Source organism: Pseudomonas sp. S12(2018) (genome assembly GCF_024355235.1).
In the GTDB taxonomy this organism is placed as follows: domain Bacteria; phylum Pseudomonadota; class Gammaproteobacteria; order Pseudomonadales; family Pseudomonadaceae; genus Aquipseudomonas; species Aquipseudomonas palmensis.
This window is the reverse complement of sequence record NZ_QLAD01000003.1, coordinates 543,855-601,525: the sequence shown is the minus strand read 5'-3', so window position 1 is coordinate 601,525 and position 57,671 is coordinate 543,855. Positions and strand designations below refer to the sequence as shown.

General features: G+C 67.8%; 42 protein-coding genes and 1 pseudogene (2 of these 43 cut by a window edge). 11 read left to right on the top strand and 32 right to left on the bottom strand.

Annotated elements, in window-relative coordinates; translation table 11 throughout:
- The 4 genes and pseudogenes from DN388_RS09880 to gnd form a co-directional block, all read right to left on the bottom strand.
- Positions 1-110, bottom strand: partial view of a crotonase/enoyl-CoA hydratase family protein gene (locus DN388_RS09880; protein WP_054915453.1) — the 5' portion only. Its footprint begins 703 nt before the window's first position; only the first 110 of its 813 coding nucleotides appear in the window; the start codon lies at positions 108-110; the stop codon falls past the left edge of the window.
- 134 nt (positions 111-244) lie between these two features.
- Positions 245-2,044, bottom strand: a complete 1,800-nt coding sequence (locus DN388_RS09875; RefSeq protein WP_054915454.1) for a glycoside hydrolase family 15 protein — start codon at positions 2,042-2,044, stop codon at positions 245-247.
- A 10-nt stretch (positions 2,045-2,054) separates the two neighbouring features.
- The gene (zwf, locus tag DN388_RS09870) at positions 2,055-3,554 is read right to left on the bottom strand and encodes a glucose-6-phosphate dehydrogenase (RefSeq protein WP_054915455.1); all 1,500 of its coding nucleotides are present in this window, start codon (positions 3,552-3,554) and stop codon (positions 2,055-2,057) included.
- Positions 3,551-4,537: pseudogene (gene gnd, locus DN388_RS09865) on the bottom strand (phosphogluconate dehydrogenase (NAD(+)-dependent, decarboxylating)); the annotation flags it as partial. The gene zwf and the pseudogene gnd, both read right to left, overlap by 4 nt.
- Before the next feature lie 191 nt (positions 4,538-4,728).
- Between gnd and DN388_RS09860 the strand changes: the two are divergent.
- Entirely contained in the window at positions 4,729-4,899 is a 171-nt protein-coding gene (locus DN388_RS09860; protein ID WP_221181553.1) for a DUF6026 family protein, read from the top strand.
- Here DN388_RS09860 and DN388_RS09855 read toward each other — a convergent pair.
- Positions 4,896-5,504 carry a LysE family translocator gene (locus tag DN388_RS09855; RefSeq protein ID WP_254999295.1) on the bottom strand — a complete coding sequence of 203 codons (609 nt, stop codon included), beginning with the start codon at positions 5,502-5,504 and terminating at the stop codon, positions 4,896-4,898. The two genes, DN388_RS09860 and DN388_RS09855, sit on opposite strands and share 4 nt — an antisense overlap.
- A 120-nt stretch (positions 5,505-5,624) precedes the next feature.
- Here DN388_RS09855 and DN388_RS09850 point away from each other — a divergent pair, with 120 nt between their 5' ends.
- Complete coding sequence (locus DN388_RS09850) at positions 5,625-6,506, top strand: LysR family transcriptional regulator (RefSeq protein ID WP_254999293.1); 882 nt, start codon at positions 5,625-5,627, stop codon at positions 6,504-6,506.
- A gap of 108 nt (positions 6,507-6,614) precedes the next feature.
- On the opposite strand, the gene DN388_RS09845 is transcribed toward DN388_RS09850, so the two are convergent.
- The 4 genes from DN388_RS09845 to DN388_RS09830 all read right to left on the bottom strand — a co-directional run bounded on the left by DN388_RS09845 (position 6,615) and on the right by DN388_RS09830 (position 13,076).
- Positions 6,615-8,837: a TonB-dependent receptor gene (locus DN388_RS09845; RefSeq protein ID WP_254999291.1), complete on the bottom strand. Its 2,223-nt coding sequence runs from the start codon at positions 8,835-8,837 to the stop codon at positions 6,615-6,617.
- A gap of 241 nt (positions 8,838-9,078) precedes the next feature.
- Complete coding sequence (locus DN388_RS09840) at positions 9,079-11,517, bottom strand: TonB-dependent siderophore receptor (RefSeq protein WP_254999282.1); 2,439 nt, start codon at positions 11,515-11,517, stop codon at positions 9,079-9,081.
- An 84-nt stretch (positions 11,518-11,601) separates the two neighbouring features.
- A complete protein-coding gene (locus tag DN388_RS09835) occupies positions 11,602-12,573 on the bottom strand; it encodes a FecR family protein (protein WP_254999281.1) in 972 nt (323 codons plus the stop codon).
- Positions 12,570-13,076: a sigma-70 family RNA polymerase sigma factor gene (locus DN388_RS09830; RefSeq protein ID WP_043860201.1), complete on the bottom strand. Its 507-nt coding sequence runs from the start codon at positions 13,074-13,076 to the stop codon at positions 12,570-12,572. Before DN388_RS09830 ends, DN388_RS09835 begins: the two co-directional genes overlap by 4 nt.
- A gap of 132 nt (positions 13,077-13,208) precedes the next feature.
- Here DN388_RS09830 and DN388_RS09825 point away from each other — a divergent pair, with 132 nt between their 5' ends.
- Positions 13,209-13,655: a GNAT family N-acetyltransferase gene (locus tag DN388_RS09825; RefSeq protein ID WP_043860196.1), complete on the top strand. Its 447-nt coding sequence runs from the start codon at positions 13,209-13,211 to the stop codon at positions 13,653-13,655.
- A 79-nt stretch (positions 13,656-13,734) separates the two neighbouring features.
- Here the strand turns inward: DN388_RS09825 and DN388_RS09820 are convergent, their stop codons facing one another.
- The 3 genes from DN388_RS09820 to DN388_RS09810 form a co-directional block, all read right to left on the bottom strand.
- The gene (locus tag DN388_RS09820) at positions 13,735-14,286 is read right to left on the bottom strand and encodes a DUF4174 domain-containing protein (RefSeq protein ID WP_100633825.1); all 552 of its coding nucleotides are present in this window, start codon (positions 14,284-14,286) and stop codon (positions 13,735-13,737) included.
- Between the two features lie 243 nt (positions 14,287-14,529).
- Entirely contained in the window at positions 14,530-16,890 is a 2,361-nt protein-coding gene (locus DN388_RS09815) for a DNA polymerase II (RefSeq protein WP_254999276.1), read from the bottom strand.
- Between the two features lie 54 nt (positions 16,891-16,944).
- Positions 16,945-18,159 (bottom strand): MFS transporter, encoded by a 1,215-nt coding sequence (locus tag DN388_RS09810; protein WP_116054556.1) that lies wholly within the window; start codon positions 18,157-18,159, stop codon positions 16,945-16,947.
- A 117-nt stretch (positions 18,160-18,276) separates the two neighbouring features.
- Here DN388_RS09810 and DN388_RS09805 point away from each other — a divergent pair, with 117 nt between their 5' ends.
- The 5 genes from DN388_RS09805 (at position 18,277) to DN388_RS09785 (ending at position 21,882) form a co-directional block, all read left to right on the top strand.
- On the top strand, positions 18,277-19,230 hold the full coding sequence (locus DN388_RS09805; protein ID WP_078480214.1) for a LysR family transcriptional regulator: 954 nt from the start codon (positions 18,277-18,279) through the stop codon (positions 19,228-19,230).
- A 36-nt stretch (positions 19,231-19,266) separates the two neighbouring features.
- Entirely contained in the window at positions 19,267-19,953 is a 687-nt protein-coding gene (locus tag DN388_RS09800; protein ID WP_043860192.1) for a hypothetical protein, read from the top strand.
- 83 nt (positions 19,954-20,036) lie between these two features.
- Positions 20,037-20,735: an AzlC family ABC transporter permease gene (locus DN388_RS09795; RefSeq protein ID WP_043860191.1), complete on the top strand. Its 699-nt coding sequence runs from the start codon at positions 20,037-20,039 to the stop codon at positions 20,733-20,735.
- Positions 20,732-21,055, top strand: a complete 324-nt coding sequence (locus DN388_RS09790; protein WP_043860190.1) for an AzlD domain-containing protein — start codon at positions 20,732-20,734, stop codon at positions 21,053-21,055. Before DN388_RS09795 ends, DN388_RS09790 begins: the two co-directional genes overlap by 4 nt.
- Positions 21,052-21,882 (top strand): AraC family transcriptional regulator, encoded by an 831-nt coding sequence (locus tag DN388_RS09785; protein WP_054916071.1) that lies wholly within the window; start codon positions 21,052-21,054, stop codon positions 21,880-21,882. Before DN388_RS09790 ends, DN388_RS09785 begins: the two co-directional genes overlap by 4 nt.
- A gap of 69 nt (positions 21,883-21,951) precedes the next feature.
- On the opposite strand, the gene DN388_RS09780 is transcribed toward DN388_RS09785, so the two are convergent.
- The 5 genes from DN388_RS09780 to DN388_RS09760 are packed head-to-tail and all read right to left on the bottom strand — an operon-like array spanning position 21,952 to position 26,393.
- The gene (locus DN388_RS09780) at positions 21,952-22,704 is read right to left on the bottom strand and encodes an ABC transporter permease (protein ID WP_058541148.1); all 753 of its coding nucleotides are present in this window, start codon (positions 22,702-22,704) and stop codon (positions 21,952-21,954) included.
- The gene (locus tag DN388_RS09775) at positions 22,704-23,903 is read right to left on the bottom strand and encodes an ABC transporter substrate-binding protein (RefSeq protein ID WP_254999267.1); all 1,200 of its coding nucleotides are present in this window, start codon (positions 23,901-23,903) and stop codon (positions 22,704-22,706) included. The genes DN388_RS09780 and DN388_RS09775 overlap by 1 nt, the downstream gene beginning before the upstream one ends.
- Entirely contained in the window at positions 23,869-24,717 is an 849-nt protein-coding gene (locus DN388_RS09770) for an ABC transporter ATP-binding protein (protein ID WP_254999264.1), read from the bottom strand. Before DN388_RS09770 ends, DN388_RS09775 begins: the two co-directional genes overlap by 35 nt.
- Positions 24,714-25,781: an acyl-CoA dehydrogenase family protein gene (locus DN388_RS09765; RefSeq protein WP_058541149.1), complete on the bottom strand. Its 1,068-nt coding sequence runs from the start codon at positions 25,779-25,781 to the stop codon at positions 24,714-24,716. The genes DN388_RS09770 and DN388_RS09765 overlap by 4 nt, the downstream gene beginning before the upstream one ends.
- 51 nt (positions 25,782-25,832) lie before the next feature.
- Complete coding sequence (locus DN388_RS09760) at positions 25,833-26,393, bottom strand: carboxymuconolactone decarboxylase family protein (protein ID WP_254999254.1); 561 nt, start codon at positions 26,391-26,393, stop codon at positions 25,833-25,835.
- A 106-nt stretch (positions 26,394-26,499) separates the two neighbouring features.
- Between DN388_RS09760 and DN388_RS09755 the strand changes: the two genes are divergently transcribed.
- Together DN388_RS09755 and DN388_RS09750 are read left to right on the top strand one after the other, a co-directional pair.
- Complete coding sequence (locus tag DN388_RS09755) at positions 26,500-27,411, top strand: AraC family transcriptional regulator (protein ID WP_254999252.1); 912 nt, start codon at positions 26,500-26,502, stop codon at positions 27,409-27,411.
- 127 nt (positions 27,412-27,538) lie between these two features.
- Entirely contained in the window at positions 27,539-29,164 is a 1,626-nt protein-coding gene (locus DN388_RS09750) for a methyl-accepting chemotaxis protein (RefSeq protein ID WP_254999249.1), read from the top strand.
- Positions 29,165-29,217: 53 nt separating this feature from the next.
- Here DN388_RS09750 and DN388_RS09745 read toward each other — a convergent pair whose 3' ends face one another.
- The 11 genes from DN388_RS09745 to DN388_RS09695 form a co-directional block, all read right to left on the bottom strand.
- On the bottom strand, positions 29,218-30,186 hold the full coding sequence (locus tag DN388_RS09745; RefSeq protein ID WP_078480219.1) for a LysR family transcriptional regulator: 969 nt from the start codon (positions 30,184-30,186) through the stop codon (positions 29,218-29,220).
- Between the two features lie 54 nt (positions 30,187-30,240).
- A complete protein-coding gene (locus DN388_RS09740) occupies positions 30,241-31,197 on the bottom strand; it encodes a peptidylprolyl isomerase (protein WP_254999245.1) in 957 nt (318 codons plus the stop codon).
- The gene (locus DN388_RS09735; protein ID WP_043860180.1) at positions 31,194-31,670 is read right to left on the bottom strand and encodes a YbjN domain-containing protein; all 477 of its coding nucleotides are present in this window, start codon (positions 31,668-31,670) and stop codon (positions 31,194-31,196) included. Before DN388_RS09735 ends, DN388_RS09740 begins: the two co-directional genes overlap by 4 nt.
- Before the next feature lie 17 nt (positions 31,671-31,687).
- On the bottom strand, positions 31,688-32,347 hold the full coding sequence (locus DN388_RS09730) for a DNA repair protein (protein WP_254999231.1): 660 nt from the start codon (positions 32,345-32,347) through the stop codon (positions 31,688-31,690).
- A gap of 24 nt (positions 32,348-32,371) precedes the next feature.
- Entirely contained in the window at positions 32,372-34,054 is a 1,683-nt protein-coding gene (locus tag DN388_RS09725; protein WP_254999230.1) for a putative porin, read from the bottom strand.
- A 53-nt stretch (positions 34,055-34,107) separates the two neighbouring features.
- Positions 34,108-34,788, bottom strand: a complete 681-nt coding sequence (locus DN388_RS09720; protein ID WP_104573032.1) for an energy transducer TonB — start codon at positions 34,786-34,788, stop codon at positions 34,108-34,110.
- Positions 34,789-34,790: 2 nt separating this feature from the next.
- The gene (locus DN388_RS09715) at positions 34,791-35,216 is read right to left on the bottom strand and encodes a biopolymer transporter ExbD (protein WP_043860333.1); all 426 of its coding nucleotides are present in this window, start codon (positions 35,214-35,216) and stop codon (positions 34,791-34,793) included.
- Positions 35,217-35,226: 10 nt separating this feature from the next.
- A complete protein-coding gene (locus DN388_RS09710) occupies positions 35,227-37,032 on the bottom strand; it encodes a DUF2341 domain-containing protein (RefSeq protein WP_054916079.1) in 1,806 nt (601 codons plus the stop codon).
- Positions 37,033-37,062: 30 nt separating this feature from the next.
- Complete coding sequence (locus DN388_RS09705) at positions 37,063-38,601, bottom strand: ShlB/FhaC/HecB family hemolysin secretion/activation protein (protein ID WP_088515468.1); 1,539 nt, start codon at positions 38,599-38,601, stop codon at positions 37,063-37,065.
- A gap of 87 nt (positions 38,602-38,688) precedes the next feature.
- Complete coding sequence (locus DN388_RS09700; RefSeq protein ID WP_173925066.1) at positions 38,689-39,306, bottom strand: transposase; 618 nt, start codon at positions 39,304-39,306, stop codon at positions 38,689-38,691.
- 228 nt (positions 39,307-39,534) lie between these two features.
- A complete protein-coding gene (locus DN388_RS09695; protein WP_254999227.1) occupies positions 39,535-40,161 on the bottom strand; it encodes a LysE family translocator in 627 nt (208 codons plus the stop codon).
- A 135-nt stretch (positions 40,162-40,296) separates the two neighbouring features.
- On the opposite strand from DN388_RS09695, the gene DN388_RS09690 reads away from it, so the two are divergent.
- Complete coding sequence (locus tag DN388_RS09690) at positions 40,297-40,794, top strand: Lrp/AsnC family transcriptional regulator (RefSeq protein ID WP_058541157.1); 498 nt, start codon at positions 40,297-40,299, stop codon at positions 40,792-40,794.
- 48 nt (positions 40,795-40,842) lie between these two features.
- Here the strand turns inward: DN388_RS09690 and DN388_RS09685 are convergent, their stop codons facing one another.
- The 4 genes from DN388_RS09685 to gspE form a co-directional block, all read right to left on the bottom strand.
- Positions 40,843-53,475: a filamentous hemagglutinin family protein gene (locus tag DN388_RS09685; protein WP_254999217.1), complete on the bottom strand. Its 12,633-nt coding sequence runs from the start codon at positions 53,473-53,475 to the stop codon at positions 40,843-40,845.
- A gap of 205 nt (positions 53,476-53,680) precedes the next feature.
- Positions 53,681-54,823: a substrate-binding domain-containing protein gene (locus DN388_RS09680; RefSeq protein ID WP_043860338.1), complete on the bottom strand. Its 1,143-nt coding sequence runs from the start codon at positions 54,821-54,823 to the stop codon at positions 53,681-53,683.
- Positions 54,824-55,172: 349 nt separating this feature from the next.
- On the bottom strand, positions 55,173-56,378 hold the full coding sequence (gene gspF, locus DN388_RS09675) for a type II secretion system inner membrane protein GspF (RefSeq protein ID WP_123752458.1): 1,206 nt from the start codon (positions 56,376-56,378) through the stop codon (positions 55,173-55,175).
- Positions 56,378-57,671: the 3' portion of a type II secretion system ATPase GspE gene (gene gspE / locus DN388_RS09670; protein WP_058541159.1), read on the bottom strand. Its footprint extends 125 nt past the window's final position; the window shows 1,294 of its 1,419 coding nt (coding positions 126-1,419); its start codon lies off the right edge, out of view; its stop codon occupies positions 56,378-56,380. Before gspE ends, gspF begins: the two co-directional genes overlap by 1 nt.

The window sequence follows — 57,671 nt, the reverse complement described above, 5'->3', positions numbered from 1 at the left end:
ATCTCGCTCCAGAACGCGGCATTCATGGCGTTGATCTTTTCCGGGCGGTTGATCTGGACGTGGGCGATGCTGTTCGACAGTTCGACCTTGAACGCGGTGTAGTCGGTCACGTGGCACTCCTTGGGCTGACGCGGGATGGGGTGGCTGGACTATATCGCAGACCGTAGGCGGCGCTTGTGCCAAAGGCTGGGCTGTTGCTCCTGCACTGCAGGAGCCGGCCTTGCCGGCGAAGCGGCCGCCGCAGTCACCCGCAGCGGGCCCTGTCGCGCACCGGACACTGCGCCCGGTGCAGGTTCAGCGCCGTGTTGATGATGCCGATATGGCTGAAGGCCTGCGGGAAATTGCCCAGCATGCGGCCACCTTGCGGGTCGTACTGCTCGGCCAGCAGCCCCACATCGTTGCACAGCCCGCACAGGCGCTCGAACAACGCCTGGGCCTCTTGCTGGCGCCCCAGCAGCACGTACACGTCCGCCAGCCAGAACGAGCACACCAGAAACGTACCCTCCCCCGGCGCCAGCCCATCGCAGCCGCTGTCGCTGTCGTAGCGGCGCACCAGCCCGTCATGCAGCAGGCGCTTCTCGATCTGCGCCAGGGTTGCCAGAAACCTCGGGTCGTCGGCTGGCAGAAAACCGGTCAGGGCAATCTGCAGCAGGCTCGCGTCCATCTCCTGCGAGCCATAGGCCTGCACAAAACAGCCCAGCTGCGCATCGACGCCCTGCTCGCACACCTGGCGATGGATCTGCGCGGCCACCTCGCGGTAGTGCGCAGCCTGGGCCTTGCCCTCCTCGGTCGGCTCGCTCAGGCTGGCCGCCCGATCGAACGCCACCCAGGCCATCACCTTGGAGTGGGTGAAATGCTGCTGCGGCCCGCGCACCTCCCAGATGCCCTCGTCGGGCTGGCGCCAGATGGTCTCCAGGTACGGCATGATCACCCGCCCGATCGCCGCACTGCGCGGCAAGCGCGGCAGGCCGCCACGCATCGCCTGACACAGCGCATCGGCCACCTCGCCATAGATGTCCAGCTGGTGCTGCACCGCCGCGGCATTGCCCACCCGCACCGGCTGCGAACCGGCATAGCCGGCCAGCCAGGGCAGCTCGTACTCCGGCAGCCGGCGCTCGCCGGCCAGGCCGTACATGATCTGCATCTGCTCGGGGTTGCCCGCCACCGAGCGCAGCAGCCATTCGCGCCAGGCCTGGGCCTCCTCGAAGTAGCCCAGGTTCATGAACGCCAGCAAGGTCATGGTGGCATCGCGCAGCCAGCAGTAGCGGTAATCCCAATTGCGCTCGCCACCCAGGTGCTCCGGCAGCGAGGTGGTGGCCGCGGCCACGATGCCGCCGGTGGGTGCATAGGTCAGCGCCTTGAGGGTGATCAGCGAGCGCTTGACCCGCGCCGTGTGCTCGCCCACCTGCGGGCAGCGCGCAGCAAACTCGCGCCACTTGTGCGCGGTGTCCAGCAGCGCCTGCTCCGGCTCGAAGGCCGGCTGCAACGGCAGGTGCGATGGCTGGTGGCTCAGGCTGAAGGTGTGGCGCTGCCCGGCCTTCACGCTGAAGCGGCTGCCGGTATGGTGATCGCGCGCGTGGGTGCTCACCGTGCTGCGCAGGGTCAGGCGGTCCGGCCCGGCCACGGCGGTCAGGGTCAGCGGGTCGAGCTTCTCGACCCAGGGCACGCTGCTGCCATAGTCGAAGCGCATCACCAGGTCCATGTCGAAGGCCACCTCGCCCTCCAGCCCCTCGACGATGCGCAGCACGCTGTGGTGCGCGTCGTCCAGCGGCATGCAGTCGATCAGGCGCGCACGGCCGCTGGCAGTCACGAAGGTGGTGTGCAGGATCAGGGTGTCCTGCTGGTACTCGCGGGTTACCTCCAGCGGCGCTTCACGCGGCGCGATCTGCCAGCGCCCGTTTTCTTCGTCGCCCAGCAGCGCGGCAAAGCAGGCCGGCGAGTCGAAGCGTGGAAAGCACAGCCAGTCCAGCGAGCCGTCCCGGCCCACCAGTGCTGCGCTGCGGCAATTGCCCAGTAGTGCGTAGTCTTCGATGGCGCCCGTCATGAACCTCCCGTCAACCAATGCTGTGCCAGACCCGCCGATCGCGGGCCAGCAGTTCGTCGGCCGCCTGCGGCCCGTCTTCCCCGGCCGCATACGGCTGCACCTCGCCGCCCTGCGCCCAGGCGTCCAGGAACGGCTGCACCGCACGCCAGCCGTTCTCGATGTTGTCGGCACGCTGGAACAGCGTCTGGTCGCCCGTCAGGCAGTCGTAGATCAGGGTCTCGTAGCCCGTGGAGGGCTGCATCTTGAAGAAGTCCTTGTAGGCAAAACCCAGCTCGACGTTCTCCATGGCCAGGGTCGGCCCCGGGCGCTTGGCCTGCAGGTCGAACCACATGCCTTCGTTGGGCTGGATCTGGATCTTCAGGTAGTTGGGCTTGGGCCGCTCGGCGTCGCTGTCGCGAAACTGCGCATAGGGCGCCGGCTTGAAGCAGATGGCGATCTCGGTGTCACGCACGCTCATGCGCTTGCCGGTGCGCAGGTAGAACGGCACGCCCACCCAGCGCCAGTTGTCGATCATCACCTTGAGCGCCACGTAGGTTTCGGTCTGGCTGTCGGGATCGACCCGTGGCTCTTCGCGGTAACCGGCCAGCTTCTTGCGCCCCTGCTTGCCGGCGGTGTACTGCCCGCGCACCGAGTTCTTCAGGGCCATGGCCTTGGACCACGGGCGAATCGCACCGATCACCTTGGCCTTTTCACTGCGCACCGCGTCCGCGCCAAAGGCGGCGGGCGGCTCCATCGCCACCATCGCCAGCAGCTGGAACAGGTGGTTGGGCACCATGTCGCGCAGTGCCCCGGTGGTGTCGTAGAAGGCGCCACGGGTTTCCACGCCCACCGTTTCGGCAGCGGTGATCTGCACGTGATCGATGTAGTGGTTGTTCCAGAACGCCTCGAACAGGCCGTTGGAAAAACGGCTGACCAGGATGTTCTGTACCGTCTCCTTGCCCAGGTAGTGGTCGATGCGGTAGATCTGCTTTTCGCTCATCACCTTGAGCAGGCAGGCGTTCAGCGCCTCGGCGCTGGCCAGGTCCGAACCGAAGGGCTTCTCCACCACCACCCGACGAAAGCCGTTGGCCTCGTCCAGCAGCCCGGCCGCCCCCAGTTGCTGCACCACGCCGCTGAAAAAACGCGGCGAGGTGGCCAGGTAGAAGATCGCGTTGCCGGTGCGCCCCTTGTCGATGCGCTCGGCGATGGCCTGGTAGGTGGAGGGCTCCATGAAGTCGCCGGTGAGGTAGCCGATGCCCTTGGCCAGGCGCTTCCACAGCTTGTCGTCCAGGCACCGGGTGGCGCCCTCGCCCTGGTCGCGTTCACGCATGAAGGTTTCCAGGCGCTCGGCGAATTCGCCGTCGGTGGCCGGGTTGTGGTCGACCCCGACGATGCGCATGCCTTTGTCCAGCAGGCCGTCGCGGTGCAGGTTGTACAGCGCCGGCATCAGCAGGCGTTTGACCAGGTCGCCATTGGCGCCAAACAGGAACAGGGTACAGGCTGGTGCCGCTTCGACGTCATGTTCACTCATTCGGGCTTCTCGACATGGCCACCAAAACCGAAGCGCATCGCCGACAGCAGCTTGTCACCGTAGGTGCCCTGCTGCTGGCGTGAACGAAAGCGCGCGAACAGTGCGCTGGACAACACCGGTACCGGCACCGCCTGCTCCACCGCCGCATCGATGGTCCAGCGCCCTTCGCCGCTGTCGGACACCGAGCCGCTGTAGCTGCCCAGCTGCGGGTCGGCCACCAGTGCATCGGCGGTCAGGTCCAGCAGCCACGAGGTGACCACGCTGCCGCGGCGCCACACCTCGGCGATTTCGGGCAGGTTGAGGTCGAAGCGCTGGTCGGCCGGCAGGCTCTCGCTGGCCTTGGTCTTGAGAATGTCGAAGCCCTCGGCATAGGCCTGCATCAGGCCGTACTCGATGCCGTTGTGGATCATCTTGACGAAATGCCCGGCGCCGGGTGGCCCGGCATGGATATAGCCCTTTTCGGCGCGCTCGCTGGGGCCGGTTCGACCACGGGTACGTGGAATGTCGCCCTCACCCGGTGCCAGGGTGGCGAACAGCGGCTCGAGGCGTTCGAAAATCGCCTGCTCGCCGCCGATCATCATGCAGTAGCCGCGCTCAAGGCCCCACACGCCACCGGAGGTGCCGACGTCCACGTAGTGCAACTGGCGCTCGGCCAGGTGCTGGGCGCGGCGGATGTCGTCCTTGTAGAAGGTATTGCCGCCGTCGATGATCACATCGTCCGCTTCCAGCAGGTCGGCCAGTTGCGCGATGGTCTGCTCGGTGGCCTCGCCCGCCGGCAGCATCACCCAGACCGCGCGCGGCGCGTCCAGTTGCTGCACCAGTGCGGCCAGGTCGGCGGCGCCTGTGGCGCCCTCGGCCACCAGCGTATCGATGGCGGGCGCGTTGCGGTCATGCACCACGGTGTGGTGCCCCTCGCGCATCAGGCGCCTTGCAATATTGCCGCCCATGCGGCCCAGCCCCACGATTCCCAGTTGCATGTGCCGATGCTCCGTAAAGTGTAGAAAGCCTGCTCAGGCCTTCAAGGTTAGTCCAGGCAGGCCCGGGTTGGTTTCATCGACCAACGGCACGACAGCGATAAACAAAAAAGTTCCCATGACAGGAAAAAGAATTCAGAATCGCGGCCGATCGAGCGTCTACGCTCAAACCATGTACCAAACCAATTGCGAGGTGTGCAATGGGAACCTTGATGTCAGCGAGCCCACCCCAGACCCTTTACGTGAGCGTGCGCCGCGACGAACTGCGCCGCCTCAAGGAAGAACGCGACCAGTTGCAGCGTCAGGTGGCGCAGCTGAGCCTGCTGTTGCAACAGGCCCAGGGCAGCGACAAGGCCGTGGTCACTCTCTAGGCGGCCAGCAGCGCCCGCGCCGAATACACAGCGCCGGCCACCGCCACCAGCAACAGCACCAGCCCCGACAGCCGGGCCACCAGCGCCCGGTGCCGCTGCGCCAGGGCGCCGCGCATCAGCGCGATGTACAGCGCCAGCACCCCCAGGTCGACCACCAGCCACAACGCCGCCAGCACCCCGATGCTGGTGCCGAACGAGGCCGTGACGTGGATGAACTGCGGGAAGAACGCCACGAAGAACAGAATGTCCTTGGGGTTGGCGATACCCACCGCAAAGCCGTGCCACCAGCCACTTGCCCTGGGCGGCGGCGCATCCTCCACGGCTGGCGCACGCAGCGCCCCCAGCCCCAGCCAGGCCATGAACACGCACCCCACCAGCGCCACCGCATTGAGAACCACCGGGCTGAGTGCCAGGCTGCCGGCCAGGATCAGCGCAGCGGCGGCCACCAGCACCAGGGAGGCGGCATTGGCCCCCAGCGCCGTGCGTATGGCCGCCCCGGTGCCCGAACGCCCGCTGGTGCCGACCACCAGCGCCACTACCGGCCCAGGGGTGACGATCAGAATGAGTACAGTGCCCAAGTAGGCCAACAGCAGCGTGGTGTTCAAAAGAGGCTCCTTTGTCGTCAATACAGGTCAGGTGCAGAGTGTGCGCAGCTGCATGGCCCTTGAAAAACGCAAAATGCTCTGCCCTACTACGACAAATACTCATCATGGACTGCCCCTGGCATGGTTGAACGTCTGCCCCCGTTGTATGCACTGCGCGCCTTTGAAGTGGCGGCGCGCACCTGTTCGTTCACCCGCGCCGGGGAAGAGCTGGCGCTGACCCAGAGCGCCATCAGCCGCCATATCCGCACCCTGGAGGCCCAGTTCGGTTGCCGCCTGTTCGAGCGCCACGGCCCGCGCCTGCGCCTCACCGATGCCGGGCGGCGTCTGGCCGAGCAACTGGGGGCGGGCTTTGCCCTGATCGAACAGGCCTGCCAGCCGTTTCGCAGCGCTTCGCGCCACCTGCGCCTGAAGGCGCCCTCCACCCTGACCATGCGCTGGCTGCTGGGCTGCATCCAGCGTTACGCCCAGGCCGACACCGTGCAGCTGGCAAGCGTGTGGATGGACGTCGACAGCGTGGATTTTGCCAGCGAGCCCTACGACTGCGCGGTGCTGCTGGGCAATGGGCAGTTCGGTGGGCAGGTCGAGGTGTGCAGGCTGTTCGATGAGCGATTGATCCCGATCTGTGCGCCGGGGTTGCTGGGGGATGGCGTGTGGGATGCGCAGCGGCTGGCCGGGGTGGCGTTGCTGCACCCGTCCAATGACCGGCGGGACTGGCAGCGCTGGCTGCGCGGGGCGGGCCTGCTCGAGCAGGTCGACCTGCAGCGCGGCACGCTGTTCGATACGCTGGAGCAAGGGATTGCGGCGGCCATGGCCGGGCATGGCGTGTCGATCGGCGACCTGGCGCTGGTGAGCGACGATGTACGCGCCGGGCGGCTGGCGTTGCCGTTCGAACAGGCGGTGGCAACGGGAGATGCCTACTACCTGGTGTGGCCGGTGGGCAGTGCGTGGCGCGAGAGCATCGAGGGGCTACGGGTGTACCTGCTGGGGCAGTTGCCGGCCTGAAAAACTTCGCGGGTCAAGCCCGCTCCCACAGGTACGGCGCTGGTTTCGAGAACGGCGCTGTACCTGTGGGAGCGGGCTTGACCCGCGATAAGGCCCGCAAGAGCGACCTCAGAACCGCGTCGTGGCACTCACCCCGAACGTCCTGCGATCCCCCCGCGCATCCCACGCCACATCGAACGGCAGCGGCACGCTGTCGGTCTTGTACTGCTTGTCGGTGAGGTTGTTCACGTAGGCGGTGAAGTCCAGGTCATATTGCCCGCCCACATGGTACGTGGCGCTGGCATTGCCCAGTGTGTAGCCACCCTGCGACACGCTGTGGTCGGCCTGCGCGGTGGGCAGAAAGAAGATCCGGCTCTGGTAGCGCCAGTCGGTGCCCAGGGTGATGTCGTCGCCGTTCTCCAGCGCAATGCGATAACTGCCCCCCACCGCCAGCGTGCGCGACGGCGAACGTGCAATGCGGTTGCCCGAGTAGTCCACACCCCCCGATTCGAAGTCCTGCAACTCGGTATGCAGCAGCCCCAGCGAGCCATGCAGTTCCAGGTTGGCCAAGGGCAGCGCCTGCAACTCGAACTCGGCACCGCGTATCACGCCCTGGCCGCTGTTGGTCAGCAACGACACCACCTGCCCGTTGCGCACCGACACCGCGTTCACCTGGATGTCCGAATAGTCGTAGTAGAACACGTTGGCATTGGCGATCAGGCGCTCGTCGAACCACTCGCTCTTGACCCCCAGTTCGTAGGCGTCGACGTTCTCCGGCGCCACCACCGAGGCTTCGGCCTGCACCTGCGCCCCGCCGCTGAAGCCGCCGGAACGAAAGCCCTTGGCATAACGAAAGTACACCCGCGCGTTGTCGTTGAGCTGGTATTCGGAGGTGAAGTCGTAGGTCAGCTTGTTCCAGGTGCGTTTCTCGTCCTGCACCACCGTGGTCGCCAGCGGCCCGCTGTAATGCTTCCACCAGTCGTTGCGGTTGCTGAAGTCGACACTGGCAGCATCCGGCGCGGCCACCCGGCGCAGGTCGATGTCCTTTGTTTCGCGGGTCCAGCGCAGGCCGGCGGTGAAGCTCAGGTCGTCGGTGGCCTGCCAGGTGCTGCTGCCGAACAGCGCGAAGCTGTCGGTCTTCTGGCCGATGTCGGTACGCCCGAAGTCGGCCACGCCGAAGGCCTGGTTGTAGGCTTCGGGGAACAGCGCGTTGCTGTTGAGGCTGTCGAGCTGTTCGTGGAACAGGTGGGTGCCGACGATCCAGCTCACCGGCTGGTTCTTCGCCGACGACAGGCGCAGCTCCTGCGACACCTGCTTCCAGCGGTCGTCGTTATAGCCACGGCCGAACTCGTAGATGCTCATGTTCGGGCTCTGGGCCTTTTCGTGCACGTCGTCGAAGGCGGTGATCGAGTCCAGCTGCAGCTCGCCCAGGTCCCACTTGAGCGCCAGTTGCAGGCCGTTGTGCTCGATGCGGTCATCGGCCTTGCCGGTGAAGGCGACCTTGTCGGAGGCAGGCTTGGGCGCAGGCCCGAACAGCGTGCTGCCGCCCGGCCCGGCACCCCAGGCGCGGGCCACGATACCTTGCCCCTTGTAGTCACGGGCGTGCAGCTGCAGGGTGGCCTGCAGGTCGTCGTTGACCTGGGCCAGCAGTTGCAGGCGCAGGGCCTGGTCGTGGATGTCGCCGGCGGTATGGCCATCGACCTCGTTCTTGAGCTGGCCGTCGCTGCTCTGGTCGATGAACGCCACCCGCGCGGCCAGGCGGTCCTTGACCAGGGTATCGCCGTAGGCACCTTCGTACAGGCGCGAATTGTAGTTGCCCAGGTCGAGCTTGAAGTAGCCGTTGGCGCCGTCTTCGAAGCTTGGCTTGCGCGACACGAAGTTGATCGCGCCACCGGTGGTGTTCTTGCCCCACAGCGTGCCTTGCGGGCCGCGCAGCACCTCGACGCGCTCCATGTCGTAGAGCGGGAAGCCGGTGGCCACGTGCGGGTCGATGTACACGTCATCGGTATAGATGCCCACCGGGTACACGGTGGTCGAGGCCATGTCGCCCGAGCCCATGCCGCGGATGTACCAGCGCGGGCGCTGGTGCCCGGCGAACTCGGGGGCGATGGCGTTGGGCACGTTCTGCAGGGCCTTGCCGGCACTGAAGCCGCCGCCGCTGCGGTCGATCTGGCGGTCACTGACCACCGAGATCGCCGAGGGTACGTCCTGTACCGATTCTTCGCGCTTCTGCGCGGTCACGGTGACGGTGGGCAAGGCGTCGGCGGGCGGTGCGGCGGCCAGGGCGGCGGTGCCGTGCAACGTGGCGGCAATGGCCAGCGCAAGGGGTAGATAGGCGGTAGGGGCAGGCATGGCGGGGGTTCCGATGAGTCAGGGTAAGCGGACTATCGCAAGCAGCGTGCCAATGCTTTATGTAGTTGAATTCTATGAATTTTATGGATTATTCGAACAGCGACTGCTGACCAGGCAACAGTGTGGCAGCAGCGGGTTGTGTGCTGGGCATCAGGGCTGCTTGCGCAGCCCATCGAGGGCCAAGCCCGCTCCCAAAGTGATCACCGCCACCCTGCAAGAGCGGGCTTGACCCGCGAAGCTTTTACCAGTCGTAGGTCAACTCAAGCGCCGCCGTACGCTCCTGACCGTAATAGCAGCCAAACGCATACACGCACGTCGACACATACTCCCGGTCGAACAGATTCTGCACGTTCAGGCTCGCCTGCAGGCCCTTCAACCCCAGCTGCGCCAGGTCGTAGTTGATCGTTGCGTCATACACCACGAACGACGGTGTCTTGAAGGTGTTCGCCGAGTCCCCGTAGTTCTTGCCGGTGTACCTGGCCCCTGCCCCTACTGTCAGCCCGGCCAGGCTGTCGTCGAAATGCCAGGCCACCCAGCTGCTGGCCGACCACGGTGCCTGCGCCGCGTTGCGGTTGCCCTCGTCGCCGTCGGCGCTCTTGGTGCGGAACGAATCCAGGTACGACAGCGCCAGCAGCAGGTCCACCTGCCCCATGCTGCTCTTGGCCTCCAGTTCGATACCGCGCGAGCGGATCTCGCCATCCTGGGTCTGGTACATCGGGTCGTCGCGGTCGGTGGTCAGCACGTTCTTCTGCTTGATCTGGTACACCGACGCCGTGATCAGGGTGTTGTCCTGCGGCTGGTACTTGACCCCCACTTCATACTGCTCGCCCTCGATCGGCTTGAACGAACTGGCACCACGCGCCGGTGAGCTCTTGCCCACCGACGGCATGAACGATTCGGCATAGCTCACATAGGGCGCCAGGCCGAACTCGGTGACGTAGGTCAGGCCCACTCGCTTGGTGAACTTCTTGTCCTTCTGCGGCACCTTGCGCTGTGCCGGGCTTTGCGCCAGCAGGTCGCGGTTCTCGACCTCGGCCCAGTCCTGGCGCCCGCCCAGGGTCAGGATGAAGCGGTCGAAGCGGATCTGGTCCTGCACGTACAGGCCGGTCTGCTTCACCGTGTTGTCCCACTTGGTGGTCAGGGTCGGCACGCCGTCGGTGTGGTAGTTGGTGGGGTTGTACAGGTCGATGATCTCGGCGTTGTAGAGGTTGTAGCCCTGGTAGCGACGGGTGAACTTGCGGTAGTCCACGCCGCCCAGCAGGGTGTGCTCCAGCGCCCCGGTGCTGAACGTGCCCTCCAGGTTGTTATCGATGCTGTAGGTGGTGTTGTGCTGGCGCCAGTCCAGCTTGGTGCGGGTGGCGCGGGTATCGTCGACCACGCCGTTGGCATCGGTGACGAAGCGGTTCAGGTAGAAGCCGCGGTAGCGATCGTTGACGTCGATGTAGCGTGCACTCTGACGAAACTTCAGGTTGTCGTTGAACACGTGCGACAGGTCGTAGCCGAACACCTGCTGGTCGCGGGTGTAGGCGTTCCAGTCGCTGTCGCCCAGGAACACGTCGCGGTCGATATGCTGGCCGCGGCTGTTGCGATACAGCGTGCCGATGACCGGCAGCGCCTGATAGTCCGCCGCGCCCTTGTCGCGCTGGATCTGCGCGTAGGCGGTGAACTCGGTCTGCTCGTTTGGCGCCCAGGTCAGGCTCGGCGCGATCAGCGTGCGCGACTCGTCGGCATGCTCGACCTGCTCGTTGCCGCTCTTGGCCAGGCCCACCAGGCGATAGCTCAGGGTCTTGTCGGCGTCCAGCGCACCGCCCACGTCGAAGGCACCCTTGACCCGGTCATAGCTGCCATAGCTGAGCTTGACCTGATGATGGTCCTCGTTGCCCGGGCGCTTGGACACCAGGTTGATCATGCCGCCCGGCTGGTTCTGGCCGTACAGCACCGAAGCCGGGCCCTTGAGCACTTCGATGCGTTCAAGCAGGTAGGGGTCGATCTGCGGCGCGCCGCCCAGGCTGCCGGCATACGGCAGGTAGGCGCCATCCAGGTACAGCAGGGTCGGCGCAAAGCCGCGGCTGCCGATCTCGTCGGCGATGGTGTTGCGGTCGGTGTAGCCGTTGGTACTCAGCCCCGGCGTATAGCGCAACGCCTGGGTCAGGTTGCGAGCGCCCTGGGTCTGCACTTGGGCGGCGGTGACCACGTTGACTGCCTGGGGGATTTCGAGGATCGGCGTGTCGGTCTTGGTGGCCGTGGCGCTGCGGGTGGCCACGTAACCTTCCACCGGGCCGCGCGCGTCTTCCAGGCTGCGGCCATCGATGGCGGTGGGCGCCAGGTTGAGCGCGGCGCCATCGCTCAACGGGTACAGGCTCCAGGTGCCGCCGCGGGTGCTGCCCAGCCCCAGGCCAGTGCCGGTCAGCGCCTGGCGCGCGGCCTGTTCGGCAGTGAAATTACCGCGTACCGCAGCGGCACGCTTGCCCTCCAGCAGCGCCGGGCTTACCGACAGGGTGTGCCCGCCTTCGCGAGAGATACGGCTGAGCGTCTCGCCCAGCGGCCCGGCCGGCAGGTCGAAACGGTGCACGACACTGCTGGCCGCGATGGCGTTGTCGGCCTGCGCAGGCATCGTCGACAGCGGGCCAAGGGCGATGGCCAGGGCCAGCAGCCCTGGGCGGAAAGTCATGTGTGACATGGTGGCAAGGTGCTCGTTGTAGGTTGGCATTCAACGAGCAAGACCGACGAAAACGCCAACCCCCTCACACCGGGTGCAAAAAAATCAGCGCGCCTCTATTCGGGTCAGCCAGCCGCCGTACTGCTCCAGGCGAATCGGCAAGGTCTCGGCCAATGCGTGCAGGGTGGCATCGCTGTCATCCAGGCTGAACACCCCGAACACCCGCACCTGCGCCGCCTGCGGGCTTGTGCGCAGCAGCCCCGGACGATAGCGGCGCAGCACTTCGACCACCTCGCCCAAGGGCTCGTCGTGTACCACCAGTTGCCCGCTCTGCCAGTCGGCGCGGCTGCGCAGCGACACTGCTTCGGGGTGGATACCCTGCGCATCGAAACGCGCCGCCTGGCCCTGTTCGACAACGCTGCTGGCGCCCCCACGGGTGGTCAGTCGCACGCTGTGCTGCTGCACTGCCACCAGGCTGTGGTCACGGCTCTGGCGCACCAGGAACTGCGTACCCAAGGCACGCGCCTCGCCGTGCGCCGTGGCAATCACGAAGGGCCTCGCGGCATCGGCCGCCACCCTTACCAGCACCTCACCTTCACGTATCAGCACACGGCGCTGCGCAGCGTCGAAGCGAATGTCCACGGCGCTACGCGCGTTGAGCAACAGTTCGCTGCCATCGGCCAGGGTCACGCGCTTGCGCTCACCCGTGGCACTGTGCAGATCGGCAAACAGGCCTTCGAGCGGTGTCAGACGGTTGGCGATGCCGCCTGCACCCAGCCCCAGCAGCATCGCCAGGCCGCCACCCAGCACCTTGCGCCGGCCGTGCACGGGCGCCGCCAGCAAGCTGCGACTGGCGGCCTGGAGCTGGCCGGGGCTGCGCGCCTCGGCTTCTTCGAGGCTGGCCAGCGGCTGGCTGAGCAGTGCATTGACCCGCTGCCAGGCGTGGCGGTTGGCCGGGCTGGCCGACAGCCAGGCTTCGAAGGCCTGATGCCGCGCATCGCCAGGCGGTACCGACTCCAGCCGCAGCAACCAGTCGACCGCCGCCTGGGTGGCCGAATCCACCTTGGGCACGCTCATGGGCCCACCACGCTCAGGCAATGCACAAAGGCGCGGCGCAGGTCGCGCTCCACCGTCGCCAGCGACACGCCCAGTTGCTCGGCTATTGCCGGCTGCGACAGGCCTTCCAGACGATGCAGCACGAACGCCTGGCGCACCCGCAGCGGCAGGCCCGCCAGCAGACGGTCGATGCTCTCGATGGCCTCGCGCACCAGGGCCAGGTCTTCTTCAGAGGGGCTGAAGCTGTCGGGCAGCAAAGCCAGCTGCTCCAGGTAAGCGCGCTCCAGGCTGCGGCGGCGCCACAGGTTACGCAGCAGATGGCGCGCCACGGTGGCCAGGAAGGCCCGGGGCTGCTCCAGCTGTGGCAATTGCTGCGAGCCCAGAGCGCGCACGAACGTGTCCTGGGTCAGGTCGGCGGCATCCTGCGGGCAGTGCAACTGGCGATACAGCCAGCCGCGCAGCCAGCGGTAGTTGTCGCTGTAGAGCGCGGTGAACAGGGCGTTGGGGTCTGAAGGCGTGGGCACGCTGGGCAAATCCGACACGAATGGTAATTTGTCTCATTATCATGTTGATGTTTTGCCGTGAAAGCAATGCTGCCCTGCGACAACGCCTTGATTTAAGGTAGGCGCTTGCTGCCACCCACCAGGAGCCTGCCGATGATCCGCCCCGCCACCGCCCACGACGTTGCACCTGTACAGGCACTGATCGAGGCTGCCTATGCGCTGTACATTCCACGCATCGGTGCCAGGCCGGGGCCGATGCTTGAGGATTACGCCGCGCTGATCGCCCAGGGTCGGGTCGAGGTGTTCGAAGAGCAGGGTCAGGTGCTCGGTGTGCTGGTACTGATCGCCCAGGCCGATGGCCTGTTGCTCGACAATGTCGCGGTAAGCCCGGCCGCTCAGGGCCGCGGGCTGGGGCGACAACTGATGGCGCATGCCGAAGCGCGGGCCCGGCAGTTGGGGCTGGAGGTGGTGCGGCTGTACACCAATGAAGCGATGAGCGAAAACCTGGGGCTGTATGAGCGGCTGGGTTATCGCGAAACCCACAGGGCCGAGCAGGCGGGGTTTCGGCGGGTGTTCATGGAGAAGCGGCTGGGCGACTGAAGTGCCTGGCCGGCAAGGCCGACGTCTACAGGCGTAGCGCTGAACCTGTAGGCGCCGGCCTTGCCGGCGAAGGGGTGTCTCAGTCTTCCAGCGGCTTGGGCGGCGCAGCCGGCTTGGCGGGCTTGGCCGGTTTGGCAGGCTTGCCCGGCTTGCCCTCTGGCGCAGGCTCGGCGGCGGGCGCTGCGACCGTCGGCGCCACAATGGCCTTTTCGCTGGCCGGCAACTGGTCGACCGCGGCGAAGATCTGCTCCGGCTCCACCGTGCCGTCATGCTCGATGATGTGCTTCTCGCCGTCCTTGCCCACCAGCACCACCTGGGTGCCCTTGCGCGCGCCCAGGCTGAGTTCGCGAATCAGCGCCATGGTGGTCTGCTGCTCGAGGTTCTTGTCGTCACGCTTGCCGACCATGCCCGCCACGCTGTAGAGCACCAGGTTGCGCTCCTCGAACTTGCTCTTGGTCGCCGGGTCCTTGAGGGCCTCGTTCAGGGTGCGCAAGGTCGGGTCGGCGGTGCTGGGGGCAATCACGATCAGGGGTCTGGACTTGCCCAGGTCAACGGCCAGGGGCGCGTCGTCGGCGAGCAGCGGGCTGGCGACTGCCAGCAGGGTGGCGAAGGTCAGTGACCGAACAAGCATGTGCATCTCCTTCTTGTTTCCATGCACCAAAGACTACAGATCAAAGCGAAAGATCCGAGCGAGCCTAAACGACTGCCCGCGTGTGTGGACGTTTACAAAAGTAACTTTCGGTTTCAAGGGTAGCTGTGCATGTGCAGAGGATAGCTGAAGGTCAGGGATGTGTCGGGCTACTGGCCCCTTCGCCGGCCAGGCCGGCTCCTGCAGGTTCGCTCAATGGTGGTGTGCAGGGGCGCAACAGCCCCATCAGAACAACCCCATCTGCCGATCGATCAGGGTGCTGAAGTCATCCCCCACAAACGGCAGTATCGCATCGGCCACCGGCTGCAGTTGCCGGGTCAGGTAATGCTCGTAGTCGATGCCGTTGCGCCGGTTTTCCAAAGGCTCGGGCCCGGCCAGGGTCATCACGTAGCTGATCCACCCGCCATTCTGGTACTGGCGTGGCCGCCCCTGGCTGTCGTTGAACTCGTCGGCCATGCGCGCCGCCCGCACATGCGGCGGCACGTTGCGCTGGTAGTCGTCCAGGGGCCGGCGCAGGCGCTTGCGGTAGACCAGCTGATCGTCCAGCTCCCCGGCCAGGGTGCGCTGCACGTAGTCCTTCACATAGGCCTGGTGCGGCCTGCGCTCGAAAATGCGCTGGTACAGCTCCTGCTGAAAGTGCTGGGCCAGCGGCGACCAGTCGGTACGCACGGCCTCCAGGCCCTTGTAGACCATCTCGTCGGGCCCGCCCTCGCGGTGCACCAGGCCCGCATAGCGCTTCTTGCTGCCCTCCTCGGCACCGCGGATGGTGGGCATCAGAAAGCGCTTGTAGTGGGTTTCGTACTGCAGCTCCAGCGCATTGTCCAGGCCGTACTCATCGCGCAGGTGCTCGCGCCACCACTGGTTGACCTGCTGCACCAGGGCACGCCCGATCTCCCCGGCCTGCGCCTCGTCATGGGCCCGCTTGAGCCACACGAAGGTCGAGTCGGTATCGCCGTAGATCACCGTGTAGCCCTGGGCCTCGATCAGCTCGCGGGTACGGCGCATGATCGCGTGCCCGCGCATTGTGATCGACGACGCCAGGCGCGGGTCGAAAAAGCGGCAGCCACTGGAACCAAGCACCCCGTAGAAGGCGTTCATGATGATCTTCAGCGCCTGCGACAGCGGCGCATTGTGTTCGCGCTTGGCCTGCTCGCGGCCCTGCCACACGCGCTCGACGATGGCCGGCAGGCAATGCCGGGTGCGCGAGAAGCGTGCGCCGCGAAAACCCGGCACCGAGTGTTCGTCATCCGGCTCGCGCAGGCCCTCGACCAGGCCGATGGGGTCGATCAGGAAGGTGCGGATGATCGACGGGTACAGGCTCTTGTAGTCCAGCACCAGCACCGACTCGTACAGGCCGGGGCGCGAATCCATCACGAAGCCGCCGGGGCTGGCCTCGTCCGGGCGCCCGCCCAGGCTTGGGGCGACGAAGCCCTGGCGGTGCATCAGCGGTATGTACAGGTGACAGAACGCCGCCACCGAACCGCCGCTGCGGTCGGCCGGCAGGCCGGTGACCGTGGCGCGTTCGAGCAGAAAGGTCAGCAGCTCGGTCCTGGCGAAGATGCGCGTGACCAGCTCGCAGTCCTTGAGGTTGTAGCGCGCCAGGGCCGGCTTGTCCTCGGCGAACATGCGGTTGATTTCGTCCATGCGCTGGTACGGCGTATCGATGGCCTTGCCTTCGCCGAGCAGGGTCTGGGCGACGTTCTCCAGGCTGAACGAGGGGAAGCTCCAGGTCGCCGACCGCAGCGCCTCGATGCCGTCGATGATCAGGCGCCCTGCAGCGGCGGCAAAAAAGTGCGTGCGGCTGCCGTGCTCGCGCCATTCCATCACCTCGCCGCCGCGCCCCAGGAGCAGCGGCACCTGCAACTGCTGGGCATGGGCGTGCAGCACGCGCAGGTCGAACTGCACCAGGTTCCAGCCGATGATCGCGTCGGGGTCGTGCCGGGCCATCCAGTCGTTCAGGCGCTCCAGCAGCTGGGCACGGCTGGCGCAGTACTCCAGGTCGAAGTCCACGCCACTGGCGTCGCCGTTGGCCGGGCCGAGCATGTACACCTGGCGCTGGCCACAACCTTCCAGGGCAATCGAATACAGCTCGCCGCGCTCGGTGGTCTCGATGTCCAGCGACACCAGGCGCAGGTTCGGCCGGTAGTCCGGGGCCGGCTTGAGCTGGGCGTCGAGCAGCAGGCCGTCGGCATCGGGGCGGCCGCTGAACGTCACCGGGGCAGTGATGAAGCGCTCCATCAGGTAGCGCTCGGGCGGGCGGATGTCGGCTTCCAGCAGGTCGACGCCCGCGGCGCGCAGGCGTTTTTCCAGCTGCATCAGCTGGCGATGCTGGCGGCAGTACAGGCCCAGCACCGGTCGGTGGCGGAAGTCGCACAGCGCCAGCTCGCGCAGCTCGACGTCGCGTTCGGTGCGCAGCACCGCCTCGACATGGGCACGCTGGGTGGCGGCGACGAACGCCACCGACGTCTGCACGGGCAGGCGCAACTGGCGCGGGCCCTGGTCGGTCGCCAGCCAGAACTCCACGCATGTGCCCTCTGGCGTATCCCGCCAGTGCCGGGTCAGGACAAAGCCCTGTTGAACCTCCACCGCTGCAACCTCGTACCCCTGTCAATGCGCCGATTCTACCTGATAGTGCCGGGCTTACCCGGCATTGCGCCGCCCCAGCGGAAAACCGTGCCGGTGCGAACGCAGGGTCAGGGTCAACGCCAGCCCCACCAGCGCCAGCAGCAGCCACGGGAAACTCTGCACGCCCCAGTGGCTCAGCAGCACGCCGCCCACCAGCCCGGCCACGGCGATGGCCAGGTTCCACACGGTGACGATCATCGACTGCGCCACGTCCGCGCCCTCGCCCGCCGCATCGGCACTGGCGGTCTGCAGCAGGGTGCCGGCGCCGCCGAAGCTCAGGCCCCACAGCGCCACACTGAAGTACACCAGCAGCGGCGCACCGGTAGCCAGGCCCAGCAGCACCGACGCCACGCCGAAACCGACCAGGCTGCCCAGCACCAGCCGGCGAAGGTGGCGGTCGATCAGCACGCCCACCACGCCAATCCCCACCAGCGCGGCGCAGCCGAACAGCAGCAGTACCGGGCCGGTGCTGCCGGCCATGCCGCCGGCCTGCAGAAACGGCACGATGTAGGTGTACAGCACGTTGTGCGCCAGCACCCAGGTGAAGATCACCGCCAGCACCGCGCTCACCCCGGGGGTGGCCAGCACCTGACCGATGGCGGCACGCCTGCCGGCCGGCAGGCCGTCGAAGTCCGGCACGCTGAGCAGCACCCAGCCCATCAGCACCAGGGTCGCCAGCGACACCAGCACGAAGGTGCTGCGCCAGCCCAGCAGGTCGCCCAGCCAGGTGCCCGCCGGCACCCCCAGCGACAGCGCCAGGGGCGCGCCGATCATGGCCACCGCCATCGCCCGGCCCTGCTGGCTCACGCTGACCATGCGCCGTGCGTACCCGGCGATCACGCCCCACGCCAGGCCGGCCGCCACCCCGCACATGAAGCGCGCCGCCAGGGTCAGGCTGTAGTGCTCGGACACCGCCGTCACCGTGTTGAACACGCCGAAGCCGAGCACCGCCAGCATAAGCACCCTGCGTCGGCGCCAGCCCTGGGTCAGGGTCACCAGCGGGATCGCCGCCAGCAGCGAGCCCAGCGCATAGGCCGTGACCAGTTGCCCGGCCATCGCCTCGCTGACCTGCAGGCCGCTGGCGATGTGCCCCAGCAGGCCGGCCGGCAGGGTCTCGGTGAGAATCGCGATGAAGCCGGCCATCGACAACGCCAGCAGGCCGGACAACGGGAACGCCGGTTCGGCCTCCACCCCTGCTGCGGCCTGGGCCGGACAACTGCTCTGGGACATGGTGCAAACTCCTGAAATAAAAAAGTGACTGCACGGTAATCCTTCCCGCCACTGCGGAAAAAGACGGGTAGAATTCCGCACAATCCGGACACACCTGTCCGCAATCGGAGAACGACCATGGACAGCCTCAGCGGCTTCGTGGTGTTTGTGAAAGTGGCCGAAACCCGCAGTTTCGTGGCCGCCGGCAAGGCCCTGGGGGTCAGCGCCTCGGCGGTGGGCAAGCGCGTGGCGCGGCTGGAGAGCCGGCTGGCGGTACGCCTGTTCCACCGCAGCACCCGCAGCATCACCCTCACTGCCGAGGGCGCGCTGTTTCTGGAGCGCAGCCGGCGCATCCTGGCCGAAATCGAAGCCACCGAAGCCGAGCTGTCCCAGGCCAGCCAGGCCCCGCGCGGCAAGCTGCGGGTGAGCCTGCCCCAGGTCAGCAGCATGATCGTGCCGCTGCTCAGCGACTTCATCGGGCAGTACCCGCAGATCGAACTGGACCTGGACTTCAGCGACCGCATGGTGGATATCGTCGGCGAAGGTTTCGACGTGGTACTGCGGGCCGGCGAACCCTCCGATTCGCGTCTCAATGCCCGCCGCCTGGGCGACTTCCGGCATGTGCTGGTGGGCTCGCCGGCCTACTTCGCCGAGCACGGCACACCGCGCCATCCCCGCGAGCTGGCCCGTCACGCCGGGCTGCACTACCGCTTCCTGACCACCGGCAAACTCCAGCGCTGGCCACTGCGCCGCGCCGACAACGGCGCCGACCACGAGGTGCCGGTGTCGATGGTGTGCAACCACCTGGAAACACGCATCTGCTTTGCCATGCGCGGCCACGGTATCGCCTGCCTGCCGGACTTCACCATCACCCAGCAACTGGAACGCGGCGAATTGGTGACGGTACTGGATGAACACCTGGACCACGGCGGTTGTCTGTACCTGTTGTGGCCATCGGGGCGACAGATGTCGCCCAAGCTGCGGGTATTCATCGACTTCATGGAGCAACGGCTGTTTGCCCCGGTGCCGCCAACCGCTAGAATGCCGACCCAGGAGCCCCACCCAACCATGGATAGCCGGATACCGACATGAACAGCGCTGCCCTTTTTTCGCGGATGGAACGTTAACGTGTTTTCTGCCTGTCGCTACATCAGCCTGCTCTGTCTGCTGCCCGCCCTGGCCCTGGCCGATGAGGTGCGCATCGACCCCCACGCCGACCTGCTGTACCGCCAGGCCCTGCCGTTTCTGGAGCAGGCCGATGCACGCAGCCGTGCCCTGCCACTGACCCCCGAGCCCGGCGACCAGGAGCTGATCGGCGAGGTCGAGGCGCTGGGGCGCATCCTGGAACCGGCGGTGGCGCTGCTGCGCAAGGCGGCCGAACTCGACCACCCGGTGGCGCAGTACCGCCTGGCGCTGTTCTACATCACCTACCTGCCGCAGAACGACATCGCCAGGTCCGCCTGCCCGCTGCTCGAAGCCAGCATTCGCCAGGGCTTCGCCCCGGCCGCCCTGGGCATCACCACCTGGTGCCCGGCCTTCAGCGACAGCGCCGACTACCGCCAGGCGCTGGAACGCATACCGCTGAACAACACCCTGTACGCCCCCTATTACCCGCAGCCGGCGGTGCGCCTGGAATGCAATCGCCAGCAGCCCCAGGGGCTGAACATGCAGTGGGGGCGCCAGCGTGACTTCCAGGCCGAGGTCTACCGCCTGCTGGGCACCATCGACCCGGGCCAGCGCCTGACCTACTACCAGAAGGCCGTCGACATCAACGGCTGCCTGCCGGCGCAGCGACGCCTCACCAGCCAGCGCTGAAGTACGCGGGCACCGCAAGATCGTACAAGGCAAGCGCCCACGGCTCTGGCATCCTGTGCAACCGACCCCAAGCGTGTGTTGTCATGTCCCGTTCTGCCGTTGCCCGCACTGCCTACATCCAAGGCTCGATCGCCTGCCTGCCGCTGTCGCTGGCGGTGGCCCCCTGGGGGCTGCTGGCCGGTTCCATGGCCATCGAGGCCAACCTCACCCCGCTCGAAGGCCAGGGCCTGTCGGCCATCGTGTTCGCCGGCGCCGCGCAACTGGTGGCCATCGGCATGCTCAAGGGCGGCGCCAACCTGTTCTCGATCCTGCTCACCACCCTGCTGCTGACCTCCCAGCACCTGCTGTACGGCCTGTCGATGCGCCCGGTGATCGCCGACCTGCCGCTGCGCTGGCGGCTGGGCCTGGGCTTTCTGCTGACCGACGAATTCTTCGCCCTCACCAGCCAGTACGACCGCCAGCAGTTCAACCGCTGGTACGCGCTGGGCGTGGGCCTGACCTTCTACATTGCCTGGAACCTGTTCACCCTGGCCGGCATCGTGCTGGGGCGCAACATCCCGCACCTGGACCAGCTGGGCCTGGACTTCTCTATCGTCGCCACCTTCGTGGCGCTGATCGCGCCGCTGGTACGCAACCTGGCCACGGTGGTGTGCGTGGCCGTGGCCCTGTTCAGCTCGGTGCTGTTCAGCTACTGGCACTGGGAAACCGCGCTGGTGCTGGCCGGGCTGCTGGGCATGAGCGCAGGCTTCATCTGCCAGAAACTGACCGGAGCACGCACATGATCATGCTGCTGATCGTTGCCATGGGCCTGCTGGTGTTTCTCAACCGCTACGCCTTTCTCGAACCCCGCCTGCCGTTGCGCCTGAGTTCCAATGCGCGGCAGTTCCTGGGGTTTGCCGTGCCGGGCATGCTCACCGCCATCTGCGGGCCGATCGTGTTCATGCCTGACCACCAGCTCGACCTGAGCCTGGCCAACCCCTACCTGCTAGGGGCGATCGTGGCCGTCGTGCTGGTGCTGTGGACCCGCAGCGTGCTGCTGAGCATGTTGCTGAGCATGGGGTTGTTCTTCGTGCTGCGCTGGTGGTTGAACGGCGCCCCATGAAAACCGTGCTGCGTGAACAGACCCGCCTGTGGCAGGCCCAGGCGCTGGGCGACATCGAGATGCTGCATGCGCGCTACGTGCAGCAGCGCTTCGCCCCGCATGTGCACGAAGGCTACGTGATCACCATCATCGAGTCCGGTGCACAGCGCTTCTGGCACCGTGGCAGCGAGCACCTGGCGCCCGAGGGCAGCATGGTGCTGATCAACCCGGACGAGCTGCACACCGGTGCCAAGGCGCATGCCCATGGCTGGCGCTACCGTGGCTACTACCCCGAGCAGGAGCGCATCACCTCGGTGCTGGACGAGCTGGAGCTCAAGCGCGGCGGCCTGCCCATCTTCAAGGCCAGCGTGCTGCACGACCCGCAGCTGGCGCGTGCCTTCAGTGGCTTGCATAGCCTGGCCGAGCATGGCGCCAGTGCGCTGGAGCAGCAGACCGCGTGGCGCGAGGCGGTGTTGCTGCTGGTGCAGCGTCATGCCGGGGCGCGCGAGGCGCGGGCACCGGGGCAGGAGCCGCAGTCGGTGGCCAGGGCCAAGGAGCTGATGGAAAGCCGGCTGGCCTACCCGCCGTCGCTGGAGGAGTTGGCGGTAGCGGTGGGGTTGTCGCCGTTTCATTTTGCCCGGGTGTTTCGCCAGGCTACCGGCCTGCCGCCGCATGCCTGGCTCAAGCAGCGCCGGCTGAGCCGTGCGCGGGAATTGCTCAAGGCTGATTGCCTGCCGTTCAACGTTGCGTTTGCGCTGGGGTATTCGGACCAGAGTCATCTGAACCGGCAATTCAAGCAGGCGTACGGCGTGACGCCGGGGGAGTATCGGCGGGCGTGTTCGGTGTAAGGTGCCGGGCTGCCCCCACGACCTGGAGCCAATGCAGGAGCCGGCCTTGCCGGCGAAGGGGTCAGCCCCTCACCCATGCACCCAGCGCCGATGCAGCCCTCGCGCCAGTGCATCCAGCATGAAGCCCAGCACCCCGATCACCAGCACCATCGCCATCAGCTCCGAGTACGCCAGCCGGTCGCGGGTATCCAGAATGAAATACCCCAGCCCCGCACTCACCCCGAGCATCTCGCACGGCACCAGCACGATCCACACTATGCCGATGGCCAGCCGCACGCCGGTCAGCACATGCCCCACCACCCCCGGCAGGATCACCTTGCGCAAGGTCTCCCAGCGCGTGGCGCTCAGGCTGCGGCTCAACTGCAACCAGCGCGGGTCGAGCTGACGCACACCCGCCGCCGTGTTGAGCAAGATCGGCCACAACGCGGCAAACGCCAGCAGGAAGTAGATCGGCGCATCACCCACCCCCATCAGCATCACCACCACCGGCATCCACGACAGCGGCGAGATCATGCGCAGGAACTGGAACGCCGGGGTGGTCGCCGCGTCCAGGCGCCGGTAGCTGCCCACCAGCAAACCCAGCGGCACGCCCACCAGCAACGCCAGCACCAACCCCACCAGAATGCGCTTGAGGCTCACCGCCACATGCTCGTACAGCTCGGCATGCCCCAAAAGCTCCAGCAGGCTGGCAAAGGTGGCCTGCGGCGCAAACCGCAAGGCCAGCCCGTCACCGCCGAACAGCACGATCCCACCCCACCACAGCAACAACAGCACCAGCAGCCCGGCGATACCCAGGGCCGCGTGTTTGACTGGCTTGACCATCAGACCGCGAACTCCTCGCTGCGCTCGAAGCTGTCGGGCAAGCCGAAGGCCTTGAGCCCGCCAACAGCACCGATGGCGTTGCGCACGAAGCGGTCATCCACCAGGTCGCGGGCGGTCTGTTGCGGGTCCAGTGCGGCCAGGAAGCCCTTGTCGCCTTCGATCAGGGTGTCCTTGAGGCGGCGCACCAGTTCCTCGGTGTAGCTGGGGAACGGGTACGGCTGGAAGTCGATGCGCTGCTCGTCCCACTGCGCATGCCGGATCGCCCCGCTCTGCACATACTGTTCGCGGCTGTCGGCAGCCGGCGTGAGCACCCGGTCAAGCACTTCGGTGGCATGCGGGGTATAGCGATTGGCGCCACTCTTGGACAGCAGCTGCGCCGCCTCGGCGCGGTGGTCGCGGGTCCACAGCTGGGCCTTGACGATGGCGTTGACCACCTTCTGCGACCACTCGGGGCGATTGTTCAGGTCGTGCTCGTGCATGAACACCACGCAGCATGCATGGTTGCGCCACACGTCCCCGGTAAAGCGCTGCACGCGCCCGACCTTGAGTTCCTCGGCCAGGGCATTGAACGGCTCGGCGACGATGTAGCCGGCAATGCGCTTGCTGGCCAACGCTGGCGGCATGTCCGAAGGCGGCAGTACCACCAGGTTGACCTCGTTGGCCGCCACCGCAGCCGTCGCCGCCCGTGACACCGGCTGCAAGCCGTTATCACGGAACAGTTGCTGCACCACCACGTTGTGAATGGAGTACCAGAACGGGATCGCCACCGTCTTGCCGCCCAGCTGCTTCACCTCGGTGATGTCCGGGGCCACGGTCAGCCCCGAGCCGCCCACGTGGTTCCAGGCCACCACCTTGGCCGGCACCTTGCTGCCGTAACGCGCCCATACGGTCATCGGCGACAGCAGGTGGATCACGTTGACCTGCCCGGAAATGAACGCCTCGATCACCTGCGCCCAGCTGCGCAGCAGCACCGGGCGCTCGGCCTTGATGCCCTCGGCCTCGAACAGGCCGTTGTTGTGCGCCACCAGCAGCGGCGTGGCGTCGGTGATCGGCAGGTAGCCGATGCGCACCGGCGCATCCGGCTCGGCGGCGGCACGCGCCTGCAGGCTGCTCAGCAGCGGCATCGCACCGGCGGCACTGAGCACCGCGCTGAGTTTGAGAAAATCACGACGAGTGTGGGTGAAGTCGTCCAGGCACATGGGCAGTCTCCGACGGCATAGGCAAAGAATCGGTTGGGGAAGTGTGGGTGCGGCTCGCCCGCCGAAGGGTCTTGAGAATCTCGATGCGCAGCGCGCCCAGCGCCTCGACCTGCTGCTCACGCGGGTGCGCCAGGTCGATGGGCCATTGGCCGAGGGTCCGCGCCGGGTGGTCGCCCAGTAGCAGGATGCGGTCGGACAACAGCAGGGCCTCGTCGATATCGTGGGTGATCAGCACCGCAGCGGTGCCGTGTTCGGCGATCACGCTCAGCAGCAGCTGCTGCATGTCGGCGCGGGTCACTTCGTCCAGCGCGCCAAAGGGCTCGTCCAGCAGCAGTACATGGGGCTGGCGCGCCAGGCAGCGCGCCAGCGCGGTGCGCTGGGCCATGCCGCCGGACAACTGCGCCGGGTAATGCTGGCGTGCATGCTGCAGGCCCACGGCGGCAATCGCATGGTCGATGCGCGCCTCGCGCTCGGCCTTGGCCAAACGCGGCTGGCGAGCGAAATCCAGGCCAAAGGCAACGTTGCTTTCCAGGCTCAGCCAGGGCAGCAGGCTGGGGTCCTGGAACGCCACCGCCACCCGTGGATGCGGGCCGTCCAGCGGCTCGCCGAGCAGGCTCACGCGGCCATCGCGCGCCGCCTGCAAGCCGGCCAGTACCCGCAGCAGGCTGGACTTGCCCACCCCGCTGGGGCCCAGGATCGACACCACTTCGCCCGGCGCCAGGTCCAGGTCGAAGCCTTCGAGCAGGGTTTGCCAGCCCTGTTCGCGGGCGTAGCCCAGGCTGATACCGCGGGCCTGCAGTACCACCTTGCTCATGCTGCGCGTGCCTGGCGTTGCAGCTCGGCGCGCAGTTGCACCAGGCTCGGGGTCACGATCGGCACGAACGCCGACTCGCGCCAGCGCCGCGCAAAGCCTGCGCCGTACTCGCTCAGGTAGGCCTTGCCGCCGCTGGCCTGCAGCTCCAGTTGCAGCGCCTCGCCAACGATCTCGGCCAGGCTGATGCGCACCTTGAACAGCGACGCCGGGTTGCCCAGGAAGCGCCCGTCGAGCAGGCCGGCCTTGAGCTCGCTCACCACATCGGCCAGCAGCTCGCGCTGCGCCTCGAGGGTTTGCGCCAGCACCGAACGCACCCCCTGCAGATGCCCCTGCGCTTCCTGCAAGGCGCGCCGCGCCAGGCCGATGGCCATGCCGCACTGCAGGCCCAGGAACGCCGGGCGCACCGCCGGCAGGAACTGCCGGGCATCCTCATGCAGCAGCCAGTCGCGGCCCAGGGCCACCTGATCGAAATCCAGCGCGGCGGTATTGCTCGACTGCAGGCCCATCAGTTGCAGGTCGGGGGAGCGCTGCACCCCCGCGATGCCGTCGGGGATCGCCACCACGAACGGTGCACCGCCTTCGGCGCGGTCGATGGCGGCGGCCACCACGAAGCCGCCCTTGCGCAGGTTGGTGACCCAGTGCAGGCGCCCGTTGAGCGCCCAGCCCTGCTCGCCGCGCGCCGTGGCGCTGACCTGCAGCGACTCGATGCCGGACAGAAACTTCATTGCGTTGGAAAGCCCGGTGGCACCGGCCAGCTCACCGCTGAGCAACGACGGCAGCAGGCGCTCGCGCAGGGCGCTGTTGGGGCTGTGCAGCAGGTATTCGATAAAGGCCCGCTGGCCCCAGAACACGAAGGCGGCGGCCAGCGAATAGCTGGCAACGCTGGCCACGGTTTCCACGGCGTCGGCCACACTGGCGCCGCTGCCGCCCTGACGCGGGTCCACACCCACACCCAGCACCTTGGCTGCGGCCAGTTGCCCCAGCACCTGCTGCGGGTCGCACCGGCCCTGGTCGAGCGCCTCGGCATTGGCCTCCAGCCAGTGCTGCAATACGGGATCAAGCATGTTCTTTCCTCCTTAGAACAGGGCGCCAGCCACACACTGGCGCCACGGGGCTCACTGAGCGTCGGCCTGCCAGCGGTACTTGGCCAGCTCGTCATTGAGCGGCGTGCGCGCAAACACGTTGGCGAAATTGCACAGCGTGGCCAGGCTCACCCCCAGGATAACTTCCAGGGCATGGCCTTCGGTGTAACCGGCCTCGCGAAACTCAGCGTAGGTGGCATCGCTCACATTGCCACGGGTGGCAATCACTTCGCGGGAAAACTTCGCCAGGGTTTCGAGCCTGGGCGATGGTAACTCGCCGCGCGCACGCAGGGCCTGCACCACTTCTTCGGGCAGCTTGGCCTTGTTCAGCGCCACCGCCGTATGGCCGGCCACGCAGAAGTCGCAGCCGTGCTGGGTGGCGGCAATCAGCTGCACCACTTCGCGCTCGGCCAGGCTCAGCTCGGCCTTGCCATTGAGCGCCGAAACCGTCACATAGGTTTCCAGCGCAGCCGGCGCGTTGGCCAGCACGCCCAGCAGGTTGGGAATGAAGCCGGAATTCTTCTGCGCGTTCTCCAGGAACGGGCGCGCGGCTTCCGGGGCGCTTTGCACGGTGTGTAGAGTGATGCGTGACATGGCGTGGTCTCCTGCATACTGAAGGTGTTCGCCAAGTCTGTTGGTTATAAGAAAACCGATCCATATTCTACAGTCGCGATTACTTGCTCCAGAGTGTTTCCATTAGATGATTTCTTCCAGCGTTTTGGTCGATTGGTTATTAGAGCGTCTGGAACTGGACGCCAGCCTGTTCCATGTGGGGCGCTACTGCGGTGGCTGGCACGCCAGCACCCAGGGCCTGGCCCGGGCCAGCTTTCACGTGGTGGTGCAGGGCCACTGCTGGCTGCACATCGACGGCCAGCCCGAGCCGCAGCGGCTGGAGGCCGGCGAGGCGGTGTTCCTGCTGCGCGACCTGCCCTATCGCCTGTCCGACAGCGCCGACAGCGACACCGCGCGCTGCCAGCCGCGCATCCCGATGCAGGCGCTCGACAGCCAGGCGGCGGATGGCATGGGGCTGGTGTGCGGGTTCTTTCACTTCCAGCCGGGGCTGTCGTCGCTGATGGCCGAGTCGCTGGCCGACTGGATCATCCTGCGCACCGGCGACCCGTCGCTGCAGGCGGCGCGGGCGCTGTTCGAGCTGATCCTGGAGGAATGCCAGCGTACCCCCGCGCCCTCCTCCACCCTGCTGGAGCGCCTGAGCCAATTGCTGTTCTTGTACGTGCTGCGCCAGCAGGTGAGCGACAACCAGGACCTTGGCGGCCTGGTCGCCCTGGCCCGTCACCCCGCGTTCGCCCCGCTGCTGGAGCAGTTGATCGAACACCCCGAACAGCCCTGGTCGCTGGAGAGCATGGCCGCCTGCACAGGGCTGTCGCGCTCGGCCTTCTTCAAGCGTTTCAACGAGCTGGCCGGCCAGTCGCCGGGCCAGGTGCTGCTGGCGCTGCGCATGCGTCACGCCTGCCAGTTGCTCAAGGCCAACAACACCGTCGAACAGGTCTGCGCAGCGGTGGGCTACCAGTCCATCGCCGCCTTCACCCGGGCGTTCGGCAAGGCCATCGGCGTGCAGCCCGGCGCCTACCGCCGCCAGCACGAGGGCCGCTGAAACAAAGGCTGTGCGGTAATCGAACAGAACCCGTCGTCGCCCCCTAAAGTCATGCGCCGCGCCTCCGATAGCAGCCTACCCACCGCACAGAGTGGGGGTATTTTTTACTGCCAGGAGTAATGCCCGCATGCTTGCCGACCTCAAGATCCGCACCGGAATGTTCTGGGTGCTGCTGCTGTTCAGCGCCACCCTGCTGTTTTCCACCGTCAGCGCCTGGCGGGCGGCGGTGGGCAGCGACGCGCAGATCAACGAGCTGGACCAGACCGCCCAGCAGTCCGACCGCCTCAACAACGCGCTGCTGATGGCGATTCGCGCCAGTGCCAACGTGTCGTCGGGCTTTATCGAGCAGCAAGGCGGCCACCTCGACAGTGCCAAGGCGCGCCTGGCCATGTCGCAAAAGCTGCTGGGCGACAGCCAGGCGCTGGTCGACGCCTTCGTCACCAACACCCATGAGCCGGCGCAAAAGGCCCTGGCCCAGGACCTGCAGCGCACCTTCGCCGACTACGCCAACGCCGTGGCCGGGCAGCGCGCCGCCACGCTCAAAGGCTCGCTGGACGACTACTTCACCGTCAACGTGGATGCCGGCAACGCCATGCGCGCACTGCAGGCGCTGCGCCAGCAACTGGTGGCAGCCCTGGCCGAGCGCAGCCGGCAGATCATGGCCGAGTCCGACCAGCGCCTGGCCACGGCCCAGTGGCTGAGCGTGCTGCTGGGGCTGTTGACCCTGGTGCTGGCCGCCGTGTGCTGGGCCTTTATCGTCGCCCGTGTGCTGCGCCCGCTGCGCGAGGCCGGCGTGCATTTTCAGCGCATTGCCGGGGGCGACCTGAGCGTGCCGGTGACGGTACGCAGCCACAACGAGATCGGCCAGCTGTTCGCCGAACTGGAGCGCATGCAGCACAGCCAGCGCGATACCCTGGGGCAGATCACCGCCTGCGCCACGCAGCTGTCCAGCGCCGCCCAGGCCCTGGACAGCGTGACCGAGCAGAGCACCCAGAGCCTGCGCCAGCAGGACCAGGAGCTGGAACAGGCCGCCACGGCGGTTACCGAGATGACCACGGCGGTCGAGGAAGTGGCGCGCAATGCGGTGTCCACCTCCCAGGCGGCCAGTGCCTCCAATGCCTTGGCCGAACAGAGCCGCCAGCAGGTCGCCGACAACATCGACGGCACCCAGGCCATGGCTCGCGAAGTGGCGATCAGCGGCGAGCGCCTGCAACAGCTGGCGGTGCAGATTCACGAGATCGGCACGGTGCTGGAGGTGATCCGTTCGGTGTCGGAGCAGACCAACCTGCTGGCGCTCAATGCCGCCATCGAGGCGGCGCGTGCCGGCGAGGCCGGGCGCGGGTTTGCGGTGGTGGCCGATGAGGTCAGGACCCTGGCCTACCGCACGCAGCAATCGACCCAGGAAATCGAGCAGATGATCAACAGCGTGCAACAGGGCACCCAGGCGGCGGTGGACTCGATGCAGGCCAGTACCGGCCGCGCGCAGTCCACGCTGGGCATCACCCAGGCGTCAGGCCAGGTGCTGGAGGGCATCTACACGGCCATCGGCCAGATCAACGAGCGCAACCTGGTGATTGCCAGCGCGGCAGAAGAGCAGGCCCAGGTGGCCCGCGAGGTGGATCGCAACCTGCTGAACATTCGTGAATTGTCGGGCCGCTCGGCGGCGGGCGCCGAGCAGACCCGCGTCGCCAGCCATGCGCTGTCGCAGCTGGCCATGCAACTGACCACGCTGGTCACGCGTTTTATCGTCTGAGGTGCGGCGCCGGTTCGCCGGCAAAGCCGGCGCCTACAGGGCACCGCGCCCCTTCAGAACCACTCCCGACGCTCCTCGAACGCGGCCCGGATCATGGTCACCAGCACCTGCACCAACGCCGCCTGCGCCGCACGCTCATGCACCGCCAGCCACACCGTGCGGCGCATCGGCGCCTCCAGCAACCCCGGCAATGCCAGCAGGCCACGGTCCAGCTGCGCCGCATAATGCGGCAGCAAGCCGATGCACGCGCTGCACTTGATCAACTGGCTGAACAGGTCGTAGCCCGGCACCCGCGTCACCCCCGCCTCGCGCTCGCTCAACAGGCGGTTCCACGGCGCCAGCGCCGCCACCTGGGCCTCGCCCTGCCACTGCACCAGCATGTAGTCGCGCAGGTCGTCCCGGCACACCGGCCGGTTGCTCTCGCGCGAATAGCGCTTGGCAATGTGCGGGTGATACTCCAGCTGCGCCAGGCGCGTCGGCGCCTCGCCGGCAAACCCCGGCAGCGGCACGCTGCCCGCCTCGTCATCGAGCCACAGCACCACATCGGCCTGCGCCAATCCCTGTGCATCCAGGCCGCTGACATCCAGGCGGATCCCGGCGTTCTGGCGCACGAAGGCCACCAGGTTGCGCGCCAGAATGTCCTGCATGATCGGTTCGGCCACCGCCAGGCGCACCAGCACCGGCGCATCCAGCGCGGTCATGGCCTGTGGCTTGCTGCTCAGGCTCGACTGCAGCAACGCCTGCAACTGGCGCCCCTCGCGGCTGAGCACCAGGGCATGGCCGCGGTTGACGAACAATGGATACCCCACCCGCGCTTCCAGCTGCGCCAGCTTCTTGCGCAACAGGGTGGACTTGAGGTTGAGGCTGCGCGCAGCCTGCATGAAGCAGCCGCACCGCGCACTGGCCAGAAAACAGCTGAGCATCTGCTCGTCCTGCACCCAGCCCAGCCCGGCCCGCACCTTGGCCAGCGGCTCGGCCGGCGGATAATCGGGCACGTAGTGCGGCATATCGAACATCGGCATCCTCGCCTCCTGCCGGGCCCCGGCCAGGGCCCGCTCTTCCTTGATCGACGCCGCCTAGCGGCTGGCGTCCATGACCTGATTGAGCGCAGCGCCATCGATACTCAGCGTCGCGCTGTTGAACATGCCGTCCACGTAGGCCCGGGCCACCTGTTCCTGGCGCTGGGCCCGCAACAGGTCACGCAGGCTGTCGCGCACCTCGTCCAGGCTGGCCACACGCGGCGGCTGCACCTCGATGAGCTTGACGATGTGAAAGCCCGCCGCACTCTGCAACGGCTCGCTCACCGCCCCTTCCTTGAGCTGCGGCACCGCATCGCGCACCTGCGGCAGCAACTGGCTCAGCGGCTGCAAACCACTGTCGCCGTCACGCTGCGCACTCTCGCGGTCCTGCGAGTTGGCCCTGGCCAGCGCGGCAAAGTCGGCATTGGCAGCCTGGGCCTGCTTGCTCAGGGCCAGCGCCTGCTTGCGCACGCGTGCCACCGACTGCTCGTCCGGCACCGCCAGGAAGATCTGGCTCAGGTGATAGCGCGTGGGCAGTTGCAGGCTGGCCTTGCCGTTCTCGTAGGCCGCCTGCAGTTCAGCCTCGCTGGGGTAGTCGGCCGGTACCTGGCTGACCGAGTTCAGGTAGTCGCGCAGCACGATCTGCTCCACCACCGCATGGGTCTGCGCCTGCACATCGGGACGCTCCGACCAGCCCTGGGCCTGGGCCTGCTGGTACAGCGCCTTTTCCGCCAGGCGCGAGCGAATCCAGCCCTCCAGGGCCTGGCGATTGCCGCTCAGTTCCTCGCGCGCCGGCGCCGGCAGCTTGGCGAACAGCGCCTTGAGCTCCTCCACGCTGACCTGCTGGTCGCCCAGGCGCGCCAGCGCCGGCCCCGCATCGCTCGCCACAGCGGCAACCGCCGGCGGTTTCGCGCTGGCTGCCACCGGGTCATCCCCCGTGCGCAGTGCCAACACCACTGCCACGCCCAGAACGGCCAGCGCGCCCGCGCCGGCCCACAGCGTACGTCGAGTCACGAAGCGCTCACCGCTTCAGCCCCGGCCACCGCCTCGTCCTGCACCTGGGCCACGTTGCGGCTGTAGTCGCGCAGGTACACGATGAACTCCTGCAGCAGGCGGTCCCACAGCACCAGGCTGCCCAGCAGGTGCTTGTGGCTGACGCCGTCGGCCACCATCACGTCCATCTCCATCACCAGGAACTCGCCCTGCACCGACAGCCGCGCGAAGCGGCGCGATACGTTCCAGCGTTCGGCCAGCCCGGCCGGCAGCTCACCCTGGATGCGCAGGGCGCAGCTGTAGGTGAAGTCGAGGAACTCGCCCTCGCGCTCGGCACGGTTGCCAAAGCGCACCGCATAGCCCACGCCCTGGCTGGCACTGAGCAGTTGCACCACGGCATTCTGCTCGCTGCGATTGACTCGGCAACCTGCATCCTGCAACAGGGTGGTCAGAGAGTCGGCGCTGACGGTTTCGATCAGTTGGTTGTCGCTCATGGCTTCGCTTCCTTGTGTCAATTGACTTGCGGTTTGCTGCCGCCCTGCGCGGCATCGAACTGGGTCTGGTACAGCTGATCGCCGTAGGCCTGGGCAAGCTCCTCGAACTTCACCCGGGCGCCCCCGGCAAAGGGTTGGCGCATCTTCATCACATCCGCCACATCGATCTTTTCGTAGGCCGCAAGAATCCCCTTGGCGACCCCGTACATCTGCTGATTCTTTGCCGAACACGCCAGCACCTGCTGCTCGCGCTCGGCCAGGCTGGCGGCCAGGCGCGCACGCTCGGCTTCCTTGGCCTTGGCCATGCCCAGCAGCTCGTCGTAGGCCTGCTTGTACTTGCCCAGTTGCGCGTTGCTGCTGGCCACCAGCGCCTGCGCCTGGCCGTGCAGGGCCTGCTGCTGGACCAGCAACTGCTCGGCCTGGCCACGGGCCTGGGCCAGTTGCGCGGTCAGTTGCTGCACCTGGGCCTGGGCCGCATCGCGTTGCTGCTCGGCGCTCTGGCGCGCCGCCGAAGCCTGCGCCTGTTCGCTCTGCAGCGCCTGCAACTGCTGGGTGGTACTGCGCAGCTGGGTGCGCAGGCGCTCTTCCATGCCTTCGGCCGCAGCCACCCCCGCCCAGCTCACGCCCAACGCCACCAGCAGGTACGAACAACAGGCCCGATAGGCTCGCTTGTTCATGCTCTTTCTCCCTGTGCGCGCCTGCTAGAAGCGCGTGTTGACTTCAAGTTGTAGCACATCGATATCGAACGGCGCGCCGTACACCGCCTCGGTACTCATCCAGCGCGCCGTGGCGTACACGTTCTGGTCCAGGCCGTAGTTGGCACCGAGGATGTAGCCCTTGGCGTTGGTGCCGCCCAGGTGGAACGAGGAATCGTTGAAGCCGTCGGGCAAGGCATCGGGCTGGATGTGCTTGTAGCCGGCGAACAGGTTCCAGTCGCCCTGCTTTTTCAGCTCCAGCGCGTTGCCCAGGGTGAACTGCACCATCCACGCATTGGCACCGCTCTTGATGTTGCCGTCGCTGTCGAGGTTGTTGGCCAACTGGCCGGCCGAACGCTTGCGCATCTCGCCTTCGTCGTAGGCCAGGTTGTGGATGTAGTTGGCCTGGCTGCGCAGCTTGAAGTCGTGCGGCAGCTCGGTGTCCCATACCGCGTTCAGGTCCAGCAGGTTGAACTCCGATGCCAGCCCCACGAACTGCGGCTGCGGGGTGGCGGCCGGGTTGGCCGGGTTGGGCGTGATGTCGCGCAGCAGGAACAGCGTGTTGCCCTTCTGCATGAAGGTCGGGCGGCTGCCGTCACTGTCGCAGCCGGGGTCGCCGTTCCACGGCTCGCATGCCCCGGAGCGCTCGCCGGCAATGTCGTCGAAGCGGTAGTAGGCCAGCGCGCCCTTGAGCCGGTTGCTGTCGTTGATCTGCCAGTTGGCGCCCAGCTGCGCGCCGTACAGCCACTTGTTGTCGCTGCTTTCCTTGTCCAGCCCGTTGCTGCTGGCGGTGTCGGCGCTGTACTCCACCGGGAACGCGCCGAGGGTCCCGAACAGGCTCAGGCTGTCGCTCAGCGGCTGGTTGAACAGGGCCGCCACGCCGTCGAAGTTGAGGTCGTTGGAATACAGCATGTCGGTGGACATGAACGGGTTGGCGATACGCCCGCCGGTCAGGGTCACGCGCTCGCTGGCCACCCAGCTCAGGTAGCCCTGGTCGAGCCACAGGTCCTTCTTGCCGAAGCCGCCGCCCAGGGTCTGGGTGGTGGACACCGGGCCGTTGTCGCTGCCGGTGCCGATGCGGATACCCGCCGTCCAGCTCGGCGACAGCACCGCCTTCAGGCCCAGGCGCGCGCGCAGGCGCAGCAGGTTCTCGCGGTCTTCGCGGGTATTGAGCAGCGGCGGCAGGTTGCGCCCGTTGTTGGGGTTGACGTCGTAGGGGCCGTCGGCGTTGAGCTTGGCGAAATCGATGATCTGGTTGCTGTTGTTGCCCGAGAAGTAGCGCGACTCGTCGCGCAGGCGCACGTCGCCATCGAAGCTGATGCGCGAGGCCCAGTCGGGGAAGGTGTTGGGCGCGGCCCAGTTCTCCTGCCTGGCCTTGGCCATCACCTCGGCCTTGACCTCGTCGCGGATCTGGTCGCGCACGATGGCCGGCACATACTGCACGCGCACCTCGCCATTGGCCGCCGGCACCGCCGCCACGCTGGCGCGGGCCTGCACCGCCTCGCTTTCGGCCTGGTCGATCAGGGCCTGGGCCTGGTCCTGCTTGAGCACACCCTGCTGCACCAGCAGGCGGATCAGGTTGATCGTCGCGTTCTGCGACGGCGCCGGGGTCTGCGCCACGGCCGGACCGACCGCCGCGGCGACCACCAGGCCGACTGCCAGGGTCAATCGGTTCACTGAGCACATCATGGATTTACCGCTCCTGTTGGTAAGTCGTGCGTCGTAGGGATCGGGCGCCGGGTTCATCCGCGGCGCCCCTGCAAGGCGATGCGCACCGGCAGGGTCAGGCTCGCCGGCGGGCGCTGGGTCATGGCCGGGGCGGCGCGCAATGCGGCCAGCACCTGGGCGTCCACTGCGGCATCGCCGCTGGAGCGCACCAGCTCGACGCGGGTCACCTCGCCGGTTTCGCTGAGCCAAACATCGCCCTGCAGGTTGAAGGTCAGGTTGCGCAGCTCGGGGTTGTCGCGCAGCAGGCGCTGGAAGGCATACGCCAGGAACTGGCCGTAGCTGCCGCTGCCCAGCCCGCCACCGCCGCCGGCCATGCCGCCGCCCTTGCCGGCACCGATGTTGAAAGCGTCGCCGCCCGCCTGTGCATCGCCGTCGATCTGCATCGGGTTGGCCATGTCATCGGCCGGGCTCGGCGGCGCCTCCTCGGCCGGCTTGACCTCCTCGGCCTCGGGCACCGGCTGCGGCTCGACAATCTTCTCTTCCACGGGCGGCTCCGGTTCCTTGGGGGGCTCGGGGGGCGGCGGCGGTGGGGGGGGCGGCAGCGGAATGATCGCGGGGATCTTCGGTGCCTCGCGGCGCACCCCGCTCATGTCGTTGGCCCACTGCCACAGCAACCAGGCCAGGCCCGCGCCCACCAGTGCCACGGCGCCCCACTTGAGCAGGCGCCGGCTATCGAACTTCTGGTTCATGGGCATCCTCAACCCTGGTTCGGCTTGCCGGTCACCAGCCCGACCTGGGCCAGCTCCAGCCGACGCAACAGGTCGAGCACCTCGACCACCTTCTGGTACTGCACCGCCGCGTCGCCGCGCACGATGATCGGGAAGTCCGGGCTGCGCGCCTTCTCGCTGCGCAGGCGCTCTTCCAGTTCGGCCAGGGTCACCGGGTAGGCGTCGAGAAACACCTGCCCGGCATCGTTGACCGAGATCGCCTTGGTCTTGGGCTGGGACAGCGACACCGAGGCACTGGCCTTGGGCAGCTGGATCTGGATGCCCGACACCTGCGCGGTGGCGGTGAGGATGAACATCACCAGCACCACCATCAGCACATCCACCAGCGGGGTGACGTTGATGCTGTCGACGGCCGCGTCGTCGTCATCGTCGTGGGAAGCATTCATGGCTGCCATGGCGCTCTCCTCAGGCCGGTACGGACGGGTGGGCAGCGTGGGCAGCACGCCGGTGGCTGGCCTCGCCGGCCTGGCCTTCGCCATGCAGCTCGGCCAGGCGCGTGATGAACTCGTCGACGAACACGCGCATGTCGGCGCTGACCTCCTTGTTGCGGGTGATCAGGCGGTTGTAGCCAAACAGCGCGGGGATCGCGACGAACAGGCCCATGGCGGTGGCCAGCAACGCCGCGGCCATGCCGGGGGCGATGGCGTTGATGTTCACGTCACCGGCCATCGCGGTGCCCAGGAACACCACCATGATCCCCAGCACGGTGCCCAGCAGGCCGATGTAAGGGCCGCCGGCAATCGCGTTGGACAGGCTCGACAGCTTCGAGCCCAGCGCCTGGTTCTCGCGGGTGCGCACCCCGTCCATCGAACAGCGAATGGCCTCGATGGTGGCCGCCGACACCGCCGAGGTGTCGAAGCCCTGGGCGCGGCGGGTACGGATCTCCTTGACCGCCACCAGGTACAGGCGCCACAGCGACGAATGCGTCAGGCGCTCGCCCAGGGCGGTGTCGTCGGCGAACATCTCAAGGCGCGTGCCGATATTGGCGAACTGCTCGCGAAACAGCCGGTTGGCCTGGCTGACGTGGTTGAGGGTGCGGTTCTTGCGCAGCATGATCACCCACGACTGCACCATCATCAGCACCAGCACCGCGATGATGATCCAGGCGTCCAGCGGCACCGCCTTGAGCAGAAAGCCCAGGCTGCCGAAACCGAAACCGGACTGCTCTTCATCCACCCCGTACACCACCAGGCGCGACTCGGCGCCCTGGGCCAGCGCGTCGGCCTGCAGCACCGGCACGGCGCGGGCGATGCGCGACAGGCGCAGCTCGTCCATCGCCCCCACGAACGGCACATAGGCGCCGGCCGGCTGACCCTCGGCCGGCGGCAGGTCGGCGCCGATGGCCAGGGTCGAATTGAACGCCGGCACCGCCGCGGTCAGGCTGGCGACCTGGCGCCCGTCCACCAGCAGGCTGAGCGTACCGCCCTCGCCCACCAGCGCCAGGTGTTGCCACTGGCCGGCATCGAGCACCTGGCCGGCAGCGCTGCGCAGGCCGTTGACCTCGACGAACGGCAGGCCCTGGCTCACACCCAGCAGCAGGCGGTTTTCGCCTTCATGACGGGCCAGCAGCAACTGATCGCCCAGCAGTTGGTCCTGGCGTACCCAGGCGCTGAAGGTGAAGGCGGCGCCAGCCGGCAGTTGCAGCGACGGGCTGGGTGCCAGCAGCAGCGGCTGGCCGTTGAACTGGATGGCGCGACCAATGATGCCCTCGATGCTCGCCGCACTGCCCTGGGCCTGGTTGCCGTAGGGGCTGGCGTCACGCGGTGCGGCGCCGTCGAAGTGCATCAGCAGGGTGTAGTCGGCATCGAAGGCCGGTTGCGCATTGGCCGGCTGCGCCTTGGGGTTGCCGTAGTACATCCACAGGTCCTGGCGCTGGCCGCCCTGCACGTCCGGCACGTCGACCCAGATCAGCGCCATGCCCATCAGCGGGTCGAAGCTTTCGATCTGGTGGTTGAGCACGGTCTTGTCGTCGCTGGCCACGAAGCGGATGTCCGCGCCGTTTTCATTGACCCCGTCAAAGCTGAAATTGCCGGTGTGCAGGCGTACCAGCAGTGCCGTGCGGCCCAGCGACTGGGTCAGCGCCGCGCCCTGGGGCGTGGTGTCGACGGAAATCTGCTTGCGGAACTGCCAGTCGTCCTGCCACCAGGCACTGGCGCTGCCCGGCAGGGCAAAGCCCAGGCAAATGAGCAGGGTCAAGATGAGGCGTTGCATGGAATGTCTCCAGGGTCGATGCCGATGGGGTCAGAAGGTTGCCTGTACGCTGAAGTGCAGACGCGAGTGGTTTTTCTCGGTGTTCGCGCCGTCCTTGAGCGGCAGGCCCCAGTCCAGGCTGCCGGACAGCCAGTCGTTGAGGGTGGCGCGGGTGCCCAGGCCGACGCTGGCCAGGCTGAAGTGGTCGTCCTGCTCGGGCAGCGGGTCCTGCAGCGACAGCTGCGCGCCTTCGGCGAACACATAGAAACGCCAGTCGCTGATGTAGCTGCCCACGTAGCGGCCCAGCGAGGGCGTGCGCAGTTCCTGGGAGAACAGCAGGCCGTCGTCGCCGGTGCGTTCGGCGGCCAGGTAGCCGCGCACCGAGGTGGCGCCGCCGGCAGCGAACTGTTCGTTGGACACCAGGGCCCCGGAGGCCAGTTGAAAGCCCAGCTTGGTTGCGCTCTGCCAGTCGCCGGCAAACGTGAACGTGTAGTTCGCATCGCCCTTGAGCGCGGCGAAACTGGAGTCGGCGCGGTAGCGCTTGTAGTCGAAGGCCTCGTCGTCGCTGCCGTAGCCGAACAGCCGGCGTGTGCCGGCCACCAGGCTCAGGCCCAGCCCCAGCTGCGAGGCTTCGGTGTAGCGAAAGCCGTTGTAGGCCAGGGTGATCGGTGCGTACTTGAGCGGCACGGTATCGCGCTCGCCGCCCAGTTCGACCTGCTCGTCGAAGTCCTTGAAGTCGATGCCCACGGAAAACGAGTTGGCCCAGTTGCCGTCTGGCACCAGTGAGTAGATCGCCGACAGCCCGTAGGAATGACCCTTGCCCAGCACGTTGCTGCCGCCCACGGTGGCCACGCTGCTGTCGGACTTGTAGCCGCTGGCCTGCAGGGTCCAGCGCGGGTTCAGGGGCGCGCTGTATGAACCGGACCACACCTGCGCGTTGTCGGTGTCCTGGGGGGCGGTGAACCAGGTCAGCGACACGCTGTGACCCAGTTGCCAGAGGTTGTTGTAGCCCACGGTGGCCACGCTGCGCAGCTTTCTGGTGTCGGCGCTGTAGTCGTTGTTCAGGCCGATGCTGGCGTGCCAGGGCTGCTTGTCTTCGACCTGCAGGTCGACGTCCAGGGTGCCGGGGCGCTGGCCTTCGCGCACCAGTGGCATCACCTGGCGCCCGGGGCCGCGGTTGAGTGCGGCCAGTTCGCCCTGGACCTTGGCAAAGTCCGGCACCTGGCCCTCGCTCAGGGCCGGCACCTGCTCGCGGATCTCCACGGGCGAGTAATGCCTGGCGCCGACCACTCGTACCCGGCCGACCCTGGTTTCGCTGACCTGCAGGTACACCACGCCGCCTTCGACCTGCTGCTCGGGCAGCTCGACGAACACCGACTGATAGCCCAGCGCCTGATAGCGTTTCTGCAGGGCCTCGCGGGCGCCTTCCAGATCCACCAGGGTCTTCTGCGGGCCGAGGTAGGGGTACACCGCCTCCTCGATGGCGCGGGCGTCGAGCACCGTGTTGCCGCGCACCACGTACTCGTTGATATCGACGCGACGCTCGGCCTGTTCGGCGCTTGCGTGGTGGGTTCCCAGGGCCAGCAGCATCACTGCGCCGGCTCGCCACCCGTTGAAAAACAAATGCTCCACACCGCCCCCTCGTTCAAGGAAATCCGTCTGGCCCAGGGCCGTGTCTTATGAATGGTTGTCTGCGCCGCCGTGACCGGCGTGGCGGGCCAGCCAGCTGTGCAGCTGGGCCAGGTTGAGGCTGAACTCGGGCATCTGCGCCAGGCCCGCGTTGCACACCTCGTTGACGATCGACTGCAGCAGGCGCGTGGCCTGCTGGCAGGCCAGCAGTGCGTTGAGGTCGTGGCTGAACAGGTTGAAGCTCCACACCCGCGACTTGAGTTCCAGGCCCACGAACCAGCGGAACAGCAGGTTGTAGTTGAGCTGTTCGTAGAGTTGTTTTTCGCTGGGGACCGAATACAGCAGCTGCAACAGCAGCAGGTGCATCAGGGTGTGCGGGGCGATGCTCATCGCGTTGCGCCGGGCCAGGTCGGCCAGCTCCTGGGCGTGGGCGGCCAGCAGTTCCTCGACCCTGGGCTTGAGCATCACCAGCGAATGGCCTGGCGGGATGCAGCTGGAGACTTCCTTGAGCGCGCTTTGCCAGTCGTCCTGGGACACGATCCACACCCAGGGTGCGCCGTAGCGGTACACCGACACCGGTTGCTTGCGCGCGGCTTCGACGATCTTCGCCAGGCGTTGATCGAGTTCCTGCATTCCGACTTTTGCGTAGCGTTCCATGGTTCCCATCGCTCCACTCCCTTCGTCCCTGTGCGGCTGCGCAGTGACTGCACATACCCATGACGGGGGTGGCGCTTTGCTACCGAACTTTTGTCACCAAAGCTTCATGAAGAGAGATGCAGGGCCTGGGCTATCCAGCGCCCTCAGGGTCGTGCGCCGCGCGGGCGGCGCTCGATTTGAAGAGCGCCACAACTTCATCGACTGGCGCCTGCCGGGCCCGCCCCAACCGCCCGCCCCTCACCCCTGCTGCACCCAGACCAACCGAACCGCAAACCCCACCAGCAGCCCACCAAACACCCACTGCTGAACCTTCTGCGCCAGCGCGCGCTGCTCCAGTTGGCGCCCGACCCACCCGCCGGCCAGTGCATACACCCCATCGAACATCATCCCCATCACCACCAGCACCAGCCCCAGCAGCGCGAACTGCTCACCCACCGCCCCCTGTGCGGGGTGGATGAACTGCGGCAACAGCACCGAGCAGAACAGCAAGGCCTTGGGGTTGAGCAGGTTGGTCAGAAAGCCCTGCGCCATCGCCGCCCTCCACGTGCCCCGCACCGCTGCACCCCCCGGGCCCTGCACGGAACCCGCCACGGGCCTGAACATCTTCACCCCCAGCCACAGCAGGTAGGCCGCCCCGGTGTACTTGACCACCTCGAACGTCCAGGGCAGTACCTTGAACAGCGTCGCCAGCCCGACGGCGGCCAGGGTCACGTGGCACGCCCGGGCAACCGCCAGCCCCAGCACGGTCGCCAGCGCCGCGCGGCGCCCCTGGCGCGCACCGGTCTGCAGCAGCAGGATCATGTCCGGGCCCGGCATCAGGTAGATCATCGTCAGGGCAGTCAGGTAGAGCAGTTTTTCGTCCATTTCAACGACCTCAGGCTGGGGCAACAGAGTGAAAATTCTATGCCGGAAGGTAGAGGCAGGTGCTTGCGTTATGCGCCCGCAACGGGGCTATTATTGGCAGGATGTACCAATTTAATACCTAGACACAGGCCACTTATGCCAAACCACGACCCAACCTACCCCAAGCTGGACGGTTACGACCAACGCATCCTTGGCGCACTGCAGCGCGACGGGCGCCTCACCAACGTGCAACTGGCTGAAGAGATCGGGCTGTCGGCTTCGCCGTGCCTGCGACGGGTGAGGCTGCTGGAAGAAGCCGGGGTGATCCGCGGCTACCATGCCAGCCTCGAAGCCGAGGCAGTCGGCCTGGGGTTGACGGTGTTCGTGGGGGTGAAGGTCGAGCGGCACCATGAGGTCGAAGCGGAAAACTTCCGCCTGGCCGTGCTGGCCCTGCCCGAGGTGGTCAGCGCCTTTCTGGTGTCGGGCGAGTCGGATTTCCTGTTGCATGTGGTGGTGCCGGATCTGCGCGGCTATGAGCGGTTCCTGACCGACACGCTGCTCAAGCTGCCGGGGATCCGGGATATCCGCAGCAACTTCGCAATCAAGACGATCAAGCCGCAGGGGGCGCTGCCGCTGGGGCACCTGGGGCGGTAAGCGGGTAGCAACGACCGGCCCACCCGCCCCGAACCGAACCTGGCAACCCTACAGCACCAGATTCCCGCGCTCCTCCTCCGTCAACCGCCCCCGCGCCTGCTCATCCAGCGCCCCGGCCCCCAGCACCTGCACCGGGCTCTGCGGGTTGTACTGCGGCCCCAGGCTCGCGCCCTCCTTGCCCGGCACCAGGCGCTCGGTACCAAACCCCAGCACCTGCACGGTGATCACCGACGGCTGACGCTGGCGGGCCGCGGCCTGCTGCTGGCGCACCGCATCTTCGGCGGCCTGGGTCGCCGACGACGCCGCCGCACTCGCCGACGAGATCGCGCCGGTGTTCACCGCCGCCACCACCGGCATGCCCTTGGCATCACCCTGCACCTGGATGTTGGCCGCGTTCACCACCTGCAACGCGGCAATGTTGACGTTGCCCGACACCCGGATGCCCGCCTCCCCCGCATCGATGGTGCCCAGCGGCGCAATCAGGTCGATGTCCCCCGGCGGCACTTCCACCACCGGCGCCAGGGTGGCGATACCCGCACCGGTACTCGGCACCGTGGGCGACAGGCTGCTGTTGCCCCAGGTGTCGTACAGCCGGCGCGGCGGGGTGTAGACCACCGTGGTCTTGGAACCACGCCCGGCGTTGATGTCGCCCTCGGCCGACCAGCCCAGAATCGACCCGCCAAAGGTGGTCATGATGCGGCTCTGCCCCAGCAGGATGCTGCCGCGCGCGTACAGCTGGATATCGCCGTTGCCCTGGGTGATCACCCCGGCGCCGGCCGGCGGCGCCTCGCCCTCCACGCCGAACACCTGCTGGCCACCGGGGGTGAGCATCTGGATCGCGCCCCCCACCTGGGTACGTACCCCGGCCCCGCCGAACATCAGGATGTCGCCGTCGTAGCGGATCGGGTTGCCGGCCACGTCCTGCTCGGGGAACAGCGCCGCGATCGCATTGCGCCCGCGCAGGTAGCTGCCCTGGCGCGGCCCACCCACGGTGTTGTACTCCAGGCCGCCGGCACGCAGCTCGGCAAAGTACACCTGGCGCGCAAACACCGCCTGCTCGGTCGCCGGCAGGCTGGCGAACCGCGCCCGCGCCTGGGCCGCATCGCCCTCGAAGGCGTAGCGCTCGGCCAGCCATTGACGCAACTCCTCGGCGTAGGTCTTGGCCACCTTGCCCGGCTGCGCCGCCAGGCTCTGGTTGCTGTCGGCAAGGTTGGCCGGGTTCAGGTACAGCTCGGCAAAGCGCGCATACCCTGGCCCCTGGGCGCCCACGCCGGCCTGCAACACCAGGCTTGCGCCGGGGCGGTTGTCGCCGGTGACGATGGCGCCCAGGCTGGTGATGGCCGCGCGGTCCTCCTGGCGCAGGTCACGCCCGGCACTGACGGTGAGCGTGCCGGGGCCGGCCACGTTCAGGCCACTGAACAGGATGTCGCGCCCAGCCACCACCTGCGAATGATCGGTGGCGTGGTTGTGCACGAACAGGTTGCCGCTGGACAGCGCCAGCGCACCGACGATGTCCGACATCATCGCCGGCACGTAGGTGGTCTCGCCAAGGCCGGTACCGCTGTACACGATGTCGCGCCCCGCCATCATCCACACCGGTGCGGCGCCCTCGTACCAGACGGCCCCATTGCGCGCATTGCCGAAGTTCAGGACCTCGCCCGAGCGCACCCCCACCAGGTCGCCGCTCACGGCGTAGATGCGCGCCGGCTGCAACTGCCCGTAGGCATTGGCGGTGCTGGTGCTGCCAAAGGCGAACAGCGGGAAGCGACCCGCTTCCAGGTCTGCCGCAATCCCGTCTGGCCTCTGGTTGCTGACGCTGTGGCCATTGTAGCTGCCGATGAAACCCGGGTTGAACGGCGTGGCCAGGGCCGACGGTGCGGCGCCGGACTGGTTGATCGCATAGCCACCGGCGTAGATCGAACCCTGCGCCACCAGCTGCAACTGGGCATTGGCCGAAGGTGCCAGCAGCAACGAGTAGCCACTCGCGCCCTGCAGCCGGTTCTTCTCCCGGTACTGCGCGGAGTTCCCGTAGTACAGGTTGCCGGAGGCCGCCACCGCACGCAGGATCGACGGGTAGACAAAGCGCCCGTCGGTGGGCGAGGTATCCAGGCCGGACAGCGCATCACCGCTGACCGGCTGGGTCAATTCGATCAGTTGGGTGCTGGGGGTCAGGTCACCGCCCGCCGAGAACAGGTCGATGGCGGTGTTCGCCGTCCACAGGCTGAACCAGCTGTTGCCGCCCCCCGCCGCCGTTCCGAACGGCGTGGTGTTGAGCGTGGGCACACGGCCCGGGTCGGCCGCCGCCCCCAACACCAGGTCGCCCCGGGTGCTCAGTTGCACCGTGGCGTCGCCGGGCACCACCACCAGGCCGCCTTTGGCGCTGGCCAGGGTGGCCTGGAACGGGTCGTAGGCGCGGGTCTCGTGGCTGTCCTGCTGTATCCCGAGCGCGCCGTAGGCACGGTCGATACCGCCCAGGGCCGCTGCCGACACCTGCAGGTTGCCGCGCAGGTTGACCAGGGTACCCTGCAGGTCATGGGCGGCCACGCCCAGTACATCGGCGTTGTCGCCACGCCCCAGGGCCGCCTGGGTGGGGTTGACGGCGCCGCCGACCTTCAGGTTCAGGTCGCCGCCACCGCCCAGCGTCAGGCTGCCATCGCGGCCCACGCGGCCGGTGCTGCCCACTGCCAGCTGCAGGGCCTGGGTACGTGCGCTGTCGTCCCACTGCGTGCGGTACTGGTCAGCGGTATTGCCGATCACATCGAGGGTACCGGCCTGCCCGCCCACCGTGACATCGAGGTTGCCCCCGCCCAGGGTGCCGAAGCCGGTGAAGCCGGCCACCACACTGTTGCGCTGGTAGCGCACATAGGTGCCGAAGTTGATCCACCAGGCCGTGGGTATCTGCTCGTCTGCCGCCAGCGCGTTGCCACTGCCCTGGCGCCACAGCCAGTTGCCGACCTGTGCAGTGGGCAACTGGTAGGCCAGGCGGGTCAGGCTGCCATATTCGCGGCTGAGGGAGTTGCCCGTCAGGTTGCCCCCCACCGTCAACAGCAGGTTGCCGCCCTGCTCCGGGTACCAGGCCTGGTACAGGCTCTGCGCGCCGCCATCGACCAGCGCCTCGTAGCCGCCGAGAAACTCCGGCAGCACCTGCCCGTCATTGGCCTGCCCGCGTGCCAGTTGATAGGCGGCGGGCACCGGGGTCGCCGTACCGGCGGTGTACACGCCGAACAGCGTGGTCATGTCCAGGTTGCCGGCGGCGATCAGGTCCAGGTCACCGGTACCGGTACGCAGCACGCTGTAACGCGAGGCGCCGCCGGGCACCGTGTCGTGCTCGGTGTTGCCTGGCGCGGTCATCACGCACCAGGTGGGGAACTCATCGCACAGGGTGGGGTAGCCAATCGCATCGAAGTCGATCAGATCGCCCGGCCTGGCATCTGCGCCAAACCCGTCGATGCCTTCCTGGGTCCAGGCCAGGCCACCGCCGGCGGCCGGTGCCCGGGCGCACCAGGTGGGGAACTCGTCGCACAGCGTGGGGTAGCCGATGGCGTCGAAATCGATCAGGTCACCGGGCCTGGCGTCCACGCCAAAGCCGTCGATGCCTTCCTGGGTCCACACCAGGCCGCCGCCGGCAGCCGGTGCCCGGGCGCACCAGGTGGGGAACTCGTCGCACAGCGTGGGGTAGCCGATGGCATCGAAGTCGATCGGGTCGCCGGGCCTGGCGTCCACACCAAACCCGTCGATGCCTTCCTGGGTCCACACCCAGCCGGCACTGGCGCCTACCGCCAGCATGCCCACGTGGTGGTCGGCCAGGCGCAGGCGCCCGCTGGCGTTCGGGTCGGCCAGGCGCGGGTCGGCCGCCGTGGTATCGGCACCGGCCACCACGCGCAGGTTCCACGACTGCGAACCGGCCGGCAGCATGCTGGCGACCGCCCAGTTGGTGCCCTTGCCCTCGCTGCGCAGCGCCACCGAGCCCACGCCCCCCAGCTTGATATCGGTGCGCGGCGGAATGATCGCGCCGCGTTGCAGCACCAGGTTGCCCGCCAGCAGCACCAGGTCATCGGCGCCACCGTTCAGCAGGTGGCCCGGATCGGACGGCAGTGCCACGCCTTTTGGCCAGGTCATGGCCGTGACGGGCGTGTTGACCACCAGCCGCGTGCCGGCACCCAGTTGCATGCCCGCTTCCAGGCGCAGCGGGGCCTCCAGGCGGGTGCCCGCCGCCAGTGCCTGGCTGCCGTCGGCGTTGTAGAGCGCCGCCGAGAGCACGGTGCCAGCCGGCAGCTCGATCGCGGCCGAAAGGGTTGCACGCACTGGCAGCACAGCGCCCGAGGCCAGCACGCGCGCCTGTATCGGCAGGTCGTAGTTGAGCACCTGGCCGGCCAGAAAACCGGTGCCCTCGTGCAGCTCGACCCCACCGTTGGGCACCACCACCTGGGCACCATAGGCCAGGCGCCCTTCCAGCAGCACCCAGCCGCCGTCGTCCTGGGTCTCGGGTGGCGGCGCGAAGCCGTCGTTGATGCTGCCCAGCACCTCCACGTCGCCACCGGCACGCAGGCTCAGGCTGCCGGCCTCGCCCGAACCGTACACCGCGCCGGTCTTGTGCACGTTGGGGTTGAGGCTGGCATAGCGGTAGCGCGACAGGTCGAGGTCGCCGCTGACCACCAGGTCGCCGTCGGTGATCACTTCAAGCCCCGGGCGCAGGTGGAACTGCTGGGCGTAACCCTTGACCAGGCCGGCGAGCTTGCCGTTGACCAGCGCCGTGTTGGCCAGGGCGCTGTCGATGAACTGCACGCTTTGTGCGTGGCGTGCGTCGAGGTAGGCCTGGTCGATCTGGACATAGGGCTTGCCGCTGACATGCGGGTCGACGCCCTGCGGGGCCGCATGATCGCGCGCCATGGCGAACAGGTCGATGCGCTGCGCACCAAGAATCGACAGCGCCTGCGAGGCGTCGATGGCGATGTCGCCATGGGTCGGGTCGTCGGCCCGCAGCCGCGGCGCATACAGCGCGAGGGTGCCGCGCTCGCGGCCATCGTGCTGGCCGGCGCCGCCGCCCAGTGGTGCGTCGGTGCCATGGCGCAGGTCGATACGCACGCCACGCGCCAGGGTCAGCTGCCCGGCACCGGCATTCAGCTCCACGGTAGCCCGGTTGGGGCTGTCGATGATCTTGCCGTAGCTGTCCACGCGCAGCACGCTGCCATGTGCATCGAGCACCGCGCCCTGGGCCAGGGTCAGGCCATTGCCGGCGGCCAGGCGAATGCTGCCGACACGCTCGCCGCTGGCATCGATCAGGCCGTTGACACGCAGATGGCCGTTGTCCAGCGACACCTGCACCTGGTTGGCGCGCACCCCGTTGCCGATCTGCAGGTCGCCCTGCTTGAACTGGAAGCGCCGGCTGCCATGCACGCCGCCGTCGTTCAGGCGCTGGTTGAGCGTGGCGAAGGCACTGCTCAGGTCACCGGCCAGCCCCTGGGCACGCAGGGTGAAACCCGCACCCGCGTAGGGCACCTGGGTGCCCCCGGCATCGTAGTGGCCGGAGCTTGCGCCCAGGAGGCGGCCTTGCAGGTCGACCTGGCCGGCACTGGCGTCCAGCGCCACCACCTCCAGGCTGCCGGCCTGGTTGTGTTCGGCGTGCAGGTCGATGATCGAGCCGGCCGCCTGGTGGATGTTGCCGTGCTGGCTGCGCAGGATCACGTCGCCGCCCCAGCTGTACTTGTCCAGGTCGTTGAGGCTGACCTTGCGCCCGGCCAGGTCCAGTTGCGCCGCCTGGCCCAGGCGCAGGTCGCCCTGGCTGTCGAGGGTCAGCTTGCCGCTGGGCAGTGCCACGCGGGTGTCGAGGTCGATGCGCTGCGCGCTGAACGACCATTCGGCGCCCAGCGCCCCGGCCTTGAGCTGCGCGTCGGCGGTGCTCGGCGCCGCCCCCGCGAGCATCTGCAGGGCACCGCCGACGCGCACCTGGTTGACCGAGCCGGCTTCGCCGGTCACCAGCGGGGTGCGCACCAGCAGGTTGCCGCCGCTGTAGCGGTAGCCTTCGCCGGTCACATACTCGCCGCGTGACTGATACACCGACAGGCTGCCGCGGTGGTTGGCAGTCAGGCGTTCGCTGGCCAGCAGCGCCACGTCGCTGAAGCCCAGCGCCAGGCGCTCGAACGCCGGCTGGCTGCTGCTCTGCGCCTGCGGGCCATACCCCAGTTCGATGCGCCGGGCTTCGATCTGCAGCCGCCCGCTGCCGGTGCCGGCACCGTTGCCGAGTAGGGCCGGCGCGGCCTGGGTGGCGCCACTCCAGATCAGGTTGCCGGTACGAATGCTGGCCACGTCAGTGGCCGCGCCATGCCCGTAGATCGCCGGGGTGCCCAGCACCAGGTTGCTCAGGCGCGACTTGCCGGTCGCCGGGTCGAGGGTGTCGAGCGCGGTGGTGCCGAAGAAGTTGAGGCTGTCCTGCACGGTCAGCGTCAAGGTTTCCAGGGCTGGCGCGCCACGGCGGGTATCGCCCTGCAGCAGGCGGTCGAGCACCTGCTGGTTGAGGGTCAGGCCGCTGGGCAGGTAGCCCGCCGCAGCGGCAGCGGCCAGGCTTTGCGCACTGCCGACGTTGATCGCGCCCACCGCCAGGGTCAGGTTGCGGGTGCCGAAGCGCACCTGGTCGTCGAGGCTGAAGCGGTTGTTGGTGGCGGCGGCAATGGTGCCTTCGGAATACAGCTCGGTCTGGCCGCTGCACCGCGTCAGGCAGCCGCCGATCAGGATGCTGCCCGGCCCGGTGATCGTCCCGCTGGGCGCTTGCGGCGCCAGCACGTCGACCCAGCCATTGGACACGATCAGCAGGCTGCTGTTGTGCGGGTTGTAGAGGTAGCCGTCGCGGCTGTCGTAGGCGGGTGCGCCCTGCCCGAGCGTATCGATGCTCGCGCCTTGCTCTATGTTGATGGCGCCGGCGATGCGCCCGGTAACCATCAGCACTTCGGCGGCCTTCAGGTGCGCGCCACCCTTGAGCACGATGCTGGTGCCCCTGGCATCACCGAACAGCAGCTGGTTGCCACCCTGCCCGTACACCCGCTGCCCGGCATGGCCGATGCGCAGGCTGCTGGCACCCAGGGCGTTGAGCTGCGACGCGGCAATGGCGGTTTCGCCGGCACCCGGTGTGGCGGGCGCGTTGTCGCCGTGGATCACCAGGGTGTCGCCGAACAGCACCGTGGCGATGCTGCCGTGGCCCTTGTCCGCCGGTTTGTTCAACAGCACGCCCTGCATGCTGAAGCCGGGCCGCGTGGTGTCGTTATGGCCCAGGTCCAGGGTCAGGCCCTTGGCATCGATGGGCAGCGCGGCACGCGGGATACCCAGGCGTGCGGCATCGTTGAGCAGGAACTGGCTGAAACTGGTTTCGTTGTACTGCGAGTACCGACGCAAGGTGTCGGCACCGGTCAGTATCAGGTGCTGCGACAGGGCATCGCCCAGCCCGCTGCCGGCGATCGAGCGCTTGCCGGTCAGGCCCCATGAGCCATTGCGCAGCGCCGTGGCACCTGCCTGCGGCGCGCCGACGCTGGCCTGGCCGTTGACCTCGACACGGTAGGCCCCCGGCAACAGCGCATAACTGGCCGGCAGCAAGGTGTAGGTGCCGGCGGGCAGGCCTGGGATCCCGGCGTCCAGGGTGATCTGCTGGCCCACCAACGGCATCGAACCCGATGGCTCGCCCGCCACCGCTTCGGGCGCCACGCTGGCCTGCACACCGGGCACGATGGCGTACACCGGGTTGTCCGCCAGGCCCGGCAGGCTGAAGCTGCCATCGGGGTTGTTGCGCACCAGCGGGTGATAGCGGGCATCGGTGGAGCCGCCGCGCCCGGAGATGAAGCCGGCGCCGCGCACATCGCCACCGCCGGACAGGTCGATTACCGCACCGGGTTGGACCGCGATGCTGCCACCGCCCAGGGTCACGTTGAGCCAGCCGTTGGGCAGGCTCTGGCCCAGCACCGTGCTGTTCAGCGACTGGCCGGCGAAGTTGTACACCAGGCCATCTACGGTGCCGCCATAAGGCATCACCAGGCCGGCGGCACTGACCGAAGTCAGGCTGCCAGGGCGCAGGGTCACTTCGCGGGTGCTGGCGGTGCCCAGTACCAGGGCGCCGAGGGGCGCGCGCAGCACGCCCTGCTGGTCGATGGTGTCGGCCTGTATCGACAGCGCGCCAAACAGCGAATAGGGCTGGGCAGGCGTGGCCGCGCTGCTGCGCGCAATCTTCACATGCTCGGCCTTGATCACTGCCACGGCATTGGTGCCAGGGTAGATCTGCGCCGCGCTCAGGGTCAGCGTGCCCGGCGCCACCAGCCGCGTGTCGTTACCGCCCAGTGTCTTGAGCAGGCGCAGATCGCCGCTGCTGTTCAGGCTGACCTGATGGAAGCCGCGTCGATCGATGCTCAGCGCTTCACTCACCCCCGTGCCGAACTTCAGGGTATTGCGTACGTCGATCAGCGCCGCATCCACCTGCAGCATGGCCTGATCGGCTTGCGACGAAAGCGCGATACCGATTTGATTGTTGGTGAGGCCCGGCCCGGCCGGCGGCAGGCTGGTGTACCCGGCCAGACGCACATGCGCAGCCGACAGGCGCACCCGGGTATCGGCGCGAGCCCCTTCGGCCAGCCCCAGTGCACCGGCATACAGGTGCAGGCTGCGCGCCGGTTGCAGCGTCACGTCGTCGGTAAAGCTGATCACGCCGCGGCTGAACAGCGTCAGTGCATCGAACCCGCCCTGCGCCACCTGGGCCACGCTGAGGTGGCCATGGCCTTGTTCCAGCTTACCGGCCTGGTTGGCGAAGGCTTCCCCGCGCGGGCTGATACGCAGCTCGCGCTGGCGGATGGCCTCGGCATAGGCCGGGGTGATCGGGTAGGTACCGCTCTCCAGCGCAAGGGTCAGGCTGCCGCCCGCCACGCCAGCGCCACCCGCCGCTGCACGCAGCTCGCCGTCCACGTACAGGCCATTGATCGAACTCAGGCTGATGCTGCCGCCCTGGCTGGCCAGCCGAGTCGCGCCAACCCCGGGTACATCGACGCTCATCTGGCTGCCGGACGCATCCAGTACAGCGCCGCGCTCGACCACCACGAACAGGTCGGGGGCCAGCGCGCCACCCAGGTTGGGGTCGAAGGTGCTGCCGATGACGATACTGCCGCCCTGGCGCAGTTCGCCATAGCGCTCGCCACGCGCGTCCACGGCGGTGACGGCACGGGCCGATACGTCGAGCAGCGCCCCGGCGCCGACCCGGATCGCCCGTTGATGCGGCTCGAACCGCACCGCACTGGTCAAGGCCTCCTGCACAACAGTGTCAGCCAGGGTGATCTGCCCGCCGTGTGCCACCAGGCTGCCGTTAACCTGCAGGCCACCGGGGCTGCGCAACGTGATGGATTGCCCGTCATCGACCTGGATACGGCTGCCGCTGGCTACCTGCAGCCAGCGTGACGCCACCTGCTGGGCCGACTGGTCCAACTCGCTGCCCGCCTGCAGCAGCAGGCTGGCACCGGCGCGCTGGGTCAGGACGCCCTTGGCGGCGTTCTCCAGGTACTGCGGTGGCGTCCACAGCTCCAGCGCCTCGGCCGCCGAACGGGCATCGCCACGCAGGCGATACACCGGCCGCGTCACCTGCACCTGGCTGTCGGCCGCCACCTCCAGGCGCTGGTTGCCCACCACCTCGTAGCGGGCAAAGCCCTTGGCGAAGAAATCGCTGCCCAGGTTCAGGCTGGCCGCCGGGGTATCGGCGCCGATGCTCACGGTGTCGCCGCGCAGGGCCAGCGTGCCGGCACCCGTGGTGCCGTACCCGCGCAGCTCGCCGCCCAGCAGCAACTGCCCACCGGCCCCGCCCGAGGTCAGGCTGGCCAGGCTCAGGTCGCCACCGGCACCTCCGCGCCAGTTGCCGTCGGGGGTGCGCGCCGCGCCGCTTTCCACACTCAGCACACTGCCCTGGCCCAGGCGAATGTCGCCGGTGCCACGCAGGGCCAGCGAACCGCCGTCCAGCCAGGCCGACAGGTCGGCGGGCTGCGCATTGACGCCGTCCTGGCGCCGGCCGCTGGCCTCCACGCGAACCCCGTCGGCCACCTCGATACGCGCGGCCAGGCCGGCATTGCCGACCCGCAGGCTGTCCGAGCCGCGTTGCAGGTTGCCCAGCAGCAGGTCGCCGCCGTGGCTGACCAGGTCGGCGTTTATCTGCACCTGTGGCGCCAGCAGGCTCAGGCCGGCGCCGTCGGCCAGGTTCAGCGCCTGCTCCAGGCGGATGCCCTCATACGCGGCCACCTGCAGGCCGCCAAGCTCGCGCAGGCGCTCGGCCTCCAGGCGCAGGATGCCTTCGCGCTCGGCCTCGACCGGGGCGTCGAGGGTCAGTGAGCCGCCCTGCACCTGCGAGCCGATCACCACCTGGTGCAGGTTGCCCGCGCCGGCGTTGAGCACGCTGCCCGTGGCGGTGGGCCGGTAGTCGCCAACGATCAGCTGTGCGCCGCGGGCCTGGCTCAGCTGGCTTTGCCGGTAGCCGTCGAGGCCGGTCTGGGGGGCCTGCAGCTGGTGGTCGCCCTTGAAGGTTTCGCCCAGGATCTCACCGCCCAGCTGCGCATTGGCGGTGCCGACCACCAGCCGCCCGGCATCGCGGCCAACGGTGTAGCCGTTCTCCAGGCGCTCGCGCGGGGCGATCAGCGGGCTGTAGAAGTAGCGGGTCTGGCCCCAGCGTGCGCTGTGCTGCTCGTAGCCCTTGTACACGCCCTGGTACAGCACATCGCCAGGGGCACGCGAGAGGTTGTACAGGCGCCCGTCGGCGCCCTTGAGCCAGGTTTGCCTGAGGTAGCCGGTGGCCACGTCCAGCGTGCCGCCCGAGAGGTTGACCAGCGAGCCGGCCTGGGTCACCAGGTCGCCCCCGGTGAAGCTCACCGTGCCGCCCTGGGCCAGCCACTCGCCCAGCCCGTGGCTGCGCGTGCCGAGGTAGCCGCCCACTTCCAGCAGGCCGCCGGCGGTGTACCAGCGCTCGCCCTCGTAGCCGTTGGTGCCGGCGGCCACGTGCACCAGCTCGCGGATGTCGACCCACACATCGGTGCTGTTGAGCGCGCCGCTGTCGCGGTTGCCCGCCGCGTCGCGCTGCTCGTTGCCCTGGATGTTGACCTTGATGCTGTTGCTGTCCATGGCCAGCTTGACCCCGACAGCGCCCGCCACGTCCAGCACCGCGCCGTCGCGCAGCAGGCTGCGCTGGCCGGCACTCACCGCCACCTGGCCGCCGGTGGCCAGGGTCAGCGAGCCGCCCTGGAAGTCCACCGTGCCGCCACTGACGATCTCCACCCGCGACAGGCTGCGGTCATCGGCCACCGCGCTGAGGTTGTCGAACGCGCCGTTGCGCTGGTTGACCTGCCCGCCCAGGTCCTTGCGCACCGCCTCGCGCTGGCTGTCCAGTGCGCTGCCGGGGTTGGCGTCGATGACGATGGCAGTGGTGCTGCCGGCGGCCAGGGTCACGTTGCCGGTGGGGTCGCTGGCCGCGTTGAGCAGGTGGATGGTGCCGCGGTTGTCGATCGAGCTGGTGGCCACGGCCACGCCCTGCTGGCGCACCTGATGCCCGGTCAGGGTGATGTCGCCCTGGCTGGCCTGGATCAGCCCGCTGTTGCTCACCGTGCCGGCCGTGCTGCCGGCCTTCAGGGTGGTGGCTACCTCGTTGCCGCGGGTGGTGGAGTACGGGTTGCCCGCCGTGCCGACGCCCTTGCGGATGTAGAAGGTATCGCCCGCCGCCAGGGTCGCCTGGCCCTTGGCGTTGATCAACTGGCCGGCGTTCTCCACCTCGTGGCCCAGCAGCAGGGTGTAGCCACCGCCCTGGGTGGAGCTGGCCGGGGCGTGGGTCTGGATCAGCGCGCCGCGCTCGACCATGACCTTGCCGGCGGCATCGGTGAAGGTCGGCTGGCTGCCCAGGCTGTCCACGTACAGGCCGCGCTCGGTGAACTGCTGGTCGCTGATGGTGGCGGCGGCCGCCGTCAGGTTGCGCACGTTGATCTGGCTGCTGCCGCTGAACACGATGCCATTGCGGTTGACGATCATCAGCGTACCGTCGGCCTTGATCGTGCCCTGGATCTGGCTGGGCGCCACGCTGTTGCCGACGCGGTTGAGCAGTGCCCAGTTGGCGTCCTGCTGGAAGGTCAGCTGGGTGTCGCGGCCGACGTTGAAGGTTTCCCAGTTGAGAATCGCCTTGTCGGCGGTCTGCTTGATCGTCACCTGGGTGGTGCCGCCCTTCTGCGTCTGTACCGGAGCCTCGGCGTTGGTGAACAACGGCTTGCCATTGGCATCGAGCAGCGGGTTCAGGCCATTGCCGCCCAGGCCGTTGTGGATGCTCGAGGGCGCCGCCAGCGCGGCGGCGCGGCCGGCCGCCTGGGCAGCCTGTTGCGCGGCGATGGCGGCCACGGTGTTGTTGAGGTTTTGCAGCGAACGCTGCAACTGGGCATTGGCACGCTGCTGCTGGGCCAGCGGCGGTGGCAGCCCCGGCAACTGCACCGCACCGCCCTGCCCGCCCGTACCGCCGGCCTGCGGCGCGCTGCCCTTGGCCGCGAACCAGGCCGAACTGAACGCCGCAGGCGCCGCCTGCACGCTGCCGGCCAGGGCCAGCAGCGCAATCACCTGGGCCAGCGGCTTGAGCCGCAGCAGGGGCATATCGGCCTGACGGTGGGTACGGTGGGAGGGCGAAGCAGCAGTGCCAAGGCGCATTGCAATCAATCCTTTTCTGGTCCATCGCGGTAATGGGGTGCCACACGCCAGTGCGGCCGGTGACCTATGACATAGGCGGTTGCACGGGCGGCAGACCGAACCTTTGTCACGCAAAGTTCATGTGATCGGTGGCGTTCTGAAACGCAAAAGCCGGTAACGGCGCGAGCCGTTACCGACGGGGTACAGCGACAGGCGTCGGCGCGGCTTAGGCCGGGCGACCCTGGGTGTTGCACACGCTGAGGTTGTTCACGCCCAGTGCGCCGGACTGGTTGGCGAACTGCAGGCGAACGGCGTTTTTCCAGGCTGGGCTCAACGGGATCAGCTTCTGCGCGATGATGGCCGCATCGTTGTTGGTGGTGGCGCCGTAATGACGGTTCAGGAAGGCGACGACGGCGGTGCCGTCTGCGGCGTCCTTGTAGCACTGACCGAAGATCAGGTTGGTGTAGGCAACGATGGAGTAGCCGGTGGCCGGGTTGGCCAGCACCGGGGCCCAGTTCTGCGGAATCGCGCGTGCGGCGGCGGTGGCCGGTGGCGCGGCGTTGGCCAGTGCAGTCTGCACGTTGCCGACGGTTGGCAGCAGGTTGTTGACGCGGGCGACCTTCGCGTTGTTGGTGGCATCCACGTCTTCAGGGCCTACATAGCCGATGGCGTCTTCGGTGCCGTACACCGAGGTCACGATATCGCCGCTCAGGGCAACACCCTGGAACGTGGCAGGCTCTGCACCGACCTGAGCGGTGGTGAAGGTGCTGCTGACGCCGAACTGGGTCGGGCACTGGCTGTTCAGGTGACGGGTGAAGATCTCGGAGGTGCCGCTGCTGCCGCTGCGGTAGAACACCTTGATGGCCTTGTTCGGGTAGCTGGCGTCGATCTGGTTCCAGTTGCTGATCGAACCCGAGAAGATCCCGCACAGCTGGGCGCTGGTCAGGTTCAGGTCGTTGACGGCAGTGCCGTTGGCCAGCTTGAGGTTGTACGGGATGGTGACCGAGGTGGCTGCCGACGGAACCTGGATCAGCGGGCCCCACTTGTTGGCGACGTCGTTGCCGGCGCTGTTGTGGTCCAGGTTGTAGGTGTTGATTTCCGCATCGGAAAGGATCGAGTCGCTGCCTGCGAAATCGACGGTCACACCGGCGGGCTTGTTGATATCGGCGGCACGGTTGAACAGGAAAGCCGACTTGCCTTTACCGCTGCCAACACCGGTGTAGGTGTCGAAACCGGCGCCCAGTACGCCTGGGGTGGTGTACAGGCCTTGTGGCAGGGTGGCACCGCCACCGACAACCGCTGCCATCGATTGAGCCGAAGCCAGTGCGGCAACAGCCAGCGAGGCTGCGATCATAGTGCGCTTAAACATGAAGAAGCTCCTTTCGTCGTGTTCGTACGTTGAGGTGAGTCGCGCTTGCATGTCACGGTGGCGTGGCGCAGCGCCTTGATCCAGAGGGCTTGCTGGCCGATCCACGAGGCTTAGGTTGGCAGTGCGCGGTGACAGTCAGAGGAAAAAACATCGGGAGCTTGGCGGGTAATTTCTCGGGTGTTTTCAAGGCCACAGTGCGGTCCTTCGCCGGCAAGGCCGGCTCCTACAGGGGTTGGTGTGATCCTGTAGGAGCCGGCCTTGCCGGCGAAGGCGTCAGCCGCAACACCGCAGCAACCTCCCGGATTCACCACCCGGCCGACTCGGGTGTTCACCCCGCGCAAGAAACAATTCACTGCACCAGCTGGTTGATCTCGATGATCGGCAGCAGCACCGCCATCACGATCAGCAGCACCACCGCACCCATCACCACGATCATCAGCGGCTCCAGCAATGCGGTCATGCCCATCGCTCGGCGCTCGATGTCCTTGGCCAGGCTCTGCGCCGCGCGGTCGAGCATCGGCGGCAGGTTGCCGGTCTTCTCGCCGCTGGCGATCAGGTGGATCAGCAAGGGCGGGAACACCTTCTCCACCGCCAGCGCCGACGCCAGCCCCACGCCTTCGCGCACCCGCGCCGTGGCCTCGCTCACGCACTGGTCGAGGCGGTCGTTGGCCAGGGTCTGGCGCGCCGCCTCCAGGGCCCGCAGCAACGGCACCCCGGCACTGCCCAGAATCGCCAGGGTCGAGGCGAAGCGTGCGGTGTTCAGGCCCAGCACGAAGCGCCCCAGCAACGGCAGGCGCAGCACCCGGCTATGCCAGGCCAGGCGTGCCGACGCGCCGCGCAGGTACACACGCCAGCCCCATGCCGCGGCCACCAGCACGATGAAACACAGCCAGCCCCAGGCCCGGATGAAGTCGCTGGCGTTGAGCATCGCCAGGGTCAGCCCCGGCAGGTCCTGGCGCGCCTGGGTGAAGGCGCTGACCACCTGCGGCACCACGTAGCTGAGCAGAAAGATCACGATGCCGATCGACACCAGCCCGACCACGCCGGGGTAGATGAACGCGGTGAGGATCTTGCCGCGCAGGGTGTTGCGGTCTTCGATGTAGTCGGCCAGGCGCTCCATCACCTGGGCCAGGTCGCCGGACTCCTCCCCCGCCGCGATCAGTGCGCGGTAGATCTCGGGAAAGTCCCGCGGGCGCGCCGCCAGCGCGTCGGCCAGGCGCATGCCGCTGCGCACGTCGCCGCGCACCGCGCCCAGCACCTGGGCGATGTGCTTGCGTTCGGCCTGCTCCAGGGTCGCGCTCAGGGCGCCCTCCAGCGGCAGCCCGGCGGCCAGCAGGCTGGCCAGCTGGCGCGTGGTCCAGGCAAGGTCCGCATCCGACAGCTTGCTGGCGAACAACCCGCCGCCGGCACTGGCGGCAGGCTCCGGCTCGACCTGCAAGGCGCTCAGGCCCAGCCCGCGCAATTGCCCGATCACCGCCGCCGGGCTGTCGGCCTCCAGCTGGCCACGGCTGATGCGCCCCTGGGCATCGGCGGCTTCATAACGGTATCGGCTCATCAGGCGTCCCGGGTCACACGCAGGATTTCTTCCACGGCGGTACTGCCGCTGTCGACCCAGCGCTGGCCGTCCTCGCGCATGCTCAGCATGCCGGCCTGGCGCGCTGCGGCGCGCAGGGCCTGTTCGTCGGCGCCCTGGTGGATCAGGCCGCGAATCGGGTCATCGATGCAGAACAGCTCGTGGATCCCGGTACGCCCGCTGTAGCCGGTGTGGTTGCAGTTGGCGCAGCCATGGGGGCGAAACTGGCCGGGGGCATTCGGGTCGGGCTGACGGCAGTGCGGGCACAGCCGCCGTACCAGGCGCTGGGCCAGCACGCCGAGCAGCGCCGAGGCCAGCAGAAAGGGTTCCACGCCCATGTCGAGCAGGCGGTTGACCGCCGACACGGCGTCGTTGGTGTGCAGCGTGGCCAGCACCAGGTGCCCGGTGAGCGAGGCCTGCACCGCGATCTGCGCAGTCTCCAGGTCGCGGATCTCGCCGATCATGATGATGTCCGGGTCCTGGCGCAGGATCGCGCGCAGGGCCACGGCAAAGGTCATGTCGATGCGCGCATTCACCTGGATCTGGCTGATACCCGGCAGGTCGTATTCCACCGGGTCCTCGACGGTGAGGATGTTGCTGACGCTGGCATCGAGCCGCGCCAGCGCCGCGTACAGGCTGGTGGTCTTGCCGCTGCCGGTGGGGCCGGTGACCAGCACGATGCCGTGCGGCTGGCGAATCAGCACGTCCAGGCGGGCCAGCAGCGCCGGGGCCATGCCCAGGGTTTCCAGTTGCAGACGCCCGGCCTGCTTGTCCAGCAGGCGCATCACCACCCGCTCGCCATGCCCGGTGGGCACGGTGGACACACGGATATCGATGGGCCGGCCAGCCACGCGCAGGGCGATGCGCCCGTCCTGGGGCAGGCGCTTTTCGGCGATGTCCAGCTGCGCCATGATCTTGATCCGCGACACCAGCGCCGCGTGCAGCGCCTTGCGCGGCGAGACCACGTCGCGCAGGGTGCCGTCGACCCGGTAGCGCACCACCGAGTGGGTCTCGAAGGGTTCGATGTGGATGTCGCTGGCCTCGTCGCCGGCAGCCTGGGTCAGCAGCGCGTTGATCATGCGGATCACCGGCGCGCCGTCCTGGGTGTCGAGCAGGTCGGTGATCTCGGGCATGTCCTGCATCAGGCGGTCGAGGTCGACGTCGTTCTCGGCCGCGCCGACCGCCGCTGCGGCGCCGCCGTTGTCGCTGTAGGCGCTGGTCAGCAGGCGGTCGAGCTCGTCTTCGCTGACCTGCTCGGCGGCCTGCTCGCCGAAC

Coding starts and splice junctions, on each gene's coding strand:
- DN388_RS09710 (WP_054916079.1), bottom strand. CDS start 37,032: ATGCAACGCCTCATCTTGACCCTGCTCATTTGCCTGGGCTTTGCCCTG.
- DN388_RS09785 (WP_054916071.1), top strand. CDS start 21,052: ATGAAAACCGTGCTGCGTGAACAGACCCGCCTGTGGCAGGCCCAGGCG.
- DN388_RS09725 (WP_254999230.1), bottom strand. CDS start 34,054: ATGATGTGCTCAGTGAACCGATTGACCCTGGCAGTCGGCCTGGTGGTC.
- DN388_RS09745 (WP_078480219.1), bottom strand. CDS start 30,186: ATGCCGATGTTCGATATGCCGCACTACGTGCCCGATTATCCGCCGGCC.
- DN388_RS09840 (WP_254999282.1), bottom strand. CDS start 11,517: ATGTCACACATGACTTTCCGCCCAGGGCTGCTGGCCCTGGCCATCGCC.
- DN388_RS09715 (WP_043860333.1), bottom strand. CDS start 35,216: ATGGCAGCCATGAATGCTTCCCACGACGATGACGACGACGCGGCCGTC.
- gspF (WP_123752458.1), bottom strand. CDS start 56,378: ATGAGCCGATACCGTTATGAAGCCGCCGATGCCCAGGGGCGCATCAGC.
- DN388_RS09720 (WP_104573032.1), bottom strand. CDS start 34,788: ATGCCCATGAACCAGAAGTTCGATAGCCGGCGCCTGCTCAAGTGGGGC.
- DN388_RS09735 (WP_043860180.1), bottom strand. CDS start 31,670: ATGAGCGACAACCAACTGATCGAAACCGTCAGCGCCGACTCTCTGACC.
- DN388_RS09850 (WP_254999293.1), top strand. CDS start 5,625: ATGGTTGAACGTCTGCCCCCGTTGTATGCACTGCGCGCCTTTGAAGTG.
- DN388_RS09770 (WP_254999264.1), bottom strand. CDS start 24,717: ATGAGCAAGGTGGTACTGCAGGCCCGCGGTATCAGCCTGGGCTACGCC.
- DN388_RS09680 (WP_043860338.1), bottom strand. CDS start 54,823: ATGTTTAAGCGCACTATGATCGCAGCCTCGCTGGCTGTTGCCGCACTG.
- DN388_RS09685 (WP_254999217.1), bottom strand. CDS start 53,475: ATGCGCCTTGGCACTGCTGCTTCGCCCTCCCACCGTACCCACCGTCAG.
- DN388_RS09775 (WP_254999267.1), bottom strand. CDS start 23,903: ATGTGCCTGGACGACTTCACCCACACTCGTCGTGATTTTCTCAAACTC.
- DN388_RS09795 (WP_043860191.1), top strand. CDS start 20,037: ATGTCCCGTTCTGCCGTTGCCCGCACTGCCTACATCCAAGGCTCGATC.
- DN388_RS09875 (WP_054915454.1), bottom strand. CDS start 2,044: ATGACGGGCGCCATCGAAGACTACGCACTACTGGGCAATTGCCGCAGC.
- DN388_RS09825 (WP_043860196.1), top strand. CDS start 13,209: ATGATCCGCCCCGCCACCGCCCACGACGTTGCACCTGTACAGGCACTG.
- DN388_RS09805 (WP_078480214.1), top strand. CDS start 18,277: ATGGACAGCCTCAGCGGCTTCGTGGTGTTTGTGAAAGTGGCCGAAACC.
- DN388_RS09750 (WP_254999249.1), top strand. CDS start 27,539: ATGCTTGCCGACCTCAAGATCCGCACCGGAATGTTCTGGGTGCTGCTG.
- DN388_RS09690 (WP_058541157.1), top strand. CDS start 40,297: ATGCCAAACCACGACCCAACCTACCCCAAGCTGGACGGTTACGACCAA.
- DN388_RS09835 (WP_254999281.1), bottom strand. CDS start 12,573: ATGAGCGTGCCCAAGGTGGATTCGGCCACCCAGGCGGCGGTCGACTGG.
- DN388_RS09705 (WP_088515468.1), bottom strand. CDS start 38,601: ATGCTGCTGGCCCTGGGAACCCACCACGCAAGCGCCGAACAGGCCGAG.
- DN388_RS09845 (WP_254999291.1), bottom strand. CDS start 8,837: ATGCCTGCCCCTACCGCCTATCTACCCCTTGCGCTGGCCATTGCCGCC.
- DN388_RS09810 (WP_116054556.1), bottom strand. CDS start 18,159: ATGTCCCAGAGCAGTTGTCCGGCCCAGGCCGCAGCAGGGGTGGAGGCC.
- DN388_RS09820 (WP_100633825.1), bottom strand. CDS start 14,286: ATGCTTGTTCGGTCACTGACCTTCGCCACCCTGCTGGCAGTCGCCAGC.
- DN388_RS09760 (WP_254999254.1), bottom strand. CDS start 26,393: ATGTCACGCATCACTCTACACACCGTGCAAAGCGCCCCGGAAGCCGCG.
- DN388_RS09755 (WP_254999252.1), top strand. CDS start 26,500: ATGATTTCTTCCAGCGTTTTGGTCGATTGGTTATTAGAGCGTCTGGAA.
- DN388_RS09695 (WP_254999227.1), bottom strand. CDS start 40,161: ATGGACGAAAAACTGCTCTACCTGACTGCCCTGACGATGATCTACCTG.
- DN388_RS09790 (WP_043860190.1), top strand. CDS start 20,732: ATGATCATGCTGCTGATCGTTGCCATGGGCCTGCTGGTGTTTCTCAAC.
- zwf (WP_054915455.1), bottom strand. CDS start 3,554: ATGAGTGAACATGACGTCGAAGCGGCACCAGCCTGTACCCTGTTCCTG.
- DN388_RS09780 (WP_058541148.1), bottom strand. CDS start 22,704: ATGGTCAAGCCAGTCAAACACGCGGCCCTGGGTATCGCCGGGCTGCTG.
- DN388_RS09765 (WP_058541149.1), bottom strand. CDS start 25,781: ATGCTTGATCCCGTATTGCAGCACTGGCTGGAGGCCAATGCCGAGGCG.
- DN388_RS09730 (WP_254999231.1), bottom strand. CDS start 32,347: ATGAACAAGCGAGCCTATCGGGCCTGTTGTTCGTACCTGCTGGTGGCG.
- DN388_RS09860 (WP_221181553.1), top strand. CDS start 4,729: ATGGGAACCTTGATGTCAGCGAGCCCACCCCAGACCCTTTACGTGAGC.
- DN388_RS09700 (WP_173925066.1), bottom strand. CDS start 39,306: ATGGGAACCATGGAACGCTACGCAAAAGTCGGAATGCAGGAACTCGAT.